This is a genomic window from Gluconobacter kanchanaburiensis NBRC 103587 (assembly GCF_007988905.1).
GTDB lineage: Bacteria > Pseudomonadota > Alphaproteobacteria > Acetobacterales > Acetobacteraceae > Gluconobacter > Gluconobacter kanchanaburiensis.
Genome location: NZ_BJVA01000018.1, coordinates 1 through 55114 on the forward strand (window position 1 = coordinate 1; position 55114 = coordinate 55114).

The following is a 55114-nucleotide window of genomic DNA, read 5'->3' on the forward strand; positions in this document are numbered from 1 at the left end:
TTCAGACCCGCTTTTATCGTGGTCAGGCCGCCGAAACGGGCTTCCCATCAATCGTGAGGGCATTATCAGTGGCCGAAACCTTTACGGCTTCACCATCGTGGATGCTTCCTTCAAGCAGCAGGCTGGCCAGCGGGTTCTGTAAACTGCGCTGGATCACACGCTTGAGCGGGCGGGCACCGTAGACAGGATCGTATCCTTCTGCCGCCAGCCACTCGGTTCCCTTATTGTCCAGCTCCAGATCGATTTTGCGATCTTCCAGCAACTTCTGGAGACGGCTGATCTGAATCTTAACGATCCGGTCCATGTCCTTCCGCTGCAAACGGGAGAACAGAATGATCTCGTCCAGACGGTTCAGGAATTCCGGTCGGAAGTGATTGCGAACCACCTGCATGACCTGCGGGCGGACCTCATCCACGGATTCACCATCCGGCAGATTGGCCAACACTTCAGAACCAAGATTGCTGGTCAGGACAATGATCGTGTTGCGGAAGTCCACCACACGTCCCTGCCCGTCCGTCAGACGTCCATCATCGAGAACCTGAAGTAGGATGTTGAAGATGTCCTCATGGGCCTTCTCCACCTCGTCAAACAGAATCACCTGATAGGGACGACGGCGAACAGCTTCAGTCAGCACACCGCCTTCATCGTAACCGACATAGCCCGGAGGCGCGCCGATCAGACGGGAGACTGCGTGCTTCTCCATGAACTCGCTCATGTCGATCCGCAGCAAGGCCTTCTCGTCATCGAACAGAAACTGCGCCAGAGCCTTGGTTAACTCGGTCTTGCCAACACCTGTGGGACCGAGGAACAGGAACGAACCGATCGGACGGTTGGGATCCTGAAGACCGGCACGCGCCCGGCGGACAGCGTTCGACACGGCCACAAGGGCCTGCTCCTGCCCGACGACGCGATCACGCAGCGTGTCTTCCATGCGGATCAGCTTGGCACGCTCACCTTCGAGCATCCGGTCCACCGGCACACCGGTCCAACGGGAAACAACTGCCGCCACCCCCTGATCCGTCACGGTATCAGCAAACAGACCACTCTTGGAGGCGGCGTCTTCTTCTTCCTGAGCCTTGCTAATCTGGGCCTCAAGGTTCGGAATCAGGCCGTACATCAGCTCCGACGCTTTGCCGAGATTGCCCTGACGCTGCGCAACTTCCACATCCGAACGTGCCGTATCGAGTTGTTCCTTCAGCTTCTGAATCGCATTCACACGATCCTTTTCGGCATGCCATTCGGCACCCATCGCATCTGACTGCTCTTCAAGATCGGCCAGTTCTGCCTCAAGCGCGACCAGACGGTCCTTCGATGCGTTATCGTCTTCCTTGCGAATGGCCTCCCGCTCGATCTTGAGCTGGATGATGCGGCGGTCGAGTTCGTCCAGCGCTTCGGGCTTGCTGTCGATCTGCATCCGCAGACGGCTGGCAGCCTCATCAATCAGATCGATCGCCTTATCCGGCAAGAAACGATCCGTGATGTAGCGATTGGAGAGGGTTGCAGCCGCAACGATGGCATTGTCCGTAATGCGGACGCCATGATGCAGCTCGTACTTCTCCTTGATGCCGCGCAGGATCGAGATCGTGTCAGCCACGGTGGGTTCACCCACAAAGACCGGCTGGAAACGACGGGCCAGAGCCGCGTCTTTCTCAATATATTTACGGTATTCGTCGAGCGTCGTCGCACCCACGCAATGCAGCGTGCCGCGTGCCAGTTCCGGCTTGATGAGGTTGGACGCATCCATCGCGCCATCGGACCGGCCGGCGCCGACAAGCGTGTGCATTTCGTCAATGAAGAGAATGATCTCGCCTTCAGCCGTCTCGATTTCCTTGAGAACAGCCTTCAGACGCTCCTCAAACTCACCACGATATTTCGCACCAGCAATCAGCGCGCCCATGTCGAGCGACATCAGCTTCTTGTTGCGCAGGGCCTCGGGCACGTCACCATTGACGATCCGCTGTGCGAGACCTTCAACAATGGCCGTCTTGCCCACACCCGGCTCACCGATCAGGACCGGATTGTTCTTGCTGCGACGCGCCAGGACCTGAATGGTCCGGCGGATTTCCTCGTCACGGCCGATGACAGGATCAAGTTTTCCAGCCTGCGCCACAGCAGTCACGTCACGGGCATATTTCTTCAGGGCGTCGAACGTGTTTTCCGCAGATGCGCTCGTAACGGTGCGCCCTTTGCGGATTTCCGCAACAGCACGCTCCAGAGCAGCCGCGCTGGCCTTACCGTCCACAAGCGCCTTCCCCGCGGGCGTTTTGCTGGCTGCAATCGCCACAAGCAGACGGTCCTGCGCCACATGGCTGTCGCCCGCAACTTTCGCAGCGGATTCCGCACCGTCCAGCAGGCGGGCAAGATCCGGCGTCATCTGGGGCTGACCGGCACCGGCACCCTGCACCTTTGGCAGTTTGGCAAGAGCGGCATCATTGGCGGTCTGGACAACCTTCGGATCGCCACCTGCCGCGCGGATCAGACCGGATGCGGCGCCCTGTTCATCATCCAGCAGGGCCTTGAGCAGATGTTCCGGCGTCAGCTGCTGATTGTAGTCCCGAAGCGCAATCGTCTGTGCAGCCTGAAGAAAACCCTGGCTACGTTCGGTGAAATTCTGAATGTCCATAGTCTAAAGTCCTCGTATGCCCCGTTGCGGCAGCATTGATGTTCTTGGCCGCCCCCGGAGGCAGCGGCCTGTGACTAATATTTAGGCAGTCATTTTTTCGTTTCAAGAGCCTCGCGATGACGTTTTGCCGGCCCCTGCAACACAAGATCCGCTTTGGAAAGACGGTCGAACGCATTCCGGTTCTGGTGCCAGTACGGATAGATCAGATCAGGCGCACTCACATCGTCAAGCCTACGGACCTGCTCCTGCGTCAGGCGAAGCGACGCGGCAGCGAGATTGTCCAGAAGCTGGCTCTCCTTGCGTGCGCCCAGAACCAGCGACGTGATCCCCGGCTTGTGCAGCGTCCAGGCCAAAGCCACACGGGCGGCGGAAACGCTGTGCTCTTCCGCAATCTGCACCAGAACCTCGACTGTATCGTAGAGCTTTTTCAGATCCCGGACTTCCGGCTCCGGCCAGCCGGAAATGCGGCGGGAATCTTCCGGGGCCGTTTTGCCGCGACGGTACTTCCCCGTCAGCAGACCACAGGCGAGCGGGCTCCAGACCTGAACGCCCAGCCCCTGATCCACGGCCAACGGCAGAAGTTCATATTCGGCATCCCGCGCTTCAAGGGAATAATAGAGCTGCTGGCTGACCAGGGCGATAAGACGATCCCGCTCGGCCGCGCCCAGCAGTTTCATGGCCTGCCAGCCTGCAAAATTGGAAATGCCCGCATACCGGATCTTGCCCTGATCGCGCAGAGTCTGGAGCGCTTCAAGCGTTTCCTCAACCGGCGTCAGGCCGTCCCATTCATGCAGATAATAGAGGTCGATATGATCGCGCCCCAGCCGGCGGAGACTGTCTTCGCACGCATTGAGAATATGATGGCGCGACAGACCCTGTTCGTTCGGACCTTTTCCGGTAGGGAAACGCACCTTGGAGGTCACGAGCAGTTCGCGGCTGCGTCCCTGAAGAACACGGCCCAGAATTTCCTCGGCCTCACCGCCGGAATAGGCATCCGCCGTATCGAACATGTTCACACCGTGCTCGACGCAGATATCCACCATTCGCGTGGCTTCGGCCACATCCACCTTGCCGGTGGCGGCAAAATTGCCCTGTCCGCCGAACGTGACCGAACCGAAATTGAGTGCTGAAATCTTGAGGCCCGAGCGACCAAGCTGACGATACTGCATATCCATCAGGCTCCTTCTTGCTAAGACGTACCGTGATACACAACACACGAGGCCGAGATCGGTCCCGCTAAAATCGCTCCCGCTCCCGAAAACGTGAGACAGTCCAGCCATCTCTTGCGGAAACCCTGTTCACAAATGGCGGGCCGGTCCATGATCGACGTCAAAATCCTGCCCGCCGTCATTCTTTCGGAGATGCAATGCCGTCACATCCCCTTCGTCGCGCCCTTCTGGCCTGCGCCCTCATCTCTCCAGTGCTGTCCGCCGGGATTGCCAATGCCTCCGATCCCGCGGCCTGCATGCTGGATCTCGCCAAGACCCGGAACGGGACGCTTGGCCTGCCGAACCATGCGGAAGTCACGCCGGACGGTCACTCCGTTCTGTTCCTGCGCTCGGGGCCGTTCGACACACATCTGCATCTTTACCGCTACGATCTGCCGGACCACGCAATTCATGAACTGGCCGCACCAGCATCGGGGCCAGAACACCTGTCGGTAGAGGAAAAAGCCCGGCGCGAACGCGCGCGCCAGAGCATGTCCGGCATCACCGATTACCAGATGAGCGAAGACGGCGGCACGGTTCTCGCCTCACAGGGGGGCCAGCTCGAACGGATCGCCACAGATGACGGCCGCGTCACACCGGTCGAGGGGCAATGGATCGCACCCCGCCTCTCGCCGGACGGCCTCAGCCTCGCCGCCGTACGGGATAATGACCTTTATAGTGTCGATCTGGTCAGCGGACGTGAAACGCGCCTGACAACCGGGGGCAGCGACACTCTGAGCCATGGCCTAGCCGAATTTGCCGCCGCCGAGGAACTGGAACGTGCGGATGGTGCCTGGTGGTCACCGGACAGCAAGACCATCCTGTTCGAGGAAGCCGATAACAGCGACGTCGAAAAGCATTACATCACCAACCCCGAGGCCCCACAGGCCGAGCCCGTTACGTTCCGCTATCCCCGCGCGGGCACGAACAACGCCAAAACCCGCTTCGGCCTTGTGGACGCCAAAGGCGGGCCGGTCCGCTGGATTTTCTGGGACCACGACGCATGGCCCTATCTCGGCCGTGTTGTCTGGCGGAAGAATGCCCCCCTCGCCATCGTCCTGCTCAACCGCGAACAGACGAAAGAGCAGCTTCTCACGATCGACCCCGCGACCGCCAACACCCATGTTCTCCTGGAACAGTCCGACCCGGCCTGGATTGAACTGGACCCGCGCGCGGCCTCCGGCGGCCACAACCTGCCCGTCTTCCTTGACAATAATGCGGGATTTCTCTGGGCCGCAGACCGCGGCAAAGACTGGCAGCTCGAACTCCATGCCCCGGACGGAAAGCTCGAACGCGTCCTGACGCCGCCCGGCCTGTCCTATATCGCCCTCAACGATTACGACGCCGAACACAACAGCCTTACGGTCACGCTCCGCGCCAACCGGCTGGACAACGAGGTCGTTCATATCGATCTGAAAACCGGGGCCGTCACACCATTCGTGACGGAACGCGGCATTCACAACATCCACGTCACGAATGGCACGCATATGGCCATGGTCGATACATTCGCCAGCGCCGCGGGCACGCGCCAGACTTTGGTGCGGGATACGGCAGGTCATGTCGTGGCGACACTTCCGGGTGTGGCGCAGACGCCGAAACTTCCGGTTCATGTCGAGTTCACGACCGCAGGGGCGCGTGACCTGGACGCAGCCATTATTCGGCCGGACCATTTCAGCGCCTCAAAACATTATCCGGTCGTGCTGTCCGTCTATGCCGGACCGGGCGTGAAGCTGGTGCGCGATACGCCAACAGCTTTTCTGGATGATCAGTGCCTCGCCAATCAGGGCTATATCGTCGTCACGCTCGACGGACGTGGAACGCCGGGGCGCGATCATGATTTCGAGCGGGCCATCAAGGGCAACCTGATCGACCTTCCACTTCAGGATCAGGTGGACGGACTTCAGGCGCTCGGCAAGCGCTACCATGAAATGGATCTCTCCCGCATCGGCGTGCATGGCTGGTCCTTCGGTGGCTATTTCACTGCCATGGCGACCATTCGCCGACCGGATGTGTTCAAGGTCGGCGTGGCTGGCGCACCGCCGGTTGATTTCGCGGATTACGACACGGCCTATACCGAGCGTTATCTCGGCCCCCCGCAGGACGACCCGGAAGGTTATCACAAGAGCAATGTCCTGACCTATGCCAACACACTGAAACAGCCGCTTCTGCTCATGCACGGCATCACAGACGACAACGTCTATTTCGAAAACACTATGAAGCTGACGCAGGCCCTGCTTCATGCCGGCAAACCCTATGACCTGCTCCTACTGCCGGGCACACACATGCTGCCCGACCCCGTCATCCGTGCTCGCGTGGCCCAGAGACGGGAGCAGTTCCTCCACGCGGTTCTTCAGCCCGGGAAATAATCGTCGTCCCGCAGACATAGAAAAGGCCGGATCATAAGATCCGGCCTTTTTCACAGAAAATCTTCAGCTCAGACCGCCCAGTTCAGACTGCTATGTCATCGAACAGTTCCACGCGGGACCGCTTCGACAGTGTCTGGCGGTAGGCTTCTACCTCCGGGGGATACACGACGCCGCGAATCAGCGACAGGCTGTGCAGATGTGCGAACAGGTGGATATCGTCCGTGGAGAGCGCTCCATTGACAGCGTCCGATGCACGGATCAGACCCGCCAGCTCCTTCAGCAACACGTTCAGTTCCGCCAGTTCAGGAGTCCCGTCCACCAGAAGAGCACTGAACGATCCGACGGAAGGCTCCTTGCGCTGAATGAACCCAGCGCGCGCGGATGTCGTGGCGAACTCCGGCAGAGGTGCCGAAGCAGCGCGGGGCAGGAACAGACGATAGAGCGGCTTGCCCGCCTTCTGCAGCCAATCCGCGATCTCGGAGCGTGTCTCTCCTGTCAGGACCGGGGCTCCTATCCCGTCGATATGGGTGACGATATCCATACTCTCGGGCATGAATGTTCCGTCTTCCTCAAGGATGGGCACGACCTTGCGGCCCACCATACGAACCGGCCCGTCCACATCATCATTGAGCAGGATGCGCTGCTCATAAGGAATGTTCTTCAGCCCGAAAATCATCCGCGCCTTGGTGCAGAACGGGCAGTGTTTATAGAGATAAAGACTGTAAGGTGCGCTCATGCTGCGGTCCTGTTGTGAGGGTGAGGACTGATCAGGCTTCCCCGACAGACGCCGAAAGAAGAAGAGGATCAATATCGATGGCCACCAGCGCCTGTCTCCATTTCCGGGCGTGATCTGTCCCAAAGACAATGTCGTCCGTTGCCGGGGCCACGAACCAGGAACTGTCACGCAGAATTTCCTGCTCAAGCTGCCCCGGCGACCAGGCCGCGTGGCCAAGCGCCATCATCGCCCGTTTCGGTCCCTGACCCGCAGCCAGCTCGCGCAGGATATCCAGACTGGCAGTCAGGCTCGTCTGGCCATCGACATCGAGACTGCCTTCCCCGGCCCAATCCGCCGAATGCAGGACGAAGCCCCGCGAATGCTCAACAGGGCCACCCATGCAGACACCGATCCGCCGTTCGGGCGGATTTGGTTCGATTCCAAGCTGGGCAAAAAGATCATCCAGACCCGGTTGGGACAAACGACGGTTGACGATCAGCCCCATCGCGCCATCCTGCAACGAATGAGCGCAGACATAGATGACCGTACGTTCGAAGAATGTCTCCGCCAGAGCCGGGGCGGCCACGAGAAGTTTTCCCGTCAGCCCGAGTTCGGCAGGAGAAGAGTCCGTCAGGTTGTCAGTGCGTCCGTCGAGTGTTTTCTTCATGCCTGCCAACATGGGTGCATCCCTTCCCGTATTGCAAGCGTTTGCCTTCAGGAGTGTTAATAACATCCAATGTCATTGAATCGGGTCCCCGGACCAGGTCATTGAACCGACTCCCCCCAAACCGCGCCTGCCGGGCGCGCGCTGTCTGTCTGGAGATTGCCATGCCTCTCACTGTTCTCGTTACTGGTGCCACTGCGGGTTTTGGGCACGCGATCGCAACACGCCTCGTCCGCGAAGGCCATCGCGTCATCGCGACCGGTCGCCGCAAGGATCGTCTGGAAGCTCTCAAAGATGAACTGGGCGAGAGCGTCCTGCCTTTCACGCTCGACATGACCGACCGTGACGCGCTGCGCAGCCTCCCTGCCGCACTGCCCGAAGAGTGGCAGGATGTCGACGTGCTCGTAAACAATGCGGGGCTGGCGCTGGGCATGGAGCCCGCACAGGATGCGGTGGCCGATCACTGGGAGACGATGATCGCCACGAACGTGTCCGGGGTCGTGGAACTGACGCGCGCCCTGCTGCCGGGCATGGTGGAGCGCAATACAGGTTACATCATCGCGCTGGGCAGCACGGCCGGGACGTATCCCTATACCGGCGGCAACGTCTATGGTGCGACGAAAGCTTTCGTTCATCAGTTCACCCAGAACCTGCGGACGGACCTGCTCGGCACACGGGTTCGCGTGACCAATATCGAACCCGGCCTGTGCGGCGGCAGCGAATTCAGCAATGTGCGTCTCGCCGACGACAGCAAGGCGGCCGCGGTCTACAAGGACACGACGCCTCTGACCCCCGCAGACATCGCCGAAACCGTCTCATGGCTTATCGGTTTGCCTTGGCACATGAACGTCAACTATCTGGAGATCATGCCGGTCTGCCAGGCATCCGGCGGCTTGGCGGTGAACCGTCATGTCGGCTGAAACCGGACTTCCCCCTCAGCTTCGCATCACAGACGGAAAAAATTTCCGCCTCTCCTCCATCGCCACGAACGACAAGCTCGGGCGGCAGAAGAATACGTCCCGCACCCGGATCCGCGACTGCGTAGACCGCATGTCGGTCCTCCAGCAACGGCTGGCGGCCTATGCGACGCATGGCATCCTCGTCGTACTTCAGGGCATGGACACTGCCGGAAAGGATGGCGCAATCCGCCACGCCTTTTCCGGCCTGAATCCGCAGGGCGTACATGTGACGTCCTTCAAGGCGCCGGTTGGCATCTCGACCCGTCATGACGATCTGTGGCGCATTCATCTTGCCGTTCCCTCACGCGGGGAAATCGGCATCTTCAACCGCAGCCATTATGAAGATGTTCTGGTGGAGCGTGTTCATCCGGATATGGTGCGGGCGCGCGGTCTCAATCCCGATCTGCCGGATTTCTGGGATCATCGTCTGGTGGACCTGCGGAATTTCGAAAGCTATCTGAACCGTCAGAACATCCTCGTCCTCAAGCTCTTTCTCCACATCTCGCCCGAAGAGCAGCGCCTGCGCCTTCTCAAGCGGCTGGACCATCCGGAAAAACGCTGGAAATTCAGTCCGTCCGACCTGAAAGAACGTGAATTCTGGCCGCATTACAGCGCGGCATACGAGGAAGCGATCCGCGCGACCGCCACCCCGGAAGCACCCTGGATCGTTATTCCGGCGGATCGCAAATGGCTGGCCCGGGTGCTGGTGGCCGAAGCCCTGCTTGAGACGCTCGAAAGCCTCCATCTGAAAGACCCGGAACAAAAACTGTCCGAACCTCTGAAGGAAGCCCAACAGGCCCTTCTCAAGGGAGAGGCGAAAACCGTCTGACCTTCATCATCATGCAGTTTCTCAACCGCCTCCGGCATATCCTGTCGTCGCCCGCCAATCCGATGCGCCTGACGGATATCGCCCGGGACGAGATAGTGCTTGAAACATGTCACGCACTCCCGGCACCTAATGTGCCGGAACTGCCTCATCCGGAACGCAACCCCTTCGTAAACTGGAGCAGTATGCCGGTCATGATCAGCCGGTATGCCCTGCGCGATATCGTGCTGGATCAGCCGCTGATGACGCTGCTTCACGCCGGGCGGGTGATCCCGGAGACGGCCTATGTTCAGGATCCCGAAGCCGTTCGCGCCCTGAAGCTCCGGCCTGAGGACCTGATCCGCTGCGCACCTTTCAAGGGCATCACGGCGGCCTGCGTCGATCACTGGGCCTCAAATTACTATCACTGGATCGCGCACACTGTCCCGACCCTGCATGCGTTATCGCTGCAAAAACTGCCGGTCCGCCTCGTCCTGCCAGAACATATGCACCCCTGGCAGTTCGAAACGCTTGAGCTCTTCGGCCTCACCTCGGAAGCCCATCTCCGCTTGCAACAGGGACGACAATACGCGTTCAGGGCGCTCGACTATGTAACCTTCGTCAATGGTAGCGCGGATTTTGCGGTCTCCGGGCTCTCCCGTGCCGCCTATGCCCACCTCCGCGCTGCTGTCGGCACCGAGGCTGGCAAGCCGCACCGACGTCTCTATATCGAACGCGGCCATTCAGCCAACAGACATGTCCCGAATGAAGAGGCGCTGGCAGAGGCGCTGGAAGCATTGGGCTTCGAACGCATCCGCCCCGAAACCCTTCCCCTCAAGGACCAGATCCGACTGTTCGGGGAAGCAGAAATGGTCATGGGGATGCTGGGCGCGGGGCTGGCCAATATCGCCTGGTGCCGACCAGGCACATTCGTTTACGAGCTTGTGCCTTCCCATCACGTCAATCCGTGCTTCACAGCCATGGCCGCACAGGGAGACCTGCGATACTGGGCCGATCTCTTCGAGACCGGTGCGACACGCGAAAACCATACGGACAATGCCGCCATTCCGCTTCCTGTCACGGAGATTCTCAACCGCGTCCGGGACCTTCTGGCGCGGCTTCCCCAAACTTTGAAAAATAGCCACTGAAAAAGCAAAACCCCGCCTGAGACAATCTCAGGCGGGGTTCGGCATCTGTCAGATCCGGAAAAGAGGATCAGGAACGGCGCTTGCGGCTGGAGCCGTCGCCCTTCGGACCATCCCCACGCGAACCGGCAGCAGGCTTCGGGCGGCCATAGCCTGAACCACCCCGGCCCTTGTAGCCGCCACCCGCGCCACCGCGCGGACCACCCTTGAAACCACCACCGGAACGGCCACCGCCACCAAAGCGCTTGCCTTCGCCGGGGTTACGGCCCCGCGGCCCCATGCCACCGGCAGGAGCTTCGGACGGCTCGATCGTCACTTCGTCCGCTTCCGCACCTGCGAGGCAGGACTTGAAACGCGCCACGCTTTCATCGGCGATCTGGAAATAGGTCTGTTCCTGATCGATGCGGATGCTGCCGATCTCGCGCTTCTGCACACCACCCAGACGGCAGATCAGCGGGATCAGCCATTTCGGGTCGGCGCGTTCGGTACGACCAACGGCCATCTTGAACCATTCGCCGGACATGGTGTGTTCTTCGCGCGGTGCACGCTCGCCACGCTCTCCACGTTCCGTGCGGCGCGGCGCCTCAACGGACATCGGGCGGATCTGCTCGACCTTCGGCAGACGCGCACGATACAGACCCACCAGTGCGGCAGCCAGCTTCGTGGCGTCGTATTTCTCGACGAGCTGGTTGACCAGTTCGTCGGACATGTCGTCCACGGCATTGCTCAGGATCGGATCGTCCATCAGGCGGGTCTTGTCCTGCTCGGCAATGGCATCAGCCGTCGGAACGGCTTCCCATTCCGCCTGAATCTTGGCCATCTGGAGCAGACGCTCGGCCCGGCGACGCTGATTCAGCGGAACCATCAACACGCTGGTGCCCTTGCGGCCTGCACGACCGGTTCGGCCCGAGCGATGCAGCAGAGTTTCAGCGGCTGTCGGGATGCTGGCATGGATGACCAGGCTCAGCGCCGGAACGTCAATGCCGCGAGCCGCAACGTCGGTCGCCACGCAGACGCGGGCCTGACCGGAACGCAGGCTCTCGATCGCACGGCTACGCTCGTTCTGCCCCATCTCGCCGGAAATGGCGACGGATGCGAAACCGCGTTCCAGCAGGGCAGCCTGCACCTGATTAACCATCATGCGGGTGTTGCAGAACACCATCGCCGTCGGGCTCTCGTAAAAACGAAGCACGTTGACGAGCGAACGCTCGATTTCCTGCGGCTGCGTGATGACGCAGCGATAGGTGATATCGGAATGCTGCTTGGCACCCGAGACCGTGTCGATGCGCTCGGCATTCTTCTGGTAGCGGCGTGCGAGCGAAGCGATCTCGCGGGCGATCGTTGCGGAGAACAGCAGGGTCCGACGCTCGGCCGGAGCTGCGTCGAGAAGCTGCTCCAGCTCTTCGCGGAAGCCCATGTCCAGCATCTCGTCAGCTTCGTCGAGCACGACGCAGCGCAGGGCGGACAGGTCAAGCGAGCCACGCGACAGGTGGTCGCACAGGCGGCCGGGGGTTCCGACCACGATATGGGCGCCACGGTTCAGCTCACGGGCTTCACTGCGGGCATCGGTGCCGCCAATGCAGCTCGCGATGCGGGCGCCGGTTTCGGCATAGAGCCATTTGAGTTCGGACTGGACCTGAAGCGCCAGCTCACGCGTCGGCGCAATCACGAGCGCCATGGGCTGAGGGGACGGCGGAAGGCGATCGGCGTCTCCGAGCAGGGTCGGAGCGATGGCCAGGCCGAAGGCGACGGTCTTGCCCGACCCCGTTTGCGCGGAAACCAGCAGGTCGCGCTCGTCCAGCCCCGGCTGCAGAACGGCTTCCTGAACAGGAGTCAGCTGTTCGTAGCCACGTGCCTCAAGGGCGCGCTTAAGGGCAGGATGGGTATCGGGAAAAGGCATATTTTATGAACACTCGGCAAACGTCACGCCGACGACAGGATGCGGCGGCTGGGATGCCGCTGCATAAAGACTTCCGGGCCGAAATGCCAGAAAGAACGTATCGCGCGGCTTTTTCTTCAGAATATGGCCTCCATACCACAGTGGGAAACGGTGGCCAGTGTTTGAGTTCCAGCCGTCAATTCCGAGGCTTGCGTCCAATCAGGGCATGAACGGTATCGCGCCAGGCTGTCAGGTCTTCAGGGGGAACGACTTCGCCGGTATCCAGTTCGGCCAGTCCGGCACGCGACATCAGGACACTGGTCAGCCTGACACGGTCGGCAGGTTCGAGTGCCTGCCAGATCGCCACAGCCTTCGCCGCATGAAACTGGTCGGAAAACGTCAGAATCAGCGGTGCACCTGGCTTTAACACGCGAACGACCTCGGTCAGGACGGCCAAAGGCTGCGTCAGATAGGCCAATCCGTCACACAGCGTCACCGCATCGAAACTCTCATCGTCGAACGGCAACGTCGTCACGTCGTTGAGGTCCTGAACGATGCGTTCCCCGAGCACCGGATTGGCGTCAAGAGCCACCTTCGAAACACCAAGCCCTACCACGCGCTCGAACTTCGCCTCTTCGGGATAGTGACTCAGAGTTCCGGCCATCAGATCAAGAACGGAGCCACCCACGGGCAGCGCCGTCTGATACAGCGCCGTGACCGCCGTCTGCGCACCCATATCCATCAACGAATCCGGAACGCGCTGCGCAAAGAAAATCGTATCGGGCTCGCTGTTGGCGCGCGTGAACGCCGCTGCGTGCAGTCCTTCAAGCTGTTCCGGGCCGCTCATGGTCACTCCTTGCTGGTCCAGCACGGACATGAGGGCATGTTCCTCGTGCGTCAACCCGCGCGATGCTTTATGAGATGCGCCATCATGAGCCTTTCCTTCACGAAAATGCACGGTCTGGGCAACGATTTCGTCGTCATCGATGCCCGCGACACCGATCCTGCCCTTAATGCCGAGACCATCCGCGGTCTGTGCGACAGACGCTTCGGAATCGGCTGCGACCAGCTCGTTCTCCTGAGTGCTCCGACACTGGAAGGCGCGGATGTGAGGGTCCGTTTTTTCAACCCTGACGGATCAGAAGCCGGAGCCTGCGGCAACGCCTCACGCTGCGTGGTCGCCTTCGTGGGAGGCACCCCGACGCTCCAGACGGCTGCCGGCCTCCTGCCTACCGCCCGGAATGACGCGCTCGTGACGGTCGATATGGGTCTACCCGGACTGGGGTGGCAGGATGTCCCCCTCGCCCGGCCCTGCGACACGCTGACCCTGCCCATGCATGAAGACGCTGCGGCCTGCTCAATGGGAAACCCGCACGCCACGCTGTTCGGCGATGCCGCCCGCGCGGAAACACTCGGGCCGGACCTAGAATGCGATCCACTCTTCCCAGAACGCGCGAATATCGGCTTTGCCCAGATTCTTTCGCCGACCCATATGCGCCTGCGTGTCTGGGAACGCGGGGCGGGTCTCACATTGGCCTGTGGATCCGGCGCCTGTGCGGCGGTCGTCAACGCCGTCCGACGCAGCCTGACAGAACGGACCTGCACCGTCACGATGGATGGCGGCGACCTGCAAATTACATGGAGGCAGGACGGTCACGTCCTGATGACCGGGCCGGCCGTTACGGTCTTTCACGGGACAACCACATGACGGCGTCTGTCCTGACATTCGGCTGCCGGCTCAACGCCCATGAGAGCGACGGCATGGCCCATCATGCGCGCGGGCAGAATAACACGATCATCGTCAATACCTGTGCCGTGACCACCACAGCCGAGCGACAGGCCCGGCAGGCCATCCGCCGTGCCCATCGCGAAAATCCGGATGCCAAAATCGTCGTGACCGGCTGCGCCTCCGACATCGCACCGGATCGCTGGGCCGAACTGCCGGGCGTCGTCCGTGTCGTGCCCAATGAAGACAAGCTCAAACCTGCCATCTGGGGCGATCGCGACGCAGGCCTGCCGCTGTCACGCCACGCCCGCGCCCTACTTCAGGTTCAGCAGGGCTGCGATCACCGCTGTACCTTCTGCATCATTCCCTATGGTCGTGGAGCCTCGCGCTCCACACCCGCCACAGAAGCCATCGCACGCGCTGAAGCGCTCGTCGAAGCCGGACATCAGGAAATCGTCCTGACCGGCGTCGACATTGCGTCCTGGAAGGGCCCGGAGAGCAGCAGCCAGAATGGCACCGGGCTTGGTTCGCTGTGCCGGGAGCTGCTGCGACAGGTTACGGGGATCCGGCGACTGCGCCTTTCATCGATCGATCCGGTCATCCTGGATGCAGAAAACGGCGATCAGGATCTGTGGTGGCTTCTGGAAAACGAGCCCCGCCTGATGCCTCATCTGCATCTGTCCCTTCAGGCGGGCTCGGACCTGATTCTCAAGCGCATGAAACGCCGCCATGACACAGCGGGCGTCGCCGCAACACTTCGCCGTGTCCGTTCCCTGCGCCCAGAAACCGGGTTCGGCGCCGACCTGATTGCAGGCTTCCCGACCGAGACAGAGGCTCTTTTCCACGAAACCCTGTCTTTCGTGCAGGAGCAGGAGATCCCCTTCCTACACGTCTTTCCTTACAGCGAACGCCCGGGTACCCCTGCCGCGAGAATGCCTTCCGTTCCCAATGCCACGCGTCAGGAACGCGCGGCGCGGTTGCGGAGCGCTGGTGACACTGTCAGGGACCGCTTTCTCCAGCGACTTGTCGGAACCGAATTCGAGATTCTCGCCGAAGCCCCTGACCGTGGCCATTCGCCGGAATTCGCCGCTGTTCGCCTGATCGACGACATATCCGTCTCGCCACCGGCCCGAGGAAGTTTTGTTCCCGTCCGCGCCACGGGACAGGAAAACGGCACAGTTCTGGCGGAAATACGCTCCTGAAACGCGTCCAATTTCTCTGATCCTCTTGACGTTCAGCCCCACCTGTCCGAACTCCCGTACATGGCTGGATTTTTCTCACGACTCAAACAGGGTCTCTCGCGGTCGAGTTCGCGTCTCGGCGCCGTCTTCACGCATCGCAAACTGGACGAAACGGCTCTCGAAGAGCTTGAGGACGAGCTGATTGCAGCCGATCTCGGGCCCGCAGTGGCCGAACGTGTCATCGAGAGCTTCCGGAGCACACGTTTCGGCAAGGACGTGACCAGCGAAGAAATCCGCGAAACCCTGGCAACGGAAATCGCCAGTGTTCTCGAACCCGTGGCCATCCCTTTCGAGCCCGATCCGGCGAAGAAACCTCACGTCGTGCTTGTTGTCGGCGTGAATGGGGTGGGAAAAACCACCACGATCGGGAAAATGGCAAGGCATTATACGGAAGAAGGCAAGTCCGTGATGCTTGTGGCCGGAGACACGTTCCGCGCCGCAGCAGTCGAACAGCTCGAAGTCTGGGGAAAACGCGCCAACGTACCGGTTATTGCCGGAAAACACGGTGCCGATGCCGCAGGCCTTGCCTATGATGGCCTCAAACGCGCCACGGAAGCCGGGACCGATCTGCTTCTGATCGATACTGCGGGACGCCTCCACAACAAGGGCGCCCTGATGGAGGAACTGGCGAAAATCATCCGCGTCATGCGGAAATTCGACGAAACGGCACCTCATTCCGTCCTGCTGGTTCTCGACGCCACGACCGGACAAAACGCCATAGAACAGGTCCGTGTCTTCCGCGAACTGGTGAACGTGACAGGACTGATCGTCACCAAGCTCGACGGTTCGGCACGCGGCGGGATCGTGGTCGCTCTGGCCGAACAGTTCAAACTTCCCGTACACATGGTCGGTGTCGGCGAACAGGCCGAAGACCTGCGGCCGTTCTCGGCCCAGGATTATGCCAAAGGCCTTGTCGGTGGCGCCAATGATCTGGCCTCGCGCCTGATGGACGCATCAACTGAGGATCAGACAGCGGAATAAAAGCCGGTCCCGCCCGTTCGTTCTTCAGGCGGCGGGAGAGTCGTCTGACGACATCCATTCTTCCTGAAGATAGGCGATACGCTTTTCAATGGACTTGCGCTCGCGTCGCGCAACTTCCGCATTCCACAGCCTGCCCCCGATGGCGGATGCCTCTGCGACAAGCCACGCTGCTCCGACGGCAAGCCAGTCCAGCGCAAGCGTAATCGGATTGGTGATCTGGGCAATGCATGTGTCCCAGTCACCATTTCCGGCCCAGGCTTCATGAAGCGGATGCACCATGACCGCGCCGACATAAAACAGAACAATCATGATACGCTGACTGTCCGCATTAGGATCGACAAAACGCAGTGCAACCAAGGGAAGCAGCAGGACTCCGGCAACCAACAGACTGCCAGGCACATAGGACAGCAGCAGACCAATAATGATTCCGTGCCACCAGCGAAATCCGGGGGCACGCAGCATCGTTTCTTCCGCCTGTTTAACCGATGCCATAATGGGTCCTCACCGACAGAATTCCAGCCAGACGCTTGCCATAGCCACTGCAATACCCGTCAGAAGTGAAAAAAACTCGCCGGAATTACGGGCTTCGCGATCGTTTGCGGCACGCCGTTCAGGCGCTTCATCCATGACACGCATCAGATTGCTGATCTCGGCCTCTGCTTCCTGTGCCTGCCTATGATCCAGCCTTAGACCGGTCGGGTCATTCACGACTGCCAGAAACACACCCAGATTTCCGTCTTCTGCTGCCTTTCCAAGCCGCACACGCCGGCGTGCACGGGACGTCTTGCTTCGCCACTGCCTGAGTTCCGTTTCAAGGAGAGGCAACGCCCGTTTTGCAAGAAAACTGAGCGGCTTGGCATCGAATTTCCGTTGGACAGCCGCCAGCAGGGTCAGATCGGCCAGCCAGACCGGAAGACCGGCCTTCTGGGACAGAGAAAGAGGCACAATGCCCTGTCGACCACAGCAGGCTTCGAGGAATGAACGCATCTGATCATCCAGAAAACCCGAACGACCGAGAACATCCTCGGGAAGATCTTCAATCCCCGCGTGGCGGTCAAGCCATTGCGACAGGCCGTCGGGAAGAGAGATCCGCTCTTCCCAACACCGTTTTGACAGGCAGGGAAGGAAACTGTTGGTGTCATAGGGAAGACGTCTGACCAGTTCGAGGCCTTTCGCCCCCGCACGCCGGGCCACAACTGACAAAGCTGTGATCTGCTGCCCCTGACGACGAGGCAGATGCGCTGAAACAAACGCATCGGGATTTCCAGCCATGAAGTTCAGGATATTGCGGATTGTCCGCTCTTCATCCGGCGTTGCAGGTTGTACCACTGCCTGCGCAACCATACGAGGAAGGGCCTCCGGCCAGAACCATATCCCTCCCCAGAACATTGGGGCCGCGGGGTCGAGCACCGAAATCGCATGTGTGAGGACCATCGTCGCAGGATCGACGGCCTTGCCTCCCCCAGCTGGCAGAAAGGACGCGCTCGCCTGTTCGATCAGGCTCGCCATGACAGACAGTTCAAGTTCGCTGTGCAGCCAGTTACTGACGACCTTCCGTTGCAGAAGCCCAGAAAATTCTGTCGGATGTCGTCCCGCGTACCAGGCCAGAGCCTGAGGGGTATAAACGGCATTTCCGCCGATCATGAGGGGGACACGGGCTGGCAGGATCGAACGGACGGTAAAAAGCTTACTGGGCGCGATCGTCACCAGATCCCGGGGAGACGGACGATTGACAGGATCGTCCGCCAGCATTGCCGTCAAAAGGGAACGCAGCCCCACCGGGACGTTCTGCCCCTCCATATAGGCCGCAGGCGTTCCCACTTCGAAACGGCGCCGGAGAATATCCGTGTCGGACAGCCCCTCCAGCGGCAGCTTTCCGATCGCAAGCGCCAGAATCATCACGCCCAGCGAGAAAATATCGTCGTCGATCGTGCCGTCGCCACGCGCAGAAGGGCGGCAGACAGCGGAGGACAGGGGCTCGAAAACGACAGCCTGATTTTCCGCAGGAGCTCCCACGCCCAGAGGGCCAAGGACAATCTTGTGCAATCCCTGTCCCACGAACAGGTTATCCGGTCGGATATTACGACAGGTCAGGCGTGCTGCTTCGAGGCTCTGGAACAGGGAGGCAAAGGGCCGGATGACGCCGTCGATCAACTGGCTTTCCGTCCAGAGTCCCAGACCTTCCGCAAGGGAGGGGCCGGGCGGATGCGGACACAGGATCCAGAGCGCGCCTGCAGAATATTCATGAGCCTGAATCGGAATCACGCTTTCATGCCGAAAGAACATAATTTCCGAGAGGCGGGCCGAGGGAGCAACAGGGGCGAGCGCGAGATAGGAGTTGCCCGCTGCCGTCATATCCTGGGCGGTATATGTCGCACAGCCAGCCAGATCGGGCTGTTTGTGATCCAGGCTGATCAGATACCGCTCAGCGATGAGCAGTTCCTGGCTATTGTCTGCCTGTGTGTCGGCCATTGAAATCCCGTTATGCCCCTGTCCGGTCTTTTGTGACGGACAGGGATTGAGACTTCGTTAATGCCCCGGCCGATTCCAGGGATCTCAGTTCAGTCTTCGAACGGATCGCGCATCAGGATGGTGTCGTCGCGTTCTGGGCTGGTGGAGAGCAGCGTCACCGGAGCTTCGATCAGTTCCTCGATGCGGCGGACATACTTGATGGCCTGTGCGGGAAGTTCAGCCCAGGAACGGGCACCAGCCGTCGTTTCCTTCCAACCCGGCATCGTCTCGTAAACCGGCTTCACGCGGGACTGTGCCCCCGGAGCGGACGGGAACGTTTCGATTTTCTGGCCGTCCAGTTCGTAGCCGATACAGATGAAGATCTCGTCCAGACCGTCCAGAACGTCCAGCTTCGTCAGGGCGATGCCGCTGACGCCGCCGACACGGACGGCACGACGGATCAGAACCGCATCGAACCAGCCGCAGCGACGGGGGCGACCGGTCACGGTGCCGAATTCATGTCCGCGCTCACCGAGGGTCCGGCCGGTCTGGTCGTGCAGTTCGGTCGGGAACGGCCCCTCGCCCACGCGGGTCGTGTAAGCCTTGGCAATTCCGAGCACGAAGCCGACAGAAGACGGACTGACACCGCTGCCCGAAGCTGCCACGGCCGCAACCGTGTTGGAGCTCGTGACATACGGATAGGTGCCGTGATCGACGTCCAGCATGACAGCCTGCGCACCTTCGAACAGGATGCGACGACCGGCACGGCGGGCTTCGTCCAGACGGTCCCAGACCTGGCAGGAGAACGGCAGAAGACGCGGCGTGATCTCGGTCAGGAAGTCCTTGAGCTGCTCCTTCGTGAACGTCTCGGCACCCAGACCGGCGAGCAGCGTGTTGTGGTGCAGGAGCAGTTCGTCCAGCTTCCAGTCCAGCGTCTCGGGCTCGGCCAGGTCGCAGATGCGGATGGCGCGACGGGCGACCTTGTCCTCATAAGCCGGGCCGATGCCACGACCGGTCGTGCCGATCTTGTGCTCACCACGGGCAGCTTCACGCGCACGATCGAGCGCGCCATGTACCGGCAGGATCAGCGGAGCGTTCTCGGCAATCCATAGCGTCTCGGGCGTAACGACAAGGCCCTGCCCAGTGACGCGGTCGATCTCGGTCATCAGGGCTTTAGGGTCCACAACGACGCCATTGCCAATCACGCCGATCTTGCCACGCACCAGACCGGACGGCAGCAGCGACAGCTTGTAGACCTGATCGCCCACAACCAGCGTGTGACCGGCATTGTGGCCGCCCTGAAAGCGGACGACGATATCGGCGCGGCTAGCGAGCCAGTCGACGATTTTGCCTTTACCCTCGTCTCCCCACTGGGTTCCGATCACGGTGACGTTGGACATGAGTTGACTTCCTAGAACTGACAATACGGGGCGGGAGAAACGAAAGGGATCGGCAGGTCAGAGCGGCTGGGCCGCACCATCCTTCCAGACATGGGTGCAGCGCAGATGACGCGCCTGAGCGAACTCGTCTTCGTCGTGAGACAAGGCGGACACCGTGGCGTAACCGGCCTTGTGCAGGCCGGAGAGACTAGATGCCTCCAGATTAACAGGCACATAACAGCGCGGGCGCGACGCAGAGATCGGGGCGGCACGCAAAAGGGCTTGCGGGCGGAGCGTCAAGCCACAGGCAGGCTCCTGCCCTGCCAGATAACGTCCACCACGTCCCAGTTCCTCACGCGAGCTGGTCGAAAATACCGTCACGCAGAGGCCGGTATGATAACGCCAGCCCCGGAAATCGACGGGATCAATGGTCAGCCGCAAATCCGGACTGCGCTCTCGGATCGCAGCCACGGAGGCCGCAAGACGTTCAAAATGTCCGGCAATGTCCTTGGGGTAATCAAGTTCCGCCAACAGATCCAGTGCACGGTCGGCAGGACCGGCAGCACGGAGCATAACAGCCAGCATTCCGGCAATCGGACCACCCAGTTCCGCCACGGCGCTTGCATCCTTGCGGTCCAGCGCATACAACAAGGGTTCGCGGTCGGCTTCGGGAATGACGCCTTCAATCAGTCCCAGCGCCAGAGCGGGCATGGACAGATCGAACGACACCCCCTCGATTCCGAGCTCTGCAAGCGCCTTTGCACCGAGCGCAATGACTTCAGCATCAGCCTGAGCACTGTCGGGGCCGATCAGTTCGATCCCTGCCTGCGAGACCTGACGGTCGGCTTCACGTCCGGGCGTGCCGACCACGATGCAGCTTCCCGAATAGGACAGGCGCAGAGGACGGGGGGCGTCCTGGAGACGAATGCTTGCGATCCGGGCGATCTGCGTCGTCATATCCGGACGCAGAGCCATCATACGATGCGAGTTCGGGTCCATGAGGCGGAAGGTCTGTGGCGCAAGGGATTCGCCCGCGCCACCCAGCAGGGACGTTTCAAACTCCAGCAGTGGCGGACGCACCCGCTGATAGCCATGACGGGAAAAGGCTTCCATAACGCTGGCAATGCCGCGGGCTTCGGCTTCGGCTTCCCCGGGAAGCAGATCGGCAAAGCCAGAAGGCAGCAGAGCAGCGCTTGGCACTTCAGAATACAGGCTCATGCTGAAAATACCGCACGCGTCTGTTCATGGGCCCAGTCCAGCCAGGGCAACAGCGCTTCAATATCTGCCGTCTCGACCGTCGCGCCCCCCCAGATCCGCAGACCGGCCGGCGCATCGCGATAGGCGGCCAGATCGTAACCCGCCCCCTCCTCAGCAACGAGGCCAGTCAGATGCTTGACCGCTTTGCCCTTTGCGTCGTCAGACAGGCGCTCAAACCATGGCGCCGTAATTTTCAGACAGATCGACGTACTGGACCGGGTCTCTTCCCGTACCGAAAGAAACGACACCCAGTCCGCCGTCTCGATCCATTTCGTGACGACCGCCAGATTCTGCTGCGAGCGTGCCTTGAGAGCGGGTAGCCCTCCGATCTGCTCGGCCCAGCGCAGACCATCCAGCGCATCCTCGACGCAGAGCATGGACGGCGTGTTGATCGTATCGCCTTCGAAAATGGCTTCGATCAGACCCTTTTTATTGGCCAGACGGAAGATCTTGGGGAGCGGACGCGGGGATGGTTGCGCCAGACGGGCAGCCGCACGGGGGCTCAGCGCCACCATGCCATGCGCGGCCTCCCCTCCCAGCGCCTTCTGCCAGGACCACGTCACGATATCGAGCCGGTCCCACGGCAGATCCATCGCAAACGCCGCAGACGTGGCGTCACAAATGACCAGACCTTCGTGTTCAACAGGAATGGCGCTGGCATCAGGGATGCAGACACCCGACGTCGTACCGTTCCACGTCAGGACGACATCACGGCTCCAGTCCACTTCCTTCAGGTCTGGCAACTCACCATAAGGCGCCTCCAGAACGCGAAGGTCTTCGATTTTCAAAACGTCATGCAGATCCTGAGCCCAGGTTCCGGAGAAGCTCTCAAAGGACAGGACGTCGATACCGCGCTCACCGGCGAGGGCCCACAGGATCATTTCCACGGCTCCGGTATCAGAAGCCGGAACAATTCCAACGCGCCAATCCGCCGGAATACCGAGCAGGTCTCTAGAGCGGGTAATGACCTCTTTAAGGCGCACACGACCTTCCGGCGCACGATGCGAACGGCCCAACAGAGCCTGGTCCAGGCCGGACAGGGACCAACCGGGGCGCTTGGCGCAGGGACCTGAGGAAAAGAACGGGCGGGAGGGTCTGACAGTCGGCTTGGACATGCTCGTTCCGGGCTGATCGGTCCTGAGGCCATTCCGGCAGGAAATGACCGCTCATGGTGCGAGAGAGGGGACTCGAACCCCTATGCCTTTCGGCGGTCGATTTTGAGCCGACTGCGTCTACCGTTCCGCCACTCTCGCGCGGGCGGTCCGCACCCTACTGCATTCCTCACGAAAGGACCAGAGTGCAAAATGAGACCTTTAAAGCCCCAGCATCAGAAGCAGGTTCTGGATGGCGGCCCCCGAAGCCCCCTTGCCCAGGTTGTCCAGACGCGCGGTCAGGACAGCCTGCGCGCCATTATGATGGACACGCAGTTCCATGTCGTCGGTATTGGCCAACGTGTCAGCCACGAGCTGTGTTTCGGCGGGGACAACGCGCACATGGTCACATCCTGCATAGGCGTCCTGCAGCACGGCTTCGATCTCGGCTGCCGAAGGCTGGCCCGGCAGATCGTTCAGGTGCAGCGGGATCGACACGATCATACCCTGCGGGAAATGCCCGACCGACGGCACAAACAGCGGCTGACGCGTGAGGCCAGAATAGTGCCGGATTTCGGGCAGATGCTTGTGCTTGAGGTTCAACCCATACAGGAAGAAAGCCGGCCCACCGTTCCTTTCATGCTCTTCGATCGCAACCCGCCCTGCCCCGCTATAGCCGGAGACGGCATTGATCGAGACAGGATGATCGGCAGGAAGCAGACCCGCTCGAACCAGCGGCCGCATCAAGGCAATCGCACCCGTCGGATAACAGCCGGGATTGGCAACGAAACGCGCATCCTTGATGGCATCAGCCTGTGCTTTATCCATTTCGGGGAAGCCATAGGCCCAGCCATCCGCAATACGGTGCGCCGTACTCGCGTCCAGAATCCGGACATCCAGCCCTTCGGCCAGCGCCACCGTTTCCCGAGCGGCATCATCGGGCAGGCACAGAATGGCGACATCCGCCTGCTCAAGCATGGAGCGACGGGCAGCCGTATCCTTGCGCAATGCCGGATCGATGGACAGGATTTCCAGACCGTAAGAGGCCGGAAGGGCTTCGATCCGCTGGCGGATGCCCAGACCCGTCGTGCCTGCTTCCCCATCAATGAAAATGCGTGCCATACGCCATCTACCCTGTCTGCAAATCCGTTTCGCCCCGGCAGATGCCTGAAACGTCCGGCAGTCGTTTTACGTCGGGAATGTCATGCTGTCACCCGCTGGCACCCTTTGCGACGCTTTCATCCATAAAGCCACACGGGTATGAATCCTGCAGCACGATAACAGCAGGATGTTTCCATGACACACCCCTCCCCCCGGCAGATCGACCGCCTGCTGGACGTCATGAAGCGCCTGCGTGACCCGCTAAGCGGCTGCCCCTGGGATGTGGAACAGACCCCGGCGACGATCGCTCCCTTCGCGATTGAAGAAGCCTATGAAGTCATGGACGCTATCGCCCGTGACGACCGCGAGGCCATTCCCGACGAACTGGGGGACCTGCTGCTTCAGGTCGTCTTTCAGGCCCAGATGGCACAGGAAGCTGGTCTCTTCGATTTCGAGACCGTGGCAGGACTGATCGCCGACAAGCTCGTGCGCCGTCACCCGCATGTTTTCGGCGATGCTGCCCTGGATGACGACTCCTGGGAGCAGGAAAAAGACGCCGAGCGTCAGCGCAAGGCCGAATATGGCGCACTGGCCGGTGTTGCCCTTCCGCTCCCCGCCCTGATGCGCGCCGCAAAACTGAGCCGCCGCGCCGCTCGCGTGGGGTTCGACTGGGACGACCCCACAGGCATTCTCGACAAAGTCCATGAAGAGATCGACGAACTGAAAGCCGAACTCGGCGGAGACCGGGATCGCATCGAAGACGAACTGGGCGACGTCCTGTTCACCGTGGCAAGTCTAGCCCGCAAACTGAATATCGATCCCGAAGCAGCCCTGCGCCGGAGCAATGCCAAATTCACCCGCCGCTTCGAAGCGATGGAAACCATGCTCGCGCGCAAGGGGCAGACCATGGCCGAGCAGGACCTGCCGACCATGGAAGCACTCTGGCAAGAGGCGAAGACACTTCCTGGCATGAAATGACGCCTTGATTACAGATCATACCTTCATTGCGATTGAAACTGCTGCGAATACCGTAACCGCATACACTCCGTATCACTCGGTTACAGGAGTCCTTATCCTTTCTTAACCTTCTGATCCGAAACTGGTCTTCGTGTCTTCCCAACGGAGTCTTTTTCATTATGACAGGCATTTCTTCCATCGGCTCTTCGGCCATGAGCAGCCTTTACAGCGCGAGCAGCGCGTCGTCTTCCAGCGCATCCTCATCCTCCAGCAGCAGCTCCTCCACTCAGGAAACTACGACAACGAAACTGAATGCCGACGGCTCCACGACGACCATCGTCGAGGACGCCCAAGGCAACATCATTTCCGAAACGACCTCTGGGGGATCTTCCAACTCCGGTTCCAGCAGCAATACGAGCCATCTGCTCAGCGTTTCGGCCTGAAACGCACACCTGCTACACAAAAAGATACGTCAGGCCCGCGGGTCTGACGTTTTCATGCGGGCCGAACCTGCTAGAGAACGTTCCCATGACGGACGATCTCGCCCCCTTCGATTTCGAACTCCCCCGCGATCACATCGCGACGGAGCCTGCACGCCCGCGTGACAGCGCAACGCTGCTGCATGTCCGGCCTGGTCTGGCGCCTGATCCGCATATAATCCGCGAATTGCCGGATTTCCTGCGTGAAGGGGATCTGCTGATTGCCAACAATACGGCCGTTATCCGCGCCCAGCTTGCCGCTACGCGTGGCGAGGCAAAAATCGGCCTGACGCTTGATCGTATTCTGGCGGACGGAAGCTGGCACGCCCTGGCACGCAATTCCCGCAAGCTGAAGCCGCAGGACATCCTCCATTTCGGCGACGATCCCGTCACGGCGACCGTTGTGGAAAACGAAGGCGACGGCGCGGTCAGCATCCGCTTCTCGGTGGAGGGAGACGATTTCGACGCGTTCCTCGAACGGGTCGGCGCGCTGGCCCTGCCTCCTTATATTGAGCGCCCTTTCGGCCCGACGAAACAGGACGATACGGATTACCACACCATTTTCTCGCAGTACCGGGGGGCGGTCGCGGCCCCCACGGCGGGCCTGCATTTCACGTCTGAAGTGCTCGCAGCACTGGACGCAAAAGGCATCCAGCGCCGGACCCTGACGCTGCATGTCGGCGCGGGGACGTTCCTGCCCGTCCGCTCCACCATTGCCGAGCATAAGATGCACGCGGAATGGGGTGAGATCGACGCCGAAACCGCCGCCGCCATCAACGAGACCCGCGCCCGTGGCGGTCGGATCGTCGCCGTCGGCACCACGTCCCTGCGGCTGCTGGAAAGCGCGGCCCGCGAAGACGGAACCGTGGCCCCATGGCGTGGCGAAACCTCCATTTTCATCAAGCCCGGATATCGCTTCAAGGCGGTGGATGTGCTGATGACCAATTTCCATCTGCCGCGTTCGACGCTGTTCATGCTCGTCTGCGCGTTCAGCGGCACCGAGACCATGCGTGAGGCCTATGCCTACGCCATCGCCAACGGATTGCGGTTCTATTCGTATGGCGATGCCTGCCTGCTGGAGCGCGCACCATGAGCGATCATAAAACCGATCACGCCACCAAAATGACCTGGGTGCCTGAGGCGACCTGCGGCATGGCGCGCGCGGGCCATCTGCACACCCGCCACGGTACAGTCCCGACCCCGACCTTCATGCCGGTCGGCACCGTCGGCACGGTCAAGGGCATGACGATGGACGCTGTACGCTCTACGGGTGCAGGCATTGTTCTGGGCAACACCTATCATCTCATGCTGCGCCCCACGGCGGACCGTGTGCAGAAGCTGGGCGGCCTGCACAGAATGATGGACTGGCCCGGCCCGATCCTGACCGATTCCGGCGGATTTCAGGTCATGTCACTCGGCGCGCTGCGCAAGCTTGACGAAGACGGCGTGACGTTCCGTTCGCATATCGACGGCAGCAAGCACCGCCTGACACCGGAAATCTCGACCGAAATCCAGTTCAAGCTCGATGCGACCATCACCATGGCGTTCGACGAATGTCCAGCCCTGCCCGCCACGCCCGAAGCCCTGCGGAAATCCATGGAAATGTCCATGCGCTGGGCCGCCCGCTCCCGCGAGGCTTTCGTAGCGCGTGAGGGATATGGTCAGTTCGGCATCGTGCAGGGCGGCACCGAGCGGGACTTACGCGAATATTCCATCAAGGCCCTGACCGAGATCGGCTTTGAAGGCTATGCGATCGGCGGTCTGGCCGTGGGGGAAGGTCAGGAACTGATGTTCTCGACGCTGGACTTCACCACGCCAATGCTGCCGCAGGACAAAGCGCGATATCTGATGGGCGTCGGCACGCCGGACGATCTTCTGGGCGCGGTCATGCGCGGCGTGGATATGTTCGACTGCGTGATGCCCTCGCGCGCGGGTCGCACGGCCCGCGCCTATACCGAGCGCGGCGCCATCAATTTGCGCAATGCCCGTTTCGCCGAAGACACGCGCACGCTGACGCCGCATGACGATACACCCGTCGCTGGCCGCTACAGCCGTGCCTATCTGCATCATCTGTTCCGTGCCAACGAAATGCTCGGCCCGATGCTGCTGACATGGCACAATCTGGCCTATTACCAGCGCCTGATGCGCCAGATCCGCGCCGCCATCGTGGACGGCACGCTTAATGCTCTGGCCATAAAACTGCGCGAAGACTGGGCCAAGGGCGACTGGACCGAAGACGAATGGCCGATGCCGGATCTGACCCTGTAATCCGGGGCGTTGCCCCGGACTCATTACGGCGCTGACGACTGCACTAAAGGCAGGGCCTTGCCATATCGGTCCCAGTGCGTCGCCAGTTCCTTCACGACGACGCTCCCAACCGTATAAGCCGCATCCACCGAGGCCTGAAAACCCGAAAAACCCGTCTCATGCGCTTCATCCGACAGAAGCTGCGCCGCACTCTGCCCCGGCGGAGGCATGTCGAAGTTGCTGGCCGTCCGCAGGATCAGCGCGCGCTTCGGATCAACGCGCCCAGCCTTGCCCTGAAGCGCCAGAGCCTGACAGAACGCGACGTCTTCTTCCGCCGTCGTGGCCATCACACCCTGTCCATCCGTCCAGTATTTCACCCAGCGTTCGGCCCACTGGTTCATTTTCGCACCGACCCAGAACGTTTCGCCCGAAATCGTGTCGCCAAGCTGCACGGAAGGGGGCTTCTGGGCGGGAGCAAAACCGGTGTAACGCAGGCGCGATGCTTTCAAACCATCATTATCGGGAAGGGCGATGTCCTTCGTCAGCCCATAGGCCCACTGCACGAGGGCCGGGTCGAGCGTGTATTCCATGTCTCCCATGCCGGAATGCAGCGCAGGACGCGGCTTTTCATCCGGAGTGCTGCCCTGCACAGGCGTAAATCCGTCCGGCCAGGAGGCGGGAATTTCGCGTGGGTCCACCAGATGGGACAGACCGCCATTGATAACACGCGGTGCCCAGACGGCCGAACCGATGGTGCCGAAATTGGGATCAATTCCGCCAATCCCTGCCAGCACGAAATAGGCATGGCGTAGATCGAACCGCGGATCAAGCACGAGAGCCGTGATGGCCGAGGCCATGTGTTCCGGTCCCTCGCCGCTTGCGATGCCCAGAACATGCAGGTCCGGATTATAGTGCATCACGTCATGATCGGTGCCGGGGGCCGGGATCGTCTGCTGCAAGGGCAGTTTTTCGATCCAGTTCTGGTATTCACCCGCCGTATCCCCTGTGTCCTTGCCGATCTCGAAAGTCGTGACGACGACGACGCGAACGGGGATCGGGGCATGGGCCAACGCCATACCAGACGCATAGAGGGACAGGAGCGCAGCCCCAAAAACGGTTGAGACAGATTTCACTGGTAGAGACCCTCATGTGTAACAGCGGCTTCAAACGTGCAGAACCGCTCTTCAAGCGCCCATTGCAGCCGGGCTTTTTCGCTGGATTTCAAAAACGCCGTGCAGGACGCGGATATGATGGGCAAAGTCTGGCAGGCCGGAACGAACTGCCCCGGCTGATGATCGGACCACAAACTTTCACCCGGCACGAATGCATAGTCCAGCCCGGCGCGAGACAGCGTTTTCAGATCGGCATAGGACAGATCATAGGTCTGAGCCGCGCGGACATATTCCTGCGTCAGATCCCCGCGTGAGACGCCCTCATCATCCGTGGACAGCGCCATCGGCACCCCGGCCCTGCGATACAGCGAAAACGGATGTGCCGCGCCTTTGACGCCGAGTATCTCGTCATTGCTGGTGAGGTTGATTTCCACCATCACAAAACGCCGCGCCATTTCAGACAGCAGCGATTCAGGATCGTCCTCCAGTGCCACATCGACCCCATGCCCGATCCGGCTGGCCCCCGCCACTTCGACGGCTGCACGGATATGGTGCCGCAGCCCCTCAGTCGGGACGAGGCCCGTCGTGAGCTCACCGGCATGCAGGCTCAATTTCACGCCGGGATACACGCCGTTCAGAAAATGGAACATCCGCATATGCAGGTCATAGTCACGCATGGCGGTGGGATCGTCTTCGGGTGCCACGATATTAAGCCCGACGAAGCGCGGATCGGCCTTCACAGTTGCATAACCTGCATCGAGCTGAGCATAAACGGCCTGAGGCGGCAGCGTCCGTAGGGTCTGGAACAGGTAGCGCACCGTAACAGCACATCCCGGATGGGCCTGCGGTGTTCCACATTTCAGCACATCCTTCGCCTGAGCCTCCATCCGATCCGTCTCAGCACGCGCTTTCTGCACCAGTGCCGGAATTTCAGAGGCAAGCGCCTGATGCGCGGAAGCGAGGTCGTCGCCCTGCAACGGATGATGAAAACCGGCCCCGATCATCGGGCCGATTCCAGGCGAGATCATCAGTTCCAGATACGTCACATGATCCCGTGCGGCGCGGTCGCGGGCTTCGGCCAGCATCTCGCCCCCATGCGCATCGGCGATGGCGTTAAATCGGGCGAAGGTCGCGAAGAAATGGTCGTGGCCAGACGCATCGCCCGCAGACGGCACAAAATCGCGCATAGACAACGCATCGATCAGCGCGTTTTCCGATCCTGTATGATGCGACAGATCGGCAGCAGGAAACTCGCTGTCTCCCGGATGCGTGCAGGCATGATCGAGAATACGCTTTTCCGTCAGGGAGACGCAAAGCCCATCGCGCGCAGCCCAGTCCAGCATACTTTCGGCGTAGATCGCGCCGACCAGATGATTGTGCAGGTCCGCTCCTTTTGGGAAAGCCCGCAGGAACATGTTCAGACGGACCGGATCATTCCGGACATAATCATAAATCTGCGCGGCGGACGGGGCAGCGCGTGCGACCGAACTCAGTGCCAGAATGGACGTCATGCCCAGCACAGAAGCGGGCAGAATGGAGCAGAAAAGATGTCGCATCGCCCAACGATGCCGCTCCGCCCCCGGCGTGGCAAGCCATTTTCAGATCGTGACAAATCCTGTCTAACACCGCCATCCGCAACAGCAGAAAAGCTGGCCCGCTCGCGCTTGCGATGGCATAACGGCCTCCCGTTCACCGGCAAGATCCGTCCCTTCCATGCGTACGTCCCAAAAAGCCGACACAGGGCTCGAAACCCGGATTACGGATCATGCCCGCCATCTGGGTTTTGATGCGGTTGGGTTCTGCAAGGCCGAACTTGGTCCCGAAGTAGCGCAGGGATTGCGGGAATTCGTCGCACAAGGCCATCACGGAACTATGGAGTGGATGGAGACTCGCATCGAAGAACGCGCCCATCCCCAGGCGCTGTGGCCCGAAGTACAGAGCGTAATTTCGCTGGGCCTTTCCTATGCTCCTGCGGAAGGCCCAACGACCGATCCCGAATGCGGCAACATCTCCGTCTATGCCCGTAACCGCGACTATCACGACGTCATCAAAGGCATGCTCAAACATCTGGCGCAGTATGTCGTCAAATTAGGCGGACCGGAGACGCAGGTGAAGGTGTTCGTTGATACCGCGCCGGTTTCGGAGCGCGCGCTGGCGGAAAAGGCGCAGCTCGGCTGGACGGGAAAACACACCTGTCTCGTCTCGCGGGAACATGGCTCCTGGCTGCTTCTGGGCGAAATCTACACCACGCTGGAACTAACACCGTCCCAACCAACAGGCGGAAGCTGCGGATCCTGCACACGCTGCCTGACCGCCTGCCCGACAGATGCCTTTACGGCACCCGGAAAAATGGACGCGAGGCGCTGCATCTCCTATCTGACAATCGAGCATAAAGGCCCGATCCCTCACGATCTGCGCCCCAAAATTGGCAATCATATCTATGGGTGCGACGACTGCCTGTCCGTCTGTCCGTGGAACCGCTTTGCGGAGAGCGCGCGGCATATCAAACTTCAGGCGCGTCCTGAACTTGTCGCCCCAAAGCTCGACGAACTGGTCCGGCTGGATGATGTGGCCTTCCGCACGTTTTTTTCCGCCTCTCCGATCAAGCGGATCGGGCGCAACCGGTTCGTACGCAACGTGCTGATTGCTATCGGCAACTCCGCCGACCCAACACTGGCCTCGTCAGCACGGGCTTTGTTGAACGATCCGGACCCTGATATTTCCGAAACCGCGCACTGGGCCTTGAACCGCCTTGAGGGGCAGTCGGCATGAGCGATCTCGTCAAACGCAGCCTGTCGCTTTCAGGGCACCGGACGTCGGTTGCGCTGGAACCCGAATTCTGGACGGTGCTAGACGCGATGGCCGCACTGCGTCAGCAGAGCTTTGCGTCTCTGGTGGCGTCTCTCGACGCAGCACGGCCACCGGAACGCCCGCTGGCTTCAGCCCTTCGCGTCGCGGCGCTGATACATCTTCAGAAAGACCACCGACCGGGTAACTAGCGCCCGGCACCATCTCCGGACAGACCCAGCCAGTCCGGATGTCTGCGCTCGACCCAGCGCAGGACACGCCCTTGCAGGCGGCGGAAAAACGGAATGTCCTGTGACAGCAGCATCACGCCGACCGGCAGCATCCACAGCCCCAGAACCGGCAGAATAGACAACACGCCCCCCAGCAGGAATAGCACGCCCGCCGGAATCCGGACCCATCGGTGATCCGGCTGCCGCAGCCAGTTCAGCACTTTCTGCAACCGCTCAGGCAGACGCTTGATCAGAAGATCCAGCAGTTCGTCATCAGAGCGGAAAGGGACCAAAGTGGCAGCCTGGAACGAGGTGGACATACAAGTATCCGTCATAAAACGAATTGAAGAACCTGCGCCTTAAAAGCATGAGACGGCGATAGGTTCGTAACTCCCGCCTTATACCACACCGCAGGCCCGGGCGGTTGGCCCATCCGGAGCACCCTGCCTGCGATCTGTCATTTGCCGCTGTGAGCAGGCGTGCTAGATTGATGAAATGGCTATCTGGGGCAAGATGTTCGGTGGTGTCGCGGGCTTCGCGGTTGGTGGTCCTTTCGGAGCACTGATGGGCGCGGCGCTGGGACACGCTGCCGATAATGGTTCGCTGCTCAAACCCTCGACAGGCGGCTGGAGCGATCGTTTCCCTGCGAATGGCCGTCCCGATCCCAACAGCGCGGCCTTTTTCGGCGCGGCCAAGATCGCAGCAGCCCTCGGCAAACGCGACCAGCTCTATGCAATCGGCCTCGTCGCGCTCAGTGCCAAGATGGCCAAGATCGACGGGCCGGTAAACAGGCACGAGATCAACGCTTTCAAAACATGTTTCCAGTTCCCGCCCGATAACGTCAAAGAAGTGGGCATGCTGTTCGATCGTGCCCGCGACCGAACGGACGATTTCGAGATGTATGCCCGCGAGATGGGCAAGGCCTATGCCGACAATACGGCGCCTCTGGAAAATCTCATGACGGCGTTGTTCCGTATCGCCCGAGCCGATGCGGGGCCGAGCCGTGAACTGCACCCCAAGGAACTTGATTTCCTCCAGCGCGTACACCGCGCCTTTGGTCTGCCGTCCGGAGCATGGGAAAGAGCGGAAAACGGTAACAGCCGCGCGTCCAGCGGGAACGAACCGGATGCCTATCGCATTCTCGGCATCACCCGCAGCGCGACGGATACGGAAATCAGGGTCCGCTGGCGCACGCTGATCCGTGAGCACCATCCCGACGTCCTCGCCCAGAAACCCATGACAGAAGCTGAACGCAGGCGTGCCCAGGACCGCGTTGCGCGGATCAATGCCGCCTGGGACCGGATCAAGCGCGACCGCCAGCTCTGACTGACCGTTCTGGCAAGCGGCTTTGATCTTTCGCGATCATTGCGAAACTTTCAGTCGTGCGAAAACTACAGCACTCTCAACCGGCAAGAAAGATGTGCCATGGGACTGAGCATGGTCATCTTCGTTATTCTCGTCCTCATGAGCCATGATCTGATCTCGAAAAATCTCCGCATACAAAAAAAACCGCGCCCCTCACGAAGCACGGTTTTTCTCTCCTCTGGGAACGAGGGTCAGACCGGAATGGCGGCCTTCACTCCTTTTTCGCGGATCACTTTCCGCAATGCGATGACTTTCTGATCCAGTTCGGACGTATCCAGATCGCGCCACCCGTCGAATGCCGGGAGCTTCAGAGAGCTTTCGAAATCGTCAGCCTTGGCAAGCTTCCATTCGGCGTCACCATAAGTCGGCTCGGACGATTCATACGTCCCGCCTTTCTCGTCCCGCCCACGCAGCATTTCGAGATAGGACGCAATTCCGAACGCAATGCGTGACAGATCCCGCTTGCCTTCGATCGCCCGGCGCACGGTTTCCGTCCAGAACACCTGAACCTTGGAACAGCCGTCGCTGGCAATCCGGAGTGTCTGGTCCGACATCGCTTTGTTGGAGAAGCGGCTGATGACGCTGTCCCGGTAGCCTTCGAGCGTCATGCCTGAAGGCGCCTTCAGTGTCGGGATAACATCCTTGTTGAGGTAGTTCTTCAGATTGCCAAGGAGTTCACTGTCTTCAATGGCATCATCCACATTCTCATAGCCGACCAGAATGCCTGGGAAGCACAGTGTGACGTGCCCGGCATTGAGCATCCGGATTTTGACGTGCTCCCAGTCCGTCACGTCCCGGACCATCTGCACACCGGCTTTTTCAAGCGGCGGACGGCCATCTGCGAACTGGTCTTCCAGCACCCACTGGTGGAAATCCTCAGCCACCAGCGGCAGGTCGTCATCCAGCCCGCTAGCCGTGTTCAGCTTCTTCGCAATGGCCGTTGAAACGGTCGGGGTGATACGATCGACCATTCCGTTCGGGAAAGTCGCGTTCTCCTCGATCCATTTCGCCAGTTCCGGATCGCGCGCTTTCGCATAGCCGAGGAAGGCCTTGCGGGCGACATTGCCGTTATGGCGCAGGTTGTCACAGGACATGACCGTAAACGCCTTGTGTCCGGCATCCCGACGGCGACGCAGGGCTTCGACGACATAACCGAAGACAGTGGACGGCTTTTCCGGGTTCTGCAGATCAGCTTTCACCGCCGCATTTTCCAGATCGAACGCACCCGTCGTCTCGTTGATGTTGTAGCCACCTTCCGTGATCGTCATGGACACGATGCGGATGGCAGGGTCGGCCAGATGCTTCAACACGGCTTCCGGATCGGCCGGGGCGAGAAGATAATCGCGTAAGGCCCCCATGACCCGCACCGTGCTTTTGCCGGAAGGTGCCGTCTCGGTCAGGGAATACAGGCAGTCCTGCTTTTTGAACTCCTCAGCCTTTTTCTTTGAACGGTCGCTACCCGTCAGACCAACGCCAATGATCGCCCAGTCAGGCGCATGTTCGAGAATCTGCTCCACATAAAACGCTTCATGCGCCCGGAAAAAATTACCGACGCCAAAATGCACGATCCCCGGTTTCACGCCATCAATATCGTAAGGGGGCGCCTGGACATTGGCTGGAAGAGATTTGAGGGTTTCGCGCGTAATCATGGACTTCTCCGTGGTTTCGGGCCGGTCGCTGACGGGGACCGACAAGGCCGGGCATGGGCCATCATAACGCGGAAACAACGTGAGAGCCGAATGACGGTTTCAACAGCACTCCCGGCGCCGGAGACCGTGATGCGGAGACCATGCCATATCGGACATGCCTTCAGAGGTCCTTCGCGGCACTCGCATCCCCGCGCATCACCACCCCGACAACCCGCTCCAGATCTTCACGGAACAGGGACATGACAAAGCGCATTTCCGGCCGCGTTTGTTCTTCCAGACGCGGGAGAAGATCGAGAATTTCCTCATCTTCGGATCCGTTTTTATGCTGGCTGCTATTCCCCGAAAGCTGTTTTTCACAGCAATGCGCCAACGCACGAAGCGCATGACTCAGCCCTTTGTAGAGCGGCAGAAGTCCCGTGTTACCGGCCGCACGCCCCGTAGCGATCGCACGGGCCACCAGCATCGTGTCATTCATCAGCCGCCGCATGAGTCGCGGGAGAGCCGCCAGAACCGGGTCGCGCGTTTCCAGTTCGGCCCAGCGCTCACGCCGCGCTTCGGTCACGGCGTCTTCCAGTTCCTTCAGCAACGCCACGCAGTCATCGTTCTGATGTTCGATCGCCGTCCAGCCGGTATTCTGGTCAAGGGCGCTTTTAAGAAGCTGGTCCATCCGTCGCAGCAGACGCGCGGCCGTATGAAATGCCTGTTTGCGGGCACTGCTGTGCAGAATGAAGAATGAGACCACGATCGAAACCGCGACACCAACGACAATAGCGAGAAGCCGTGTGATCATGGGCAGGAACGGACTGCCATGACTGGGGAACAGATAGACGATCATCAACGTAATGCAGGCAAAGCGCAGCGTCGGCTGAATGGCTGTGAGAAACACCAGCGGTGCCAGCATGATCCAGAAGGGGATCCAGCGCAGGCCCGTCGTAATTTCCAGCACAACCGCACACACACCCGCCATCGCTCCGATCAGCGTGCCGCTGATCTGGTCCCGGGCCGTCGTCATGGTCTGGCTGATGCTGGACTGTGTCACGATCAGCGCTGTCACCAGTGCCCAGATCGTTTCCTGCAGATGCATGAGCGAACCCACGATCCACGCCGTGACAACCGAGACCAGAACCCGGATGGTCTGACGCGTCGCAGGGCGCATCACTTCGCGCCAACTGCTGTTCCGGGGCGGGATGGAGAGCCATTTCCGACTCAGGCGCGTCATGAAATTCATGGGGCCGTTTCAGCGCGAAGAGAACAGTTCAGTTCCCAAGGAATGGAACCGGAACCCAGCGCAGTCCGTCATCATCCTGAAGCAGCAGCAGTACTTCAGTCTTTTTGCGATCATGCAGGCGTTGTATGGCTTTTGCGAAATCGTCGGGCGTGTTGATCTGATCCTGCCCGACTTGCGTGATCACATTCCCTTCCGCAATCCCACGTGATGCGGCGGGGCTTCCAGCCTCGACACGCGAGACGAGGACGCCGCGCTGATCGTCAGAGAGCGCATATTGTGTGCGAGCATCGGCGTCGATCGAACTGACCGTCACCCCAAGCTCACCCAGGGCTGCATGGCGATGTTCCGGCTGATGCGTGTCGGAAGGCGGCATGTCCGGCGGCGTTGGAGACTGCGCGAGCGTGATCGGCAGCGTTTTGAAGGCCCCCTTGTGCCAGACCGTCAACTGCGCCTGCGTCCCCGGCAGGATGGACGCGATGATACGCGGCATGGTCTGGCCGGTCACATCCTGATCACCCACGCGGGTGATGATGTCACCAACCTCGAGCCCGGCTTTCGCAGCCGGTCCCTTGGGGTCGATTTCCGAGACCAGCGTGCCCTTGCCATTGGAACCGTCCGGCTTGTGGAAATCGAGCGTCTCTGCAATGTCGTTCGTCACGTCCTGGAATTTCAGGCCCATCCAGCCTCGCGAAACATGCCCCGTACGTCGGAGCTGATCGATGATCCCCCGCGCATCATCGGCCGGGATAGCGAAGCCGATACCAATGGAATCACCACCCGCGCCGCCATAGATCAGCGTGTTGATCCCGATGACCTCGCCAGAGAGGTTGAACAGCGGACCACCCGAGTTGCCGCGATTAATGGCGGCGTCGGTCTGGATATAGTCGTCGTACAGACCATGTTCGACATTCCGCCCGCGCGAAGAAATGATGCCTGCCGTCACGGTTCCGTTCAACCCAAACGGGTTGCCGATCGCCAGAACCCAGTCCCCGATCCGCGCCCTGTCGCTCCGGCCCAGCGGAACGGTCGGCAGCGGGTGTTTCGGCTTGACTTCCAGCACGGCCAGATCGACCTGACTGTCCCGCCCCACAATGCGGGCTGGCATTTCGGTCCCATCCTGCAATGTGACGCTGACCTGATCCGCCCCTTCGATGACGTGGTTGTTCGTCACGATAATGCCGGATGCATCGATAATGAAACCTGACCCCAGCGCCTGCTGGCGGCGCGGCGGCCGGTTCGGAGCGGGCTTGTGCTTCAGGTAATCGTGGAAAAACTTCTCTAGCGGAGAACCAGGTTGGAAAGAGGGCACCTGCGGTCCATCGGGATCACTGGAATCCGGCCCCTTGTCATCATTTTTGGCAGGCTTGAGCACCGCGGATGTCGAGACATTCACGACCGACGGCAACAACCTGTTCGCCAGATCCGCAAAGCTCGACGGCACGGAACGCGGCGCAGGTGTCGGCACCGAAGACGGCTGACCCGAGACCGGTGGCGCATTCTGGGCAAAAGCAGAGCCACCGCTCCATCCCCCGGCGACGGACAGAGCCAGACCGGAAACAGCAAGACAGGCAGCACGACGGACAGCAAGGCGGACGCCGGAGCGAACAAACAGGTTTCTCATACCCACACGCTAACGCAGAACGTGGCCCTTCGTCACCATCCTGCCGTTCAGGATGCGTTTTCGGACCTGCCATGCTAGGGTCAGGGTCCCTATCCGATATGACATTTCCCTGATGAGAGCCCGGCATGACTGACACCACGCCTCCGAACGACACGCCGCCCGGCTTTCCCGCAACGCATCCCGACAGTGCCGAAACCCGCATCGCCAACATCCTGAAATCCGAACAGGACGGACAGGGCTCGAACGTCCTGTCCTTTGCGGCCCTTGAGAGCGTCTCCGTCCGCAATGGACACGCGCATGTCTCACTAGCGACATCACGGGACAATGCGTCCCGCGTGGAGCCCCTGCGCCCGCGCGTCGAGGCGGCCATCACAAATCTTCCCGGCATTACGGGAGCCACACTGTCCTTTACGTCACACCGGCCCGCAACGCCCCCAGCTGCCAATGCAACGCCCCAGGGCGGCGGTCATCGACCGTTCAATCTGGGCGGCAAAAAGCGCAATGCTACCAGCAGACATGCCCCCGAGACATTGTTGCCGGGCGTCAAGGCCGTCATTGCCGTCGCATCCGGCAAAGGGGGCGTCGGCAAATCTACCACAGCCGTCAATCTGGCCGCAGGTCTCGCACAGGCGGGTATGAAAACAGGACTTCTGGACGCGGATATCTACGGACCGTCCTTACCCAGGATGCTCGGACGCAACACACGCCCCGAAGTCGTGGACGGAACGATCCTGCCGATCGAGGCCTGGGGCCTGAAAAGCATGTCCATCGGTTATCTGGTGGACGAGAACCAGGCCATGATCTGGCGTGGCCCGATGGTCATGGGAGCGCTGACGCAGTTTCTGGGCGAAGTCGAATGGGGCGAACTCGACGTTCTCGTGATCGACATGCCCCCCGGCACCGGCGACGCGCAGCTGACGCTGGCGCAGAAGCTCGGGCACAAGCTGGCGATCGGCGGGGCGGTCATCGTCTCCACCCCACAGGATATCGCTCTTCTGGACGCAAGACGCGGCGTGGCCATGTTCGAAAAGATGGAAACGCCCATTCTCGGCGTTGTCGAAAACATGTCCTATTTCTGCTGCCCGAACTGCAACCACCGAACGGAGCTGTTCGGGCACGGTGGCGCGAAAACGGAAGCAGAAAAAATGGGCGTACCCTTCCTCGCCGAAATTCCGCTTCTTGCGGATATCCGCGCCAGCGGTGACGAGGGCACACCAATCATATTGTCTGCCCCGGAGAGCGAAGCAGCCCATGCCTATAACAGGCTCGCACATGCCGTAATGCGTTCGCTCTCCCCTGAAATCAGTCAGAAAGCGCCATCATGATCCGTATTCTTCTGCTCGGCGCCTGCCTTACCGTCGCAGGCTGCACCCACACCGTGACACATCAGGGCCTGTCGGAAGACGGATACGGTTTCACTCAGGACTCGCAGCATCTTCCACCGCCCGCGGATCTGATGACGCCTGTTTCGCACTAAAAATCCCGCGTTCAGAGAAAATCGCTTTCTACCGCTTGACCTGACATACCGGGACATGGAAAAAACCGCGTTGCCGATGCCGGGTTAGCACAGTGGTAGTGCAGCGGTTTTGTAAACCGAAGGTCGGGGGTTCAAATCCCTCACCCGGCACCAGGCTTCCACAGGAATCTGCGCATTTTCCATACTGCACGGAACGCGATTCGTACTAACAGCCCCAGACAAAAAGCGGGATGCTTATCGGGCCGTCAAATAGGCTAGAGCCCTGCGAACGTGTGATGAGAGGGCTTTGCTGCGTACAATCAGCGACAGGGCAAAAATACTGCTCCCGATGAGACTTGCGCCTGAATAAAAACAGCCACCCGAAAACAGTAATCCCTAAATAATTTCAACGCTCTCCATGAAATGTGGGTATTCCAAGAATTCTCTTGACAGGATTGGGAGAAATTCTCATCCCGACCACGATCAGGGTCGTATTTTTCATAAAACAAATCAACCACTTAGCTAGAAAAAGATTTTATCTAGTCCGAATCGACATCTCACTGGAATACCCGACTCTCCTGTGGATAACTCTGTTTGTAAAAATTTTATCTAACGCTGTGGCAAGATTCTCACAACGATCGGCCTAGGTCTCTGGAGGCCAAACAGGCAATAAAAAAGGCAGAGCCTTCTCTCTTATGCTTTAAACTAAAAAGGCGAATACCTCAGGAAGCCGGCCATAGAAAATGAATGGAAACAGAGATCAAAACAAGGAAAGCCGCAAGAAGCGCCCATACTATAATATTAGGATGTTTTCCCTGTGACTCTTCAATCGGATCAGCCGCCTGCGCTGCCCGGGCTTCCTGCATCAGGCGTTCGAGATCGCTTGAAGCTGGTCCCTTCTCAGGCTGCTGCATCCAGAACCGCCATCATCTCGGACCATTCGCGCTTGGTCAGCCCTGAAGTTTCCTGAGTGACGGCCTCGCCTGTCAGGCGCCGACGCACCACATCCAGCATACCGGCTGAAAACGTAAAGGCTCCAAGGCGGTATTCCTGAAAAGCAGCCGCCGTGGCCGGAACCCATGCTTTCAGGATATCAATCATCTTTTCTGCATAGACGCGGATTTCGTACTGCGCATGGGCGTCGGCCCGCAGCGCCAGAAAATGCATCAGATTGTGCAGATCGATCTTCCAGTACCACTGCGTATAGGTATTCAGCGTCAGGTTCATCCGGGCGAGTTCTCGCGCGAGACCCGTGCCTTCGGGGTTCAGAAGACTTTCGTAATCATCGTAGCACTGACTTGCATCGCGGCACAGGATATCCAGTACCTCACGAGCCGTCTCCGGATCCAGAGCGTCGCTCCGACCCTGCCGATTCGAACTGCTCTGCGCGGCGACCTGATCCAGCGACGGGAGGTAGAATTCCCTGTCGAGAATGGAATAGCGCGCCGAATACTCGTTCACGCTGGCCATACGGTGACGGATCCACTGCCGCGCCACGAAAACGGGCAGCTTCACATGGAACTTGATCTCGCACATCTCGAAAGGAGTCGAATGGCGGTGGCGCATCAGGTAGCGGATCAGCCCCGCATCCTCGGATACTTTCTTTGTTCCCCGTCCATAGGACACACGGGCTGCCTGAACGACTGCACCGTCGTCGCCCATGTAGTCCACAACGCGCAGGAATCCATGATCCAACACCTCGAAAGGCGTGAAAAGCAGATTCTCCATCGCCGCCACGGTCGGACGTGAGGTCATCTGCGGTTCGTTGCGCTGCGCTGCGATTTCAGCGCGCTGTTCGGATGTGAGTGCCATGGCGGCGGCTTTAGCATGTGATTTCCCGGCCCGTCATCTGCCTGAATCCGGTTGACACGATTCCTGCGGCTTATTTTTTTTCCGCCCCGCTTTTCCCTTGCGACAGAGCACGCGCACTCCTATGTTCGGCGGTGCAAGGGGTTCGTCCCCGGCTATGGCGATAAACGGTAAGTGAAATAAGTGTTGTGGACCCGGGGGCAGTGCCCGGCGTCTCCACCATAAACACCCCTCGCAAAAGGGGTCTGTGGGGACGAAACAGGCTCGACACGCATGGTAAAGACTTATCTTTTGCCCGGTATTGTACCACCGTCATCGGGCTAAACTTACAAGTGCCAACGATAACTCAGAGGTGCTCGCTGTCGCTGCATAAGCGATAAGCGCGGTTCGGGAGGGCACCGGGCAACAGAAGCCCTCCCACCTCATTCACCATAAATGTAGAAGGCCTCTTCCCGGCCGTTTGCGATAAAGACGGCTTGCCATTGGCCGCGGTCTGTCGCATCCCTGAGCGGATAGACCGAAACATCAGGCTTGCGACCATGAGCGACGACGATCACAACGGCCAGGACGGCTTCGAGCACGATCTTCCGGAGAGCCTTCTCCCGTATGATGACTGGGTGGAAGATGCCTATCGCGAGGTTATGCTCCGAGCCATCGAGCATGTCGCCGCCGAGGGCCTTCCCGGGGCTCATCACTTCTATCTGACATTCCGCACCAACCGCCCGGATGTCATCATCCCGGCCCGTCTGCGTGCGCAGTACCCCGAAGAGATGACCATAGTCTTGCAGCATCAGTTCTGGGATCTGGCGCTGGACCGCGACAAGGGCATCATCTCAGTCGGACTTTCGTTTGGTGGCGTCGGCAGCATTCTCTGCATTCCCGTCAATGCCATCACGGCCTTTGCAGATCCGCATATCCGCATGGCCCTGCGCTTCAACTACTCGCCCCTCGACGATGACGAGGATATCGAGATTCCCGAGGACGCGGTGGAACCTGACGATATTGATCCTGCCCATCATCCGGATGTTCAGCCCGAACCACCCAAAGGCGAGGATGAAAAAAAGGATGCAGAGGTCGTCAGTCTTGCTGCGTTCCGCAAACGCCCCCAGAACTGATCCAGTCGTTTCGTACGGCGGCCTGCCTGAGCGGGATGGATTACGGTTCAGGCAAGCCTCACTGTCGCTCTCATGAGGGATACGCATGCGCTTCACCGTTGACCGTCTTGACCACATCGTGCTGACCGTCCGGGACAGAACCCTGTCAGCATCCTGGTATCAGCGCGTTCTGGGCATGGACATTGAGGAATATGGACGCAACAACCGCGTTGCGCTGAGCTTTGGCGGCCAGAAAATCAATCTCCGCCCTGAAGGCTCGGAGGGCTGGGAAACAGCAGGAGACGCGGCACCCGGTACGTCGGATCTATGCTTCACGACAGCCATTGCCAGCGAACAGATCATCCTTCACCTGGAAAAATGTGGCGTCGGAATCATTGAGGGGCCCGTGTCCCGTCTCGGAGCACTGGGACCGATTACGTCGGTTTACTGCCGCGATCCCGATGGCAATCTGATCGAACTGGCGTCTTACAGCGGTTGACGGACCGGCAGGGCAGATGGCCTGCCCCTGCCGCGCGCGTCACCAGTTTTTGGAAATGAGCCAGAACTCTTCGGACGTCACCGTGATGACATTGCAGCCTTCGGTTTCCGCCGCAGCCTTGGCGAGGGCGTGAATACGCTCAATCATGATCGTCTTGCGCTGATGCGCTTCGGACGTTTCCTTGACGGTCGAGAGGGTCTGCAAGGCGGACTCGCAGGCCTTGGCGACACGCGATGCGTCAACGGCGGCATAAGACATGAACTGTCTCCCTGAATGTAAAACCGGTCCCCAGCTTACTCCAGGGCCGCCGCGATACCAACTCCCGCGCCTGCGTTCACGTCGTCCTGTGTCGGCGACATCAGGCGGGAGTAAGAGCTACAGCCGCCTCATAAGCGTCCAGCACGTCATCGGTTGGGCCGTCCATCCGGATCTCTCCACTTTCCATCCAGATGATCCGCGTGCACCACTCCCTCAGAACTGTGAGGGCATGAGACGTTACAACGAGAATTTCCGCCGCATCGACCATACCCTCCAGACGGGCCTTCGCCTTGTCCTGGAATTTCTGGTCCCCGGCCATGAACCACTCATCCATCAGCAGGATCCGCGGGCGCGGCACTGTCGCGAGGGCAAATCCCAGCCTTACCGACATACCCGAGGAATACAGGCGCACTGGCAGGTCGAAGAACGCTCCCAGATCGGAAAAGGTCTCCACGTCCTGTTCCAATTCCAACGCCGCCATCCGCGACATCCCCATCCGGCAGGCGAAAAGCTGGATATTTTCCCGGCCCGTGAGCTCACGGTTCATGCCAGCACTCGGATCAATCAGGGCGTGGGTATCTCCCTCGATGTCCAGCAAGCCTTCCCCGGTTTCGTAGATTCCTGCCAGCACACGTAAAAGCGTTGACTTCCCCGCGCCGTTATGTCCGACGAGCCCCACCCGCTCGCCTTCCGAAATCGTGAAGCTGACATTGATAAGGGCCTGCACTTCCACGACGTCGGTCGAATTTCCGCTGACACGCATGCGGCCGCCCACTGCGCCCGTTTTTGCCGTCATGGTGCTTTTCGCCCGCGCCAGAAGCGTCTTCTTCAGCGAACGCGAGTTTCCATGCAGAACAGGAAAAGACAGGGAAATATCTTCAAGACGGATATGAGCCATGATGTCAGAGCCAGAACACAAGACGCGCGCGCGTCCGGATAAAGGAGCGGACGGCAATGGCCCAGAATACGGCACTGACCCCGAGGGCGATCGCCCAGAGCTGGAACGACGGAACATGCCCGAGCAGAGGCGCCCGCACGATTTCCAGCAGCGGATAGAACGGGTTGTAAAGCAGGAGAGAAGCTTTCGCCCCGAGTTGCTGCGGCATCCAGATAATCGGCGTTACATAGAACACGATCTGCAGGAACGCTCCGATAATCGGGGAAATATCCCTGAAGCGCGCACAAAGTGAGCCAAAAAGCATGCAGGCAGCAAACCCGTCAAGCGCCCACAGGAGCAGAGCAGGAATGGCCAGGATAGCATTCATCCCGGGCCAGAGATGATAAAGGGCAAAAACGCCGAGAGGCACAATAATATTATGGGCGAAAACAATCGCGTTCCGCACCACAACCCGCACAGCGTACAGCAGCAAAGGAAGCTGCACCGACCGCACCATGTCCTCCGCGTCCAGAAAGCAGGTGCAGGATTCCTGGATCAAGCTGGACAGACCCGCAGCCCACAGCGTCAACGATAACGACAAGAATGGCAAATAGGTTGCGAGCTGCATGTGGAACAGGCGGCTGTAGAGCACGCCCATCGATGCCACCATCAATGCAGACGTGATTGTCAGCCAGAATGGACCCAGAGCGGAGCCGCGATAGCGCAAACGGATATCGAGCCAGCCGAGCCTTACCCCCAGACGCCACAGACGGTGTGTCTCCTTCCAGTCGGCCCAGGCCCGAGCAGCAGCACTCCCACGGGGAGCGTCACGACGCGCCTGTCGACGCGGCGCTTTGTCCCGTGCGACATCTGAAGCTGGAGAAGATACACTCATACCGTCGGCCTACCTGATCCCCTCTGCTCCGGCAAGCAGATGCGGAACTGAAGTTCATATTCGGGAAATGAATTCCCATTATACTGGGCATTCCAGACAAATCTCCGCCAGAAAATCCGCGCTGGAGTGACCTTTTTCCTAGTTTCGCCGCAATCCCCGTGTATGCTTGATTCAATCAGGCAAGTTTTTGTTCAGGTGCCCAGACCCGATGCCCAGACCCGTCTTTCCGTTCCAGCTTCCTGCCCGCGCGCCCTCAGTCTTTCGTGCAGGTGCCGCGTTCGGTCTGATCGGACTGCTCGCAGCCTGTGCAGGCAATAATGCTGATATGAGGTCGTCTTCCGAGCTTCCGGTCTCTCAGGAAGCGGCAAATTACCGTGCTCACGCAAAATCCTACTATGCGCCCCCCGGTCCTCCCAGCGACCCCTGGGGCCCGTATATACACGAAGCCTCAAATCGCTTCGACGTTCCCGAAGCCTGGATCCGGGCAGTGATGCAGCAGGAGTCCGGTGGCCACCTTTTTGATCATAACGGTAACTTCATCACATCGGTTCCCGGCGCAATGGGACTGCTCCAGCTCATGCCGCCTACCTATGACGACATGCGCCAGCAATATGGTCTTGGCGAAGATCCCTACGATCCGCATGACAATATTCTCGCGGGTACAGCGTATCTGCGCCAGATGTACGACATCTACGGCTCTCCGGGCTTCCTTGCGGCTTATAATGACGGCCCCGGTAGTCTCGACCGCTATCTGCGTCGCGGACGTGCGCTCCCGCGCGAGACACGGCGCTATGTCGCGGCCATCGGCCCTCACATTGCCGGTATTACCCCCCATAACCGCTCCGCAGCGGATCTCCTCGTTGCCCAGCATGATCCCAACGCTCAGGTCATGCTGGCCCAGAACACTTCTTCGGCAGACGTAACGCCGATTACACCTCCTTCAGAACGGCAGGCCGTCAGTGCAGCCTGGAGTCATCGCGAAACGGTCGAGGCCGCATCGGACGCCTCCGATACCGCACCTGCAACCGACGCGACACAGACATCGCCGGTCCAGATCGCCTCTTCTGCCACTCCTTCCACTGCCGGAACGGCCACTCCGGGCAGTATCAGCGCGGCCTGGGCGGCAAGAGGTTATGCTCCTGCTCCAGTTCATCCGCCCGTAAGGCAGGTTTCGGTCGCGCCAGATGAACTGGCTGACAGCCGGGTTACCGCGCAGGAAATTCCCATTGGACACCGCCTCCGGCCCCAACCCATCATGGCCGTGATGCCAGCCGGCCGCCCGCAATATCGCATGGCCCTGCCGGCAGCCTCTGCCGCACCCCGTACGTCTGCCGCCACGGCTACCGCGAAGGGAAACTGGGCCATTCAGGTTGGGGCTTTCGCCAGTGCGCATCAGGCAAGCCTCGCAACATCGGCCGCTCACAGCAAAGGGGGCGTCGTGGTGGCCTCCGCCAAATCACAAGTTGAAAGTGTCAGCGGAGGTCGTTCGCACCTCTATCGCGCCCGGCTGACGGGATTGAGCCACGAGAATGCTGTTGCAGCATGCCGTCGTCTGTCGCACGGTTCACCCTGTGTCGTCGTGCCTCCGGGCGCTTACTGACCGCCCGTTTCGACCTTTCACTTTCTGACAGGAATAGAACGCCCTGATGCGCCGTATCCTTGCAACGACCGCTTTCTGCGCTGTCGCCTTCTCCGGCGCCCTTTCTCAAGCCCATGCGGCACTCGAAACAGGGGCTCACGCTCCGGACTTTTCGGCTCCTGCCAGTCTTGGGGGACATGAATTCACTTACAGGCTCGCCGATGCCCTCAAGAGCGGCCCGGTCGTCCTGTATTTTTATCCGGCGGCCTTCACGAAAGGCTGCACAATCGAAGCTCATGAATTTGCGGATGCCATCCCCGAATTCAAATCCCTTGGCGCGACGGTTATTGGTGTTTCCATGGATCCGATCGACAAGCTGGATCGCTTCTCGGTCAGTGAATGTCGCAGCACCTTCCCGGTCGCAGCCGATCCTTCTGGCCGGATTACGCGGAGTTATGCCGCGAAAATGCCGCTCCTGCGCATGGCGAGCCGTACGTCTTACGTGATTGCACAGGATGGACATGTCGCCATGAGCTATGCATCGATGTCTCCTGACGAGCATGTCTCACGCGCTCTGGCAGCCGTGAAAGCCCTGAAGCGGACTCCGTGACTGACCGGTCCTCGGCCAAAACGTCCGATCTTTTCGGCGCGCACCATGTTGGCGATTCCCGCCCCCTGAAACTGGGCGGGGACGTCACCAGCACAGCGCTCTACGGTGGGCCTCAGGACTGTTACCGCTATGTCCTGCGCCGTGTCTGGGACACCGGGCGTCCGATGATCATGTGGCTGATGATGAACCCCTCGGTTGCCACCGAGTTCGGAGACGACCGCACTGTCGCCAAATGCCAGCGCTATTCACGCGCCTGGGGCTATGGCGGACTGTTTGTAGGTAACAGCTTCGCCTATCGCTGCACGGACCAGAAGAGACTGCTCGAAGTCGAGGACCCAGTGGGTCCGGACAATGATGCCCATCTGCTGGAGATGGCACGACAAGCCGATCGGGTCGTGCTCGCTTATGGATCTCCGCAGGCCAGGGGGCTGCGCGCCCGTGGGACCGAGGTAGCCCGGATTCTCAGCCGGAATGGCATTCAGGTGACTGCCCTGCGTCTGAGCCGGAGCGGTCGGCCTGAGCATCCGCTCTATCTGCCTTCCACTCTGGTTCCAAGCCCCATCGACCCCGAGCTGCTCGACTGAAATTAACCGCGCAGAAGCGTGACTCAGTCCGCTTTTTTTGACTCCTGTTCGTGGACGTCCCAGATCAGCACGACATGCTGGTCATGGTTAGGATAGGTCACCTGGGGCTGGATCGATCCACTGACTTTCTTTGCCTGATAGAGCGCCTGAATGGCTCTCTGGTCGCCGGCAAGCAGGTCGTTCGAAACAGGACCTCCAGCCCGGAGCTTCGTGGCTGCTTCAAGAGCCTCTGTCGAAACTTTCCGGTTTCCTTGGAACTCCACTTTGTCCAGCACCAGAGCAACCGGCCCGGCGGGTGCCGCATCAGCCTGCTCTTCAAGAACCAGCTTAACGGAAATGCCTTTCCCCGCGATGCGCATCTGTTCGGCCAGTTCGGCTCCGACATTGCGTGCGGAATAAAGCGCCGACACACGCTTCTGTCCTTCAATCAGATCATTCCGCGTTACAATATCACCCGCATGGTATCCAAATGCCTGCAAAATATCTGCAGTCGCAACATGATGATTTCCCTGGACAGCAACAGTCATCAACTTTAGCGGAACAGTAGGTGCCGGAATGGCGGCGGAAGCGGTATTGGTGATAGTCATCGCTGTCAAAGGCGCTACGGCAAGCGTCATGCCGAAGAAATTCCGGGTCAACAGGAAGCGAAGGGACATCTGGCAATCTCCTGTAATGAAAAAAATGAGAAAATCTCTGTTTTTTACGCTACAGGACTTCCGGGCTTTGGCAAATTACTCGCCACAGCCCCTTGCTGGCGAAACATTTCCCAGCCCGGTGCGTTTCGTACGTCTGATCTGCGCGATCTGCCCTGCCGGGCAATAGGGATCTGTCCGAACGTATTGAACGCCACTGATACCACACACTGCCGAGAAACCGTCGTTTCCCGAGCTTTAGGACGAGTACCGATCTCCCGTCCTCCCATTTTTACTGAAAGGCAATGCCCGGTTCATGACTGTACTCGCTTCTTTCGCCCGGACTTCCAAGAGAATCCGTTCCGAACACCTGCGGTCTGTCCTGACAGGGCTTTTTTCCGTCTCGGCTCTGGCGATAACGGTTGATACGGCGCAGGCACAGTCCACGCCGGATCCCAACAGCGCGCGGTCCCGCGCCTATCGGGCCGGAGTTCTGTCGCCTGCCCCTCAGAACAGTGAAACGCCTGCCAATGGCGGCAGCAACACGCCCATCATGCAGAACACTGTCTCCGGTTTCTCCCAGGCTGCCGGGGATCCGGGGCCTTATTTTGCCGCCCCCATGGGGTCGCAGCATTTTCTGGGTGACTGGGGTGGCATACAGCCCTGGCTACTTAAACACGGCATCCATCTTCTGGCGGCAATCAATGAGGAATTCGCCGGGAACGTCACGGGCGGCAAGGAACACGCCTATTCCGACGCAGGACAGGTCGGCATTGAGCTCGATATCGACTGGGACAAGCTTGCCGGCGTGCGCAATTTCTGGACCCACACCCTGATCGTCAACGGACATGGGCAGAGCGTATCGCGCAATTTCGGTGACTCTATTGCACCCGTACAGGAGATCTACGGAGCGCGAGGCAACGTCGTAGCGCATATGGTCGCAATGTATGGCGAAGCCTCCTTCGTCCATAACCGCATCGACGTCAGTGCAGGCTGGATTCCTGTCGGGAGTTTCTTCGCCGCCTCTCCCCTGTTCTGTGATTTCATGAACGTCGCCGTGTGCGGCAATCCCGCTCCCAACAAATATACCGAAGGCAACCGCGACTGGCCGTCGGGAAATCTGGGGGCCGTGGTCCGGGCTATGCCGACACTGGATACCTACGTGATGGCCGGTCTTTTCGCGGTCAGTCCGCATTCCTATAATGGTGGCATCTCCGGCTGGTCTTGGGCGCAGTCGGGGCTTGGCAAATTCTCCACACCAGTGGAAGTCGGCTGGACACCGCGTTTTGGTCGCAATCATCTTCAGGGTCATTACGTTCTGGGCTATTCGTACGACAATTCACGCTATCTGAACCTTTACGAAGATATCCACGGCAATTCCTGGCAGGCAACCGGCCTGCCGCGCCGTTATGAAGCTGGGCGAAACAGCGCCTGGCTGATCCTCGACCAAATGCTGGTGCGGAATGGTCCGGGCAACACGAATGGCCTGATCGCCATGGCGGGTGCGATGTACAGCGATGGTAAGACGGTGGCGATGCGCGACCATGAATGGGTAGGACTTATTGATACCGGGGCGGCTTGGGGACGACCACTCGATACGGTCGGTGCGATGTACCAGCACTTCAACATGAGCCACACGGCCGCGCTGCAACAGGAATCCTCGCTGGCACTGGGGCTGCCCTATCAGAACAACCAGTGGGGCGCAGTATACGGACCGCAGAGCCATGAGAACGTGTACGAACTGTTCTATTCGGCCCATGTCGCGCGCGCGATGGCTATCCAGCCTGACTTTCAGTACATCCAGCGTCCCAGCGCCACCACGACTTTCCATGATGCGGCGGTTCTCGGCGTACAGTTTACGGTCGTCCTCTAAGAGCAGGACACCCAGGCAAGAGCAACAGCCACCGGAGCTCAGCGGTCATCGTAATAATCAAAAAAAGCGCCTTTCCTTTTGGGGAGGCGCTTTTTTATATTCGGTCTCAGGTAATCAGGCTCAGAAGGTAATGCCTGTCTCGAAATCCAGAAGCAGAGGATTTTTATATCGGTTCGTACCGCCCGTGCTCCAGATATACTGTGCGCCTGGCCGTATCACGAGCCAAGGCGTCGGCCGCCAGCCATAGTTCAGTTCAATGGCATGTTCGCCGGATGGCTTGTTGATCCCCTGCGCACCCGCCGCCTGCATCTGGCGGGCCCAGATCGTCAGTTTGGGATTAACCCAGAGCATCTTCATACCAAGGCTGATCGTATCGTTCGGGCGGTTGCGGAACGTACCTTTGCGGGTCACACCCCAGGTAATGAAATACGGTGCGACGGACGTGCGTGGATCGCCCCACGTAAAAGATGTGAACAGCGTCGTGCCACGATTCGGATCAGCCGCATCACGCTCCAACATCCGGTCAAACTGAAACCAGCCACCGAACCGCCCACGAACCTTCTGTGTCGGAGCGGACAGCAGATACTCGGCTGGAACGGAGAACATGCTGAGTTTGGAATAGACATCGCTGACCTCAGACGTATCCCAGTATCCGCCGATCTTGACGTTGGTCTGGAGCGGACCGCTGTAGTCGTCCTTACCACCCTGATGCCAACCGAGTTGGAACGGAATGTACGTGCCGATGGCATCATGCAGGTTCAGTTTCCAGCCGTTATGGGTGTTCGAGATCGTCGGATCGATCGAATACGCGCCGAACTGTACCAGATAATGATTATTCCCGGCCGGGTAGAACTTCACCCATGCGCCCGGGTGAGCCGTCGGGTACCAGCCATAGCCCGAGTTCATCGCAATGGACTGCGGCATGCCGCAAATCGCGTTGGATTCGAACTGGCAGTACTGGCTCATACCCCAGTAAATGGACGACTGCTCAAAATCGTTCTCGGTATTGATCTCACCGACCTCGGTTGAGACATAACGGTTCCAGGGCATTTCCCAAGACAAACGCGTCAGACGCACCGTCTCACCCGAACCGAAAATCTGCTGCGGGCTATCCAGCGTCGGAAGCGTAGCGCCAAGGCCCAGCCCCTGACGCGCCGTAACCAGCGTATGGAACATACCCAGATTGAGACCCGTCAACCGCTTGAGGTTGAAATCGATGTTGATACCGAACTCATCCGCATAACGCACGGCCTTGGTCTTGCCACCCATCGGATTGCCGGCGCTGTCCTCAAGATAATGCCCACCGATATTGATGCCCTTGTCGGTCAGCCAGGTCCGCCACCCACCCCAGTCACCGGTCATGGTGCTTTGGGTCAGCCAGTCATGGAAGGATGCCGGGAAGAAACGGTTTTCAGTTGAATCAGACGTAGCTGCTGCGAGTTGGGCACTACCTTTAGCAGGAGCAGGCCTGACAAGCATCGGGACCGGCGTAATAGACTTTGTCCGGATCTGGGGTGTTCCCATTGTCGCGGCACTCGTGGCAGCGGCCACTTTCTGGTGTCCGTCAACGACGCCAGCAGGCGTTGTCTGCGCATGACCGACGGGTATGATACCAGCAAGGAGCGCCGTTATGGCACAACCTTGCAAAAGCGTTTTCGTCCAGTCCCGTCCGAACTTCCCCATATTCCAGGTCATCTCCCAGTGGCATCGCAACCGCTGCTGGCCTTCTGCGCAGCGGCCCAATGTCATACAGACCGGAAACGGTCCAGAATAGTGGGAGGAAGAGCCTGGTTTTCATAATTTGCACTCCATAATGCGGTCATGCAGAACAGGCGGAAGATTTTTATCGGGAGATTTTCCCCAGATTACAAAAAGTTTAACGCTACAGTTTCCCCAGCTCAATTTCCGATCACACTTGCGTGTTCGCGGTCCCAGCGACGGGTCAATGGATCAAGAAGAGCCAGTACGACAACCACACCACCTGCTACTTCACACAGTGTCCGGAACAGACCCGCATATAACGCGGCGCCCCCGCCACCAGCCACAACTTCCGGTGGCAAAGCGGCCTGATTGGCGACGAGGCTGCCGACATACATGGCAATACCCCAGAGCAGATAAAGTGCGCCCATCATGAAACCACTCAGCCGTGCAGGCGAATAGCGCGCCACGATCGCCAGTCCCAGACCGTTTGTCAGCAGTTCAGCCAGCGACAAGAATCCGTATCCGATCACCATGATCCAAGGAGAGACAAGCCCGCTGGCATGGGCTGCCGCCGCCCACCAGACCGCAAAACCGAGCGACACCATCGCATAGCCTATCAACATCTTGCGGGCATGGGACGTCTGCTTTCCGCGTTGCCCCATCCGGTTATACAGCATCGCCAGCACCGGACTGAGCACCATGATCCAGACAGAATTGAGAACCTGAAACTGGCCCGCCGACATGTGGAAAAGCGTGAAACCGGCGACCCTGTAATCGCCGGAGACCCCACGAAGCGCAAACAGGGTCAGAGACGTCATCATCTGCTGGTAGAAAACCAGATAAATGGTTCCCTGAAGACACAGTAGATACGTCATTCTCAATCCAGGCCGCTCGGCCTTGGGTGCACGGACATAAAGCGCGGTCCACAATGCCGCCAGCCCTGCTCCCGCCGCGATCACGCAGAGACGCGCGAGCGTATCATTGCCAAGGATCCAGGCATTGAAGACCGTCAGAAGCACAAGGCCGCCCGCAACAAGTCCAAAACGTGACAGGGGGACCGGCTGACGTTCCGCCATCGGCGTGGTTGGCTCCAGCCAGCTTGACCGCAGCATGTAATAGAGCAGTCCAATCGCCAGCCCGAGAGCGCAGGTCGCGAAGGCGACGGGGGCACCATAATGGATCTGAAGCCAGGGGGTCAGCAGCATGGAGGCTGTCGAGCCCACGTTGACGGACATGTAATAGAGCGTGAACGCTGCATCAAGCGCCGCGTCATCGTCCTTGTAAATCCGGCGAACCAGATTTCCGGCATTGGGTTTGAATAACCCGTTTCCGGTTGAAATCAGGGCCATTGCCACCAGAAGAAGCATATGTGAATTCAGCGCTGCCGCCAGAAAGGCATAGCCACAGGTCAGCGACAGCGCACCCATCACCATGGTCCGTCGCGCACCCAGAACACGATCTCCGATCACGCCGCCAATAACCGGCGTGATGTAGGTGAGCGCCCCGAAGGCACCCATCATCAGATTGGCGCTTGCATCGGCCATGCGGAGCTGCTCGACCATGAACAAGGTCAGGACAGCCTGCATGCCGTAATAGCCAAACCGCTCCCACAGTTCGATGGCCAGAACAACAGTGAAAGCCCTGCGACGCATCCGCTGAACGGGGGCGTCGGCTGGGGAAATGGAGGAAGCGATCATGCAGAACCCGTCAGAAACCAGAAGACAGGCCGCATCTTAGGGCAAATGCCACTCTCCGGCGAGGATCAGTGCATGGGTGCTGATGATGCCCAGAGCAGCAACAAAAATCAGCGCAACAATTCCGCCAACGATGTCACTCCATGGCCATTCCGGCAGTCTCGACCGGACGCGACGCGCCATCCCCATGTCTTCAGCTCTCCTGCTGGCTGAAGAAGGCCTCCAGCTCAGGGGAGACAGTACCGATATGGACCTGCAACGTCACCAGCAGATCGCCGGCCGGATGCTTTTTGTCCCCACCGATCCCACGCCCCGAGAGACGAAGGACCTTACCGCTGTCGGAGTGCTTCGGAATCTTGACCGAGACATCGCCTTTGGGGGTCGGAACGGCGATCTTACCCCCTAGAATAGCTGTTTTCAGATCCAGATTCTGGGTGATGCGAAGATTCCGTCCTTCCCGGACATAGCGGCTGTCCGGGGTTACGGTAATCGTTAGAAGGGCGTCGCCCGGAACGCCCGGCTGACCGTCCATTCCCGGACGGCCGGGCGCCCCCTTGCCGCGAACACGCAGGGTCTGGCCGTCTTCCACGCCAGGAGGAATTCGCACCTCCGTATGGCCACCCTCTCCCAGCGTCAGATCCAGCGAAGTACCCAGAACGGCCTGCTGGAACGAGATCGTCACCGCATACCGGCGGTCAGATCCCTTGGAGGCCCGCCGGCCACCTGTACCGCCGGGCTGAAAGTCCCCACTGAAGCCGCCGCCGAACATGTCGGAGAAGAAAGATCCCAGATCTTCCTGACTGAAACCGCCCTGAAAGCCCTGCGCACCCGGACGCGGGCCGCCAGGCCCGTATCCGCCGCCGCCGAAACCGCCGCCGAAAGGACCACGTTCCTGCCCTTCCGCGTCGATTTCACCGCGGTCGAAACGGGCGCGTTTTTCCTTGTCACCAATGATGTTGTAGGCCTGACCAACCGACTTGAAACGCTCTTCGGCTTTCTTGTCGTCCGGATTGTGATCCGGGTGATACTGCTTGGCCAGTTTCCGATAGGCGCTGCGGATTTCCTTGTCCGTCGCTGTTTTCGAAACGCCCAGTACCGAATATGGGTCGCTCATCTCATCTCCCCGTCTTCTTCAGGTCCCTCATCCAGCAGCGAAATCAGGACCGCAACAACTTCATCCTTCGGAAACCCGGCCCGCACACCGTCTGAGATCAGAGCCTGCAGTTTCGGGCGAAGATAATCCTCTGCGGGAAGTCCGTCGTCTGCCATTTCTGATCCTCCGTTACTCCCAGATGTGTGATCACACGAGGCTGTGGTCAATGTTTCCGAACAAACTCTGCAATATCAGGCACTACAGCGCCATCCAGCAAAAGCGATCCATCGGGTGCGGGAGATGTGCCGAGATCTGCCAGAGAATGACTTGCATTCGGCAGCAGAATAATGTCGGCCTGTGGATCTGCCGTTTTCAGCAAAGGCAGATCCGCAGTGGCGCTAACCTGTTTGTCCGCTCCTCCCTGCATGATCAGGACGGGACCATGATACGCTTTCAGAAGGCCTGCCGGATCATGACGGAAAAGGTCGATCATGAAATCCTGCACCGCGGGATGGAAGAGTCCACGCAGACCCGGATGTAGACTCTGGACATCGACGTGGCGACCAGCTTCAAGCGCCGTGATCGTCTTATCGATCTGCGGCAGCACGGTCCGGGCGGACGGAAGCGCATGAAGCTGTTCCCGAAGGACTTCGCCAAGCGGTCGGCCCGGTGTGGACACAAGAATAAGTCCACAGATATCGACTGATGTCTGCACTGTCGCCAGCGCAACAAGCCCCCCTTCGCTATGTCCAGCCAGCCAGACGCAATGTGCCCCGATTTTAGACCGAATGACTGCGATCCAGTTCCGGACGTCTGCCACATAATCCGCAATCGTGACATGATTACCGTCTGGGATAGCTTTGCGACTGCCGAACATGCCGCGTTTGTCGATGCGGACGGAAGATATCCCATGCAAGGCCAGTCCGTCAGCAAGCTGCTTCAGAGTAGCCGGTTTTGGCCCCAGAGCCGAATTTCCGTCACGATCCGTCGGACCGGAACCCGGGATCAGGAGAAGCACAGGTTTTCCCGGACCGGCGTTGACAAACGTACCAGCCAGAGGCCCCTGCGGACCAGGAGCCTCAATGGCCTCCTGCTGCGCTGCAAAAGCCTGGGAGGCCGCGCCGAACATGCCGGACAGAAGCATGACGAGACGGAAAATACGAGGCGTCATGCACTGTCTCCTGTGAAAGCAGA

General features: G+C 59.8%; 51 protein-coding genes, 2 tRNA genes and 1 other RNA gene. 24 read left to right on the forward strand and 30 right to left on the reverse strand.

Features of this window, described 5'->3' with window-relative positions; translation table 11 throughout:
* Window positions 1-22 precede the first annotated feature (22 nt).
* Complete coding sequence (clpB, locus tag GKA01_RS11705) at window positions 23-2623, reverse strand: ATP-dependent chaperone ClpB (RefSeq protein ID WP_146863258.1); 2601 nt, start codon at window positions 2621-2623, stop codon at window positions 23-25.
* An 89-nt stretch (window positions 2624-2712) separates the two neighbouring features.
* The gene (locus tag GKA01_RS11710) at window positions 2713-3792 is read right to left on the reverse strand and encodes an aldo/keto reductase (protein ID WP_146863388.1); all 1080 of its coding nucleotides are present in this window, start codon (window positions 3790-3792) and stop codon (window positions 2713-2715) included.
* A gap of 197 nt (window positions 3793-3989) precedes the next feature.
* On the opposite strand from GKA01_RS11710, the gene GKA01_RS11715 reads away from it, so the two are divergent.
* Window positions 3990-6197 (forward strand): S9 family peptidase, encoded by a 2208-nt coding sequence (locus GKA01_RS11715; RefSeq protein ID WP_146863261.1) that lies wholly within the window; start codon window positions 3990-3992, stop codon window positions 6195-6197.
* A gap of 82 nt (window positions 6198-6279) precedes the next feature.
* On the opposite strand, the gene grxB is transcribed toward GKA01_RS11715, so the two are convergent.
* Window positions 6280-6933 carry a glutaredoxin 2 gene (grxB, locus tag GKA01_RS11720; RefSeq protein WP_146863264.1) on the reverse strand — a complete coding sequence of 218 codons (654 nt, stop codon included), beginning with the start codon at window positions 6931-6933 and terminating at the stop codon, window positions 6280-6282.
* Between the two features lie 31 nt (window positions 6934-6964).
* Entirely contained in the window at window positions 6965-7579 is a 615-nt protein-coding gene (locus GKA01_RS11725; RefSeq protein ID WP_146863267.1) for a YqgE/AlgH family protein, read from the reverse strand.
* A 161-nt stretch (window positions 7580-7740) separates the two neighbouring features.
* Here GKA01_RS11725 and GKA01_RS11730 point away from each other — a divergent pair, with 161 nt between their 5' ends.
* Genes GKA01_RS11730 through GKA01_RS11740 form a run of 3 tightly spaced genes read left to right on the forward strand, consistent with a single transcriptional unit; the run spans window position 7741 to window position 10488 of the window.
* Complete coding sequence (locus GKA01_RS11730) at window positions 7741-8496, forward strand: SDR family NAD(P)-dependent oxidoreductase (protein ID WP_146863270.1); 756 nt, start codon at window positions 7741-7743, stop codon at window positions 8494-8496.
* Window positions 8486-9364 (forward strand): PPK2 family polyphosphate kinase, encoded by an 879-nt coding sequence (locus GKA01_RS11735; RefSeq protein WP_146863273.1) that lies wholly within the window; start codon window positions 8486-8488, stop codon window positions 9362-9364. The genes GKA01_RS11730 and GKA01_RS11735 overlap by 11 nt, the downstream gene beginning before the upstream one ends.
* Window positions 9365-9375: 11 nt before the next feature.
* The gene (locus GKA01_RS11740; protein ID WP_146863276.1) at window positions 9376-10488 is read left to right on the forward strand and encodes a glycosyltransferase family 61 protein; all 1113 of its coding nucleotides are present in this window, start codon (window positions 9376-9378) and stop codon (window positions 10486-10488) included.
* Between the two features lie 67 nt (window positions 10489-10555).
* Here GKA01_RS11740 and GKA01_RS11745 read toward each other — a convergent pair whose 3' ends face one another.
* Window positions 10556-12385 carry a DEAD/DEAH box helicase gene (locus tag GKA01_RS11745; RefSeq protein ID WP_146863279.1) on the reverse strand — a complete coding sequence of 610 codons (1830 nt, stop codon included), beginning with the start codon at window positions 12383-12385 and terminating at the stop codon, window positions 10556-10558.
* Between the two features lie 175 nt (window positions 12386-12560).
* Window positions 12561-13211, reverse strand: coding sequence for a class I SAM-dependent methyltransferase (locus GKA01_RS11750; RefSeq protein WP_194265890.1), 651 nt, complete (start codon window positions 13209-13211; stop codon window positions 12561-12563).
* Window positions 13212-13295: 84 nt separating this feature from the next.
* Here GKA01_RS11750 and dapF point away from each other — a divergent pair, with 84 nt between their 5' ends.
* The 3 genes from dapF to ftsY are packed head-to-tail and all read left to right on the forward strand — an operon-like array spanning window position 13296 to window position 16312.
* Window positions 13296-14072, forward strand: a complete 777-nt coding sequence (gene dapF, locus GKA01_RS11755; protein WP_146863282.1) for a diaminopimelate epimerase — start codon at window positions 13296-13298, stop codon at window positions 14070-14072.
* The gene (locus GKA01_RS11760) at window positions 14069-15292 is read left to right on the forward strand and encodes a MiaB/RimO family radical SAM methylthiotransferase (protein ID WP_146863285.1); all 1224 of its coding nucleotides are present in this window, start codon (window positions 14069-14071) and stop codon (window positions 15290-15292) included. The genes dapF and GKA01_RS11760 overlap by 4 nt, the downstream gene beginning before the upstream one ends.
* 60 nt (window positions 15293-15352) lie before the next feature.
* Window positions 15353-16312 carry a signal recognition particle-docking protein FtsY gene (gene ftsY / locus GKA01_RS11765; protein WP_146863288.1) on the forward strand — a complete coding sequence of 320 codons (960 nt, stop codon included), beginning with the start codon at window positions 15353-15355 and terminating at the stop codon, window positions 16310-16312.
* A gap of 24 nt (window positions 16313-16336) precedes the next feature.
* On the opposite strand, the gene GKA01_RS11770 is transcribed toward ftsY, so the two are convergent.
* The 7 genes from GKA01_RS11770 to argC form a co-directional block, all read right to left on the reverse strand.
* Window positions 16337-16804, reverse strand: coding sequence for a hypothetical protein (locus tag GKA01_RS11770; protein ID WP_146863291.1), 468 nt, complete (start codon window positions 16802-16804; stop codon window positions 16337-16339).
* 9 nt (window positions 16805-16813) lie between these two features.
* Window positions 16814-18784 carry a serine/threonine-protein kinase gene (locus tag GKA01_RS11775; protein WP_146863294.1) on the reverse strand — a complete coding sequence of 657 codons (1971 nt, stop codon included), beginning with the start codon at window positions 18782-18784 and terminating at the stop codon, window positions 16814-16816.
* 89 nt (window positions 18785-18873) lie between these two features.
* Entirely contained in the window at window positions 18874-20163 is a 1290-nt protein-coding gene (locus tag GKA01_RS11780; protein ID WP_146863297.1) for an adenylosuccinate synthase, read from the reverse strand.
* 57 nt (window positions 20164-20220) lie between these two features.
* The gene (locus GKA01_RS11785; RefSeq protein WP_146863300.1) at window positions 20221-21360 is read right to left on the reverse strand and encodes an ATP phosphoribosyltransferase regulatory subunit; all 1140 of its coding nucleotides are present in this window, start codon (window positions 21358-21360) and stop codon (window positions 20221-20223) included.
* On the reverse strand, window positions 21357-22514 hold the full coding sequence (locus tag GKA01_RS11790; RefSeq protein WP_146863303.1) for a phosphoserine transaminase: 1158 nt from the start codon (window positions 22512-22514) through the stop codon (window positions 21357-21359). Before GKA01_RS11790 ends, GKA01_RS11785 begins: the two co-directional genes overlap by 4 nt.
* Window positions 22515-22568: 54 nt before the next feature.
* Window positions 22569-22652 (reverse strand) — tRNA-Leu (locus GKA01_RS11795).
* A gap of 60 nt (window positions 22653-22712) precedes the next feature.
* Window positions 22713-23612: an N-acetyl-gamma-glutamyl-phosphate reductase gene (gene argC / locus GKA01_RS11800; RefSeq protein ID WP_146863306.1), complete on the reverse strand. Its 900-nt coding sequence runs from the start codon at window positions 23610-23612 to the stop codon at window positions 22713-22715.
* A gap of 174 nt (window positions 23613-23786) precedes the next feature.
* On the opposite strand from argC, the gene mazG reads away from it, so the two are divergent.
* From mazG to tgt, 4 genes are all read left to right on the forward strand, one after another.
* On the forward strand, window positions 23787-24569 hold the full coding sequence (gene mazG / locus GKA01_RS11805) for a nucleoside triphosphate pyrophosphohydrolase (protein ID WP_146863309.1): 783 nt from the start codon (window positions 23787-23789) through the stop codon (window positions 24567-24569).
* A gap of 158 nt (window positions 24570-24727) precedes the next feature.
* Entirely contained in the window at window positions 24728-24991 is a 264-nt protein-coding gene (locus tag GKA01_RS11810) for a hypothetical protein (RefSeq protein ID WP_194265889.1), read from the forward strand.
* A gap of 85 nt (window positions 24992-25076) precedes the next feature.
* Entirely contained in the window at window positions 25077-26120 is a 1044-nt protein-coding gene (gene queA / locus GKA01_RS11815) for a tRNA preQ1(34) S-adenosylmethionine ribosyltransferase-isomerase QueA (protein ID WP_146863315.1), read from the forward strand.
* Between the two features lie 29 nt (window positions 26121-26149).
* Window positions 26150-27295: a tRNA guanosine(34) transglycosylase Tgt gene (tgt, locus tag GKA01_RS11820; RefSeq protein WP_146863394.1), complete on the forward strand. Its 1146-nt coding sequence runs from the start codon at window positions 26150-26152 to the stop codon at window positions 27293-27295.
* A 23-nt stretch (window positions 27296-27318) separates the two neighbouring features.
* Here the strand turns inward: tgt and GKA01_RS11825 are convergent, their stop codons facing one another.
* Together GKA01_RS11825 and GKA01_RS11830 are read right to left on the reverse strand one after the other, a co-directional pair.
* Complete coding sequence (locus tag GKA01_RS11825) at window positions 27319-28350, reverse strand: purine nucleoside permease (RefSeq protein WP_228120054.1); 1032 nt, start codon at window positions 28348-28350, stop codon at window positions 27319-27321.
* A 53-nt stretch (window positions 28351-28403) separates the two neighbouring features.
* Window positions 28404-29942 (reverse strand): adenosine deaminase family protein, encoded by a 1539-nt coding sequence (locus GKA01_RS11830; RefSeq protein WP_146863321.1) that lies wholly within the window; start codon window positions 29940-29942, stop codon window positions 28404-28406.
* A gap of 157 nt (window positions 29943-30099) precedes the next feature.
* Between GKA01_RS11830 and queG the strand changes: the two genes are divergently transcribed.
* Entirely contained in the window at window positions 30100-31158 is a 1059-nt protein-coding gene (queG, locus tag GKA01_RS11835; protein ID WP_146863324.1) for a tRNA epoxyqueuosine(34) reductase QueG, read from the forward strand.
* The gene (locus tag GKA01_RS11840; RefSeq protein WP_146863327.1) at window positions 31155-31385 is read left to right on the forward strand and encodes a ribbon-helix-helix domain-containing protein; all 231 of its coding nucleotides are present in this window, start codon (window positions 31155-31157) and stop codon (window positions 31383-31385) included. The genes queG and GKA01_RS11840 overlap by 4 nt, the downstream gene beginning before the upstream one ends.
* Here the strand turns inward: GKA01_RS11840 and GKA01_RS11845 are convergent.
* Complete coding sequence (locus tag GKA01_RS11845; protein WP_146863330.1) at window positions 31382-31723, reverse strand: hypothetical protein; 342 nt, start codon at window positions 31721-31723, stop codon at window positions 31382-31384. The genes GKA01_RS11840 and GKA01_RS11845 overlap by 4 nt on opposite strands.
* Window positions 31724-31898: 175 nt before the next feature.
* On the opposite strand from GKA01_RS11845, the gene GKA01_RS11850 reads away from it, so the two are divergent.
* Window positions 31899-32729 carry a TerB family tellurite resistance protein gene (locus GKA01_RS11850; RefSeq protein ID WP_167506372.1) on the forward strand — a complete coding sequence of 277 codons (831 nt, stop codon included), beginning with the start codon at window positions 31899-31901 and terminating at the stop codon, window positions 32727-32729.
* Window positions 32730-32959: 230 nt separating this feature from the next.
* On the opposite strand, the gene GKA01_RS11855 is transcribed toward GKA01_RS11850, so the two are convergent.
* The 3 genes from GKA01_RS11855 to GKA01_RS11865 all read right to left on the reverse strand — a co-directional run bounded on the left by GKA01_RS11855 (window position 32960) and on the right by GKA01_RS11865 (window position 37266).
* Window positions 32960-34417, reverse strand: coding sequence for a mannitol dehydrogenase family protein (locus tag GKA01_RS11855; protein WP_146863333.1), 1458 nt, complete (start codon window positions 34415-34417; stop codon window positions 32960-32962).
* A 160-nt stretch (window positions 34418-34577) separates the two neighbouring features.
* Window positions 34578-35636, reverse strand: coding sequence for an FUSC family protein (locus tag GKA01_RS11860; protein WP_228120052.1), 1059 nt, complete (start codon window positions 35634-35636; stop codon window positions 34578-34580).
* A gap of 37 nt (window positions 35637-35673) precedes the next feature.
* Window positions 35674-37266: a Do family serine endopeptidase gene (locus GKA01_RS11865; RefSeq protein ID WP_146863341.1), complete on the reverse strand. Its 1593-nt coding sequence runs from the start codon at window positions 37264-37266 to the stop codon at window positions 35674-35676.
* Window positions 37267-37391: 125 nt separating this feature from the next.
* Here GKA01_RS11865 and GKA01_RS11870 point away from each other — a divergent pair, with 125 nt between their 5' ends.
* The 3 genes from GKA01_RS11870 to GKA01_RS11875 all read left to right on the forward strand — a co-directional run bounded on the left by GKA01_RS11870 (window position 37392) and on the right by GKA01_RS11875 (window position 38896).
* Entirely contained in the window at window positions 37392-38591 is a 1200-nt protein-coding gene (locus GKA01_RS11870; RefSeq protein WP_194265888.1) for an Mrp/NBP35 family ATP-binding protein, read from the forward strand.
* Window positions 38588-38743, forward strand: a complete 156-nt coding sequence (locus GKA01_RS13650) for a hypothetical protein (protein WP_167506373.1) — start codon at window positions 38588-38590, stop codon at window positions 38741-38743. Before GKA01_RS11870 ends, GKA01_RS13650 begins: the two co-directional genes overlap by 4 nt.
* Before the next feature lie 78 nt (window positions 38744-38821).
* Window positions 38822-38896 (forward strand) — tRNA-Thr (locus GKA01_RS11875).
* Window positions 38897-39622: 726 nt separating this feature from the next.
* Here the strand turns inward: GKA01_RS11875 and thyX are convergent.
* The gene (thyX, locus tag GKA01_RS11880) at window positions 39623-40534 is read right to left on the reverse strand and encodes an FAD-dependent thymidylate synthase (protein WP_146863344.1); all 912 of its coding nucleotides are present in this window, start codon (window positions 40532-40534) and stop codon (window positions 39623-39625) included.
* 93 nt (window positions 40535-40627) lie between these two features.
* Between thyX and ssrA the strand changes: the two genes are divergently transcribed.
* From ssrA to GKA01_RS11895, 3 genes are all read left to right on the forward strand, one after another.
* Window positions 40628-40951: a transfer-messenger RNA gene (gene ssrA / locus GKA01_RS11885) on the forward strand.
* Window positions 40952-41070: 119 nt separating this feature from the next.
* Window positions 41071-41646 carry an SspB family protein gene (locus GKA01_RS11890; RefSeq protein ID WP_146863347.1) on the forward strand — a complete coding sequence of 192 codons (576 nt, stop codon included), beginning with the start codon at window positions 41071-41073 and terminating at the stop codon, window positions 41644-41646.
* An 85-nt stretch (window positions 41647-41731) separates the two neighbouring features.
* Window positions 41732-42124, forward strand: coding sequence for a VOC family protein (locus tag GKA01_RS11895; RefSeq protein ID WP_146863350.1), 393 nt, complete (start codon window positions 41732-41734; stop codon window positions 42122-42124).
* Between the two features lie 39 nt (window positions 42125-42163).
* On the opposite strand, the gene GKA01_RS11900 is transcribed toward GKA01_RS11895, so the two are convergent.
* The 3 genes from GKA01_RS11900 to GKA01_RS11910 all read right to left on the reverse strand — a co-directional run bounded on the left by GKA01_RS11900 (window position 42164) and on the right by GKA01_RS11910 (window position 44154).
* Entirely contained in the window at window positions 42164-42382 is a 219-nt protein-coding gene (locus tag GKA01_RS11900) for a hypothetical protein (RefSeq protein WP_146863353.1), read from the reverse strand.
* A 100-nt stretch (window positions 42383-42482) separates the two neighbouring features.
* Entirely contained in the window at window positions 42483-43280 is a 798-nt protein-coding gene (locus GKA01_RS11905) for an ABC transporter ATP-binding protein (RefSeq protein WP_146863356.1), read from the reverse strand.
* 4 nt (window positions 43281-43284) lie between these two features.
* On the reverse strand, window positions 43285-44154 hold the full coding sequence (locus GKA01_RS11910) for an ABC transporter permease (protein WP_146863359.1): 870 nt from the start codon (window positions 44152-44154) through the stop codon (window positions 43285-43287).
* Between the two features lie 208 nt (window positions 44155-44362).
* Here GKA01_RS11910 and GKA01_RS11915 point away from each other — a divergent pair, with 208 nt between their 5' ends.
* Genes GKA01_RS11915 through GKA01_RS11925 form a run of 3 tightly spaced genes read left to right on the forward strand, consistent with a single transcriptional unit; the run spans window position 44363 to window position 46927 of the window.
* Window positions 44363-45754 (forward strand): lytic transglycosylase domain-containing protein, encoded by a 1392-nt coding sequence (locus tag GKA01_RS11915; RefSeq protein WP_146863362.1) that lies wholly within the window; start codon window positions 44363-44365, stop codon window positions 45752-45754.
* A 46-nt stretch (window positions 45755-45800) separates the two neighbouring features.
* Window positions 45801-46343, forward strand: a complete 543-nt coding sequence (locus GKA01_RS11920) for a peroxiredoxin (RefSeq protein ID WP_146863365.1) — start codon at window positions 45801-45803, stop codon at window positions 46341-46343.
* Window positions 46340-46927 carry a DUF1643 domain-containing protein gene (locus tag GKA01_RS11925; RefSeq protein ID WP_146863368.1) on the forward strand — a complete coding sequence of 196 codons (588 nt, stop codon included), beginning with the start codon at window positions 46340-46342 and terminating at the stop codon, window positions 46925-46927. The genes GKA01_RS11920 and GKA01_RS11925 overlap by 4 nt, the downstream gene beginning before the upstream one ends.
* A 23-nt stretch (window positions 46928-46950) precedes the next feature.
* Here GKA01_RS11925 and GKA01_RS11930 read toward each other — a convergent pair whose 3' ends face one another.
* Entirely contained in the window at window positions 46951-47583 is a 633-nt protein-coding gene (locus GKA01_RS11930; RefSeq protein ID WP_146863371.1) for a POTRA domain-containing protein, read from the reverse strand.
* A gap of 292 nt (window positions 47584-47875) precedes the next feature.
* Here GKA01_RS11930 and GKA01_RS11935 point away from each other — a divergent pair, with 292 nt between their 5' ends.
* A complete protein-coding gene (locus tag GKA01_RS11935) occupies window positions 47876-49432 on the forward strand; it encodes a carbohydrate porin (RefSeq protein WP_146863374.1) in 1557 nt (518 codons plus the stop codon).
* 120 nt (window positions 49433-49552) lie between these two features.
* On the opposite strand, the gene GKA01_RS11940 is transcribed toward GKA01_RS11935, so the two are convergent.
* From GKA01_RS11940 to GKA01_RS11955, 6 genes are all read right to left on the reverse strand, one after another.
* Entirely contained in the window at window positions 49553-51115 is a 1563-nt protein-coding gene (locus GKA01_RS11940) for a carbohydrate porin (RefSeq protein WP_146863377.1), read from the reverse strand.
* Window positions 51116-51330: 215 nt separating this feature from the next.
* Window positions 51331-52830: a peptide MFS transporter gene (locus GKA01_RS11945; protein WP_146863379.1), complete on the reverse strand. Its 1500-nt coding sequence runs from the start codon at window positions 52828-52830 to the stop codon at window positions 51331-51333.
* A 36-nt stretch (window positions 52831-52866) separates the two neighbouring features.
* A complete protein-coding gene (locus tag GKA01_RS13660; protein ID WP_167506374.1) occupies window positions 52867-53016 on the reverse strand; it encodes a hypothetical protein in 150 nt (49 codons plus the stop codon).
* A 4-nt stretch (window positions 53017-53020) separates the two neighbouring features.
* Window positions 53021-53941 carry a DnaJ C-terminal domain-containing protein gene (locus GKA01_RS11950; RefSeq protein WP_146863382.1) on the reverse strand — a complete coding sequence of 307 codons (921 nt, stop codon included), beginning with the start codon at window positions 53939-53941 and terminating at the stop codon, window positions 53021-53023.
* Complete coding sequence (locus GKA01_RS13665) at window positions 53938-54096, reverse strand: hypothetical protein (RefSeq protein WP_167506375.1); 159 nt, start codon at window positions 54094-54096, stop codon at window positions 53938-53940. The genes GKA01_RS11950 and GKA01_RS13665 overlap by 4 nt, the downstream gene beginning before the upstream one ends.
* A gap of 47 nt (window positions 54097-54143) precedes the next feature.
* A partial coding sequence (locus GKA01_RS11955; protein WP_307724948.1) for an alpha/beta hydrolase occupies window positions 54144-55114 on the reverse strand: 971 nt, incomplete at its 5' end.

Excerpts from the sequence above, each read along its gene's own strand:
- clpB (WP_146863258.1), bottom strand. The coding sequence starts at position 2,623 with ATGGACATTCAGAATTTCACCGAACGTAGCCAGGGTTTTCTTCAGGCT.
- GKA01_RS11710 (WP_146863388.1), bottom strand. The coding sequence starts at position 3,792 with ATGCAGTATCGTCAGCTTGGTCGCTCGGGCCTCAAGATTTCAGCACTC.
- GKA01_RS11715 (WP_146863261.1), top strand. The coding sequence starts at position 3,990 with ATGCCGTCACATCCCCTTCGTCGCGCCCTTCTGGCCTGCGCCCTCATC.
- grxB (WP_146863264.1), bottom strand. The coding sequence starts at position 6,933 with ATGAGCGCACCTTACAGTCTTTATCTCTATAAACACTGCCCGTTCTGC.
- GKA01_RS11725 (WP_146863267.1), bottom strand. The coding sequence starts at position 7,579 with ATGAAGAAAACACTCGACGGACGCACTGACAACCTGACGGACTCTTCT.
- GKA01_RS11730 (WP_146863270.1), top strand. The coding sequence starts at position 7,741 with ATGCCTCTCACTGTTCTCGTTACTGGTGCCACTGCGGGTTTTGGGCAC.
- GKA01_RS11735 (WP_146863273.1), top strand. The coding sequence starts at position 8,486 with ATGTCGGCTGAAACCGGACTTCCCCCTCAGCTTCGCATCACAGACGGA.
- GKA01_RS11740 (WP_146863276.1), top strand. The coding sequence starts at position 9,376 with ATGCAGTTTCTCAACCGCCTCCGGCATATCCTGTCGTCGCCCGCCAAT.
- GKA01_RS11745 (WP_146863279.1), bottom strand. The coding sequence starts at position 12,385 with ATGCCTTTTCCCGATACCCATCCTGCCCTTAAGCGCGCCCTTGAGGCA.
- GKA01_RS11750 (WP_194265890.1), bottom strand. The coding sequence starts at position 13,211 with ATGAGCGGCCCGGAACAGCTTGAAGGACTGCACGCAGCGGCGTTCACG.
- dapF (WP_146863282.1), top strand. The coding sequence starts at position 13,296 with ATGAGCCTTTCCTTCACGAAAATGCACGGTCTGGGCAACGATTTCGTC.
- GKA01_RS11760 (WP_146863285.1), top strand. The coding sequence starts at position 14,069 with ATGACGGCGTCTGTCCTGACATTCGGCTGCCGGCTCAACGCCCATGAG.
- ftsY (WP_146863288.1), top strand. The coding sequence starts at position 15,353 with ATGGCTGGATTTTTCTCACGACTCAAACAGGGTCTCTCGCGGTCGAGT.
- GKA01_RS11770 (WP_146863291.1), bottom strand. The coding sequence starts at position 16,804 with ATGGCATCGGTTAAACAGGCGGAAGAAACGATGCTGCGTGCCCCCGGA.
- GKA01_RS11775 (WP_146863294.1), bottom strand. The coding sequence starts at position 18,784 with ATGGCCGACACACAGGCAGACAATAGCCAGGAACTGCTCATCGCTGAG.
- GKA01_RS11780 (WP_146863297.1), bottom strand. The coding sequence starts at position 20,163 with ATGTCCAACGTCACCGTGATCGGAACCCAGTGGGGAGACGAGGGTAAA.
- GKA01_RS11785 (WP_146863300.1), bottom strand. The coding sequence starts at position 21,360 with ATGAGCCTGTATTCTGAAGTGCCAAGCGCTGCTCTGCTGCCTTCTGGC.
- GKA01_RS11790 (WP_146863303.1), bottom strand. The coding sequence starts at position 22,514 with ATGTCCAAGCCGACTGTCAGACCCTCCCGCCCGTTCTTTTCCTCAGGT.
- argC (WP_146863306.1), bottom strand. The coding sequence starts at position 23,612 with ATGGCACGCATTTTCATTGATGGGGAAGCAGGCACGACGGGTCTGGGC.
- mazG (WP_146863309.1), top strand. The coding sequence starts at position 23,787 with ATGACACACCCCTCCCCCCGGCAGATCGACCGCCTGCTGGACGTCATG.
- GKA01_RS11810 (WP_194265889.1), top strand. The coding sequence starts at position 24,728 with ATGACAGGCATTTCTTCCATCGGCTCTTCGGCCATGAGCAGCCTTTAC.
- queA (WP_146863315.1), top strand. The coding sequence starts at position 25,077 with ATGACGGACGATCTCGCCCCCTTCGATTTCGAACTCCCCCGCGATCAC.
- tgt (WP_146863394.1), top strand. The coding sequence starts at position 26,150 with ATGACCTGGGTGCCTGAGGCGACCTGCGGCATGGCGCGCGCGGGCCAT.
- GKA01_RS11825 (WP_228120054.1), bottom strand. The coding sequence starts at position 28,350 with ATGGCGTTGGCCCATGCCCCGATCCCCGTTCGCGTCGTCGTCGTCACG.
- GKA01_RS11830 (WP_146863321.1), bottom strand. The coding sequence starts at position 29,942 with ATGCGACATCTTTTCTGCTCCATTCTGCCCGCTTCTGTGCTGGGCATG.
- queG (WP_146863324.1), top strand. The coding sequence starts at position 30,100 with ATGCGTACGTCCCAAAAAGCCGACACAGGGCTCGAAACCCGGATTACG.
- GKA01_RS11840 (WP_146863327.1), top strand. The coding sequence starts at position 31,155 with ATGAGCGATCTCGTCAAACGCAGCCTGTCGCTTTCAGGGCACCGGACG.
- GKA01_RS11845 (WP_146863330.1), bottom strand. The coding sequence starts at position 31,723 with ATGTCCACCTCGTTCCAGGCTGCCACTTTGGTCCCTTTCCGCTCTGAT.
- GKA01_RS11850 (WP_167506372.1), top strand. The coding sequence starts at position 31,899 with ATGGCTATCTGGGGCAAGATGTTCGGTGGTGTCGCGGGCTTCGCGGTT.
- GKA01_RS11855 (WP_146863333.1), bottom strand. The coding sequence starts at position 34,417 with ATGATTACGCGCGAAACCCTCAAATCTCTTCCAGCCAATGTCCAGGCG.
- GKA01_RS11860 (WP_228120052.1), bottom strand. The coding sequence starts at position 35,636 with ATGACGCGCCTGAGTCGGAAATGGCTCTCCATCCCGCCCCGGAACAGC.
- GKA01_RS11865 (WP_146863341.1), bottom strand. The coding sequence starts at position 37,266 with ATGAGAAACCTGTTTGTTCGCTCCGGCGTCCGCCTTGCTGTCCGTCGT.
- GKA01_RS11870 (WP_194265888.1), top strand. The coding sequence starts at position 37,392 with ATGACTGACACCACGCCTCCGAACGACACGCCGCCCGGCTTTCCCGCA.
- GKA01_RS13650 (WP_167506373.1), top strand. The coding sequence starts at position 38,588 with ATGATCCGTATTCTTCTGCTCGGCGCCTGCCTTACCGTCGCAGGCTGC.
- thyX (WP_146863344.1), bottom strand. The coding sequence starts at position 40,534 with ATGGCACTCACATCCGAACAGCGCGCTGAAATCGCAGCGCAGCGCAAC.
- GKA01_RS11890 (WP_146863347.1), top strand. The coding sequence starts at position 41,071 with ATGAGCGACGACGATCACAACGGCCAGGACGGCTTCGAGCACGATCTT.
- GKA01_RS11895 (WP_146863350.1), top strand. The coding sequence starts at position 41,732 with ATGCGCTTCACCGTTGACCGTCTTGACCACATCGTGCTGACCGTCCGG.
- GKA01_RS11900 (WP_146863353.1), bottom strand. The coding sequence starts at position 42,382 with ATGTCTTATGCCGCCGTTGACGCATCGCGTGTCGCCAAGGCCTGCGAG.
- GKA01_RS11905 (WP_146863356.1), bottom strand. The coding sequence starts at position 43,280 with ATGGCTCATATCCGTCTTGAAGATATTTCCCTGTCTTTTCCTGTTCTG.
- GKA01_RS11910 (WP_146863359.1), bottom strand. The coding sequence starts at position 44,154 with ATGAGTGTATCTTCTCCAGCTTCAGATGTCGCACGGGACAAAGCGCCG.
- GKA01_RS11915 (WP_146863362.1), top strand. The coding sequence starts at position 44,363 with ATGCCCAGACCCGTCTTTCCGTTCCAGCTTCCTGCCCGCGCGCCCTCA.
- GKA01_RS11920 (WP_146863365.1), top strand. The coding sequence starts at position 45,801 with ATGCGCCGTATCCTTGCAACGACCGCTTTCTGCGCTGTCGCCTTCTCC.
- GKA01_RS11930 (WP_146863371.1), bottom strand. The coding sequence starts at position 47,583 with ATGTCCCTTCGCTTCCTGTTGACCCGGAATTTCTTCGGCATGACGCTT.
- GKA01_RS11935 (WP_146863374.1), top strand. The coding sequence starts at position 47,876 with ATGACTGTACTCGCTTCTTTCGCCCGGACTTCCAAGAGAATCCGTTCC.
- GKA01_RS11940 (WP_146863377.1), bottom strand. The coding sequence starts at position 51,115 with ATGGGGAAGTTCGGACGGGACTGGACGAAAACGCTTTTGCAAGGTTGT.
- GKA01_RS11945 (WP_146863379.1), bottom strand. The coding sequence starts at position 52,830 with ATGATCGCTTCCTCCATTTCCCCAGCCGACGCCCCCGTTCAGCGGATG.
- GKA01_RS13660 (WP_167506374.1), bottom strand. The coding sequence starts at position 53,016 with ATGGGGATGGCGCGTCGCGTCCGGTCGAGACTGCCGGAATGGCCATGG.
- GKA01_RS11950 (WP_146863382.1), bottom strand. The coding sequence starts at position 53,941 with ATGAGCGACCCATATTCGGTACTGGGCGTTTCGAAAACAGCGACGGAC.
- GKA01_RS13665 (WP_167506375.1), bottom strand. The coding sequence starts at position 54,096 with ATGGCAGACGACGGACTTCCCGCAGAGGATTATCTTCGCCCGAAACTG.